The 57,671-nt window shown below is 42.9% G+C and carries 57 protein-coding genes, 1 pseudogene and 2 other annotated features (2 of these 60 running past the window's edge); of the genes and pseudogenes, 7 read left to right on the top strand and 51 right to left on the bottom strand.

Going from position 1 to position 57,671, the window contains the following annotated elements:
* The 5 genes from cysC to HQN90_RS11005 all read right to left on the bottom strand — a co-directional run.
* Positions 1 to 222 carry the start of an adenylyl-sulfate kinase gene (cysC, locus tag HQN90_RS11025; RefSeq protein ID WP_173218159.1) on the bottom strand. 375 nt of this gene lie to the left of the window's left edge, so only the first 222 of its 597 coding nucleotides appear in the window; its start codon is at positions 220 to 222; the stop codon falls past the left edge of the window.
* 162 nt (positions 223 to 384) lie between these two features.
* A complete protein-coding gene (locus tag HQN90_RS11020; RefSeq protein WP_173218157.1) occupies positions 385 to 6,105 on the bottom strand; it encodes a GLUG motif-containing protein in 5,721 nt (1,906 codons plus the stop codon).
* Between the two features lie 135 nt (positions 6,106 to 6,240).
* Positions 6,241 to 7,389, bottom strand: coding sequence for a response regulator (locus tag HQN90_RS11015; protein WP_173218155.1), 1,149 nt, complete (start codon positions 7,387 to 7,389; stop codon positions 6,241 to 6,243).
* Positions 7,367 to 9,190: a histidine kinase N-terminal 7TM domain-containing protein gene (locus tag HQN90_RS11010; RefSeq protein ID WP_173218153.1), complete on the bottom strand. Its 1,824-nt coding sequence runs from the start codon at positions 9,188 to 9,190 to the stop codon at positions 7,367 to 7,369. Before HQN90_RS11010 ends, HQN90_RS11015 begins: the two co-directional genes overlap by 23 nt.
* Before the next feature lie 394 nt (positions 9,191 to 9,584).
* Positions 9,585 to 10,232, bottom strand: coding sequence for a phospholipase D-like domain-containing protein (locus HQN90_RS11005; protein WP_173218151.1), 648 nt, complete (start codon positions 10,230 to 10,232; stop codon positions 9,585 to 9,587).
* 226 nt (positions 10,233 to 10,458) lie between these two features.
* Between HQN90_RS11005 and HQN90_RS38255 the strand changes: the two genes are divergently transcribed.
* Positions 10,459 to 10,548: a YjcZ family sporulation protein gene (locus HQN90_RS38255; protein WP_208629845.1), complete on the top strand. Its 90-nt coding sequence runs from the start codon at positions 10,459 to 10,461 to the stop codon at positions 10,546 to 10,548.
* A 203-nt stretch (positions 10,549 to 10,751) separates the two neighbouring features.
* Here the strand turns inward: HQN90_RS38255 and HQN90_RS11000 are convergent.
* Together HQN90_RS11000 and HQN90_RS10995 are read right to left on the bottom strand one after the other, a co-directional pair.
* A pseudogene (locus HQN90_RS11000) lies at positions 10,752 to 10,892 on the bottom strand (TCP-1/cpn60 chaperonin family protein); the annotation flags it as partial.
* A gap of 336 nt (positions 10,893 to 11,228) precedes the next feature.
* Positions 11,229 to 11,894, bottom strand: a complete 666-nt coding sequence (locus HQN90_RS10995) for a hypothetical protein (protein WP_173218149.1) — start codon at positions 11,892 to 11,894, stop codon at positions 11,229 to 11,231.
* Between the two features lie 236 nt (positions 11,895 to 12,130).
* On the opposite strand from HQN90_RS10995, the gene HQN90_RS10990 reads away from it, so the two are divergent.
* Both HQN90_RS10990 and HQN90_RS10985 read left to right on the top strand, forming a co-directional pair.
* A complete protein-coding gene (locus HQN90_RS10990; protein ID WP_173218147.1) occupies positions 12,131 to 12,490 on the top strand; it encodes a helix-turn-helix domain-containing protein in 360 nt (119 codons plus the stop codon).
* Positions 12,491 to 13,289: 799 nt separating this feature from the next.
* Positions 13,290 to 13,448: a hypothetical protein gene (locus HQN90_RS10985; protein ID WP_173218145.1), complete on the top strand. Its 159-nt coding sequence runs from the start codon at positions 13,290 to 13,292 to the stop codon at positions 13,446 to 13,448.
* A gap of 115 nt (positions 13,449 to 13,563) precedes the next feature.
* Here HQN90_RS10985 and HQN90_RS10980 read toward each other — a convergent pair whose 3' ends face one another.
* The 32 genes from HQN90_RS10980 to HQN90_RS10825 form a co-directional block, all read right to left on the bottom strand.
* A complete protein-coding gene (locus tag HQN90_RS10980) occupies positions 13,564 to 14,661 on the bottom strand; it encodes a hypothetical protein (protein WP_173217899.1) in 1,098 nt (365 codons plus the stop codon).
* 216 nt (positions 14,662 to 14,877) lie between these two features.
* The gene (locus tag HQN90_RS10975) at positions 14,878 to 15,810 is read right to left on the bottom strand and encodes an NERD domain-containing protein (RefSeq protein ID WP_173218143.1); all 933 of its coding nucleotides are present in this window, start codon (positions 15,808 to 15,810) and stop codon (positions 14,878 to 14,880) included.
* A 183-nt stretch (positions 15,811 to 15,993) separates the two neighbouring features.
* Positions 15,994 to 16,533 carry a DUF4234 domain-containing protein gene (locus HQN90_RS10970; RefSeq protein WP_173218141.1) on the bottom strand — a complete coding sequence of 180 codons (540 nt, stop codon included), beginning with the start codon at positions 16,531 to 16,533 and terminating at the stop codon, positions 15,994 to 15,996.
* 309 nt (positions 16,534 to 16,842) lie between these two features.
* On the bottom strand, positions 16,843 to 17,025 hold the full coding sequence (locus HQN90_RS10965; RefSeq protein ID WP_173218139.1) for a DUF4083 family protein: 183 nt from the start codon (positions 17,023 to 17,025) through the stop codon (positions 16,843 to 16,845).
* A 103-nt stretch (positions 17,026 to 17,128) separates the two neighbouring features.
* The gene (locus tag HQN90_RS10960) at positions 17,129 to 17,797 is read right to left on the bottom strand and encodes a hypothetical protein (RefSeq protein ID WP_173218137.1); all 669 of its coding nucleotides are present in this window, start codon (positions 17,795 to 17,797) and stop codon (positions 17,129 to 17,131) included.
* A gap of 196 nt (positions 17,798 to 17,993) precedes the next feature.
* Positions 17,994 to 18,494, bottom strand: a complete 501-nt coding sequence (locus tag HQN90_RS10955) for a hypothetical protein (protein ID WP_173218135.1) — start codon at positions 18,492 to 18,494, stop codon at positions 17,994 to 17,996.
* Positions 18,495 to 18,557: 63 nt separating this feature from the next.
* Positions 18,558 to 18,905, bottom strand: a complete 348-nt coding sequence (cdiI, locus tag HQN90_RS10950; RefSeq protein ID WP_246362217.1) for a ribonuclease toxin immunity protein CdiI — start codon at positions 18,903 to 18,905, stop codon at positions 18,558 to 18,560.
* A gap of 80 nt (positions 18,906 to 18,985) precedes the next feature.
* Positions 18,986 to 19,357: an epimerase gene (locus HQN90_RS10945; RefSeq protein WP_173218130.1), complete on the bottom strand. Its 372-nt coding sequence runs from the start codon at positions 19,355 to 19,357 to the stop codon at positions 18,986 to 18,988.
* Between the two features lie 164 nt (positions 19,358 to 19,521).
* Positions 19,522 to 19,974, bottom strand: a complete 453-nt coding sequence (locus tag HQN90_RS10940) for a hypothetical protein (protein ID WP_173218128.1) — start codon at positions 19,972 to 19,974, stop codon at positions 19,522 to 19,524.
* Positions 19,975 to 20,034: 60 nt separating this feature from the next.
* Positions 20,035 to 20,361, bottom strand: coding sequence for a hypothetical protein (locus tag HQN90_RS10935; RefSeq protein ID WP_173218126.1), 327 nt, complete (start codon positions 20,359 to 20,361; stop codon positions 20,035 to 20,037).
* Positions 20,362 to 20,422: 61 nt separating this feature from the next.
* Entirely contained in the window at positions 20,423 to 21,166 is a 744-nt protein-coding gene (locus tag HQN90_RS10930; RefSeq protein WP_173218124.1) for a hypothetical protein, read from the bottom strand.
* 25 nt (positions 21,167 to 21,191) lie between these two features.
* Positions 21,192 to 21,680 carry a hypothetical protein gene (locus HQN90_RS10925; RefSeq protein WP_173218122.1) on the bottom strand — a complete coding sequence of 163 codons (489 nt, stop codon included), beginning with the start codon at positions 21,678 to 21,680 and terminating at the stop codon, positions 21,192 to 21,194.
* Positions 21,681 to 21,948: 268 nt separating this feature from the next.
* Positions 21,949 to 22,227, bottom strand: a complete 279-nt coding sequence (locus HQN90_RS10920; RefSeq protein ID WP_173218121.1) for a hypothetical protein — start codon at positions 22,225 to 22,227, stop codon at positions 21,949 to 21,951.
* 17 nt (positions 22,228 to 22,244) lie between these two features.
* A complete protein-coding gene (locus HQN90_RS10915) occupies positions 22,245 to 22,823 on the bottom strand; it encodes a tyrosine-type recombinase/integrase (protein WP_173218119.1) in 579 nt (192 codons plus the stop codon).
* A gap of 203 nt (positions 22,824 to 23,026) precedes the next feature.
* The gene (locus HQN90_RS10910; protein WP_173218117.1) at positions 23,027 to 23,551 is read right to left on the bottom strand and encodes a hypothetical protein; all 525 of its coding nucleotides are present in this window, start codon (positions 23,549 to 23,551) and stop codon (positions 23,027 to 23,029) included.
* Between the two features lie 188 nt (positions 23,552 to 23,739).
* Positions 23,740 to 24,786 carry a hypothetical protein gene (locus HQN90_RS10905; protein ID WP_173218115.1) on the bottom strand — a complete coding sequence of 349 codons (1,047 nt, stop codon included), beginning with the start codon at positions 24,784 to 24,786 and terminating at the stop codon, positions 23,740 to 23,742.
* Positions 24,783 to 25,175 carry a DUF6979 family protein gene (locus HQN90_RS10900; protein ID WP_173218113.1) on the bottom strand — a complete coding sequence of 131 codons (393 nt, stop codon included), beginning with the start codon at positions 25,173 to 25,175 and terminating at the stop codon, positions 24,783 to 24,785. The genes HQN90_RS10905 and HQN90_RS10900 overlap by 4 nt, the downstream gene beginning before the upstream one ends.
* 39 nt (positions 25,176 to 25,214) lie before the next feature.
* Positions 25,215 to 26,048: a DUF4145 domain-containing protein gene (locus tag HQN90_RS10895; RefSeq protein WP_173218111.1), complete on the bottom strand. Its 834-nt coding sequence runs from the start codon at positions 26,046 to 26,048 to the stop codon at positions 25,215 to 25,217.
* A gap of 225 nt (positions 26,049 to 26,273) precedes the next feature.
* The gene (locus HQN90_RS10890; protein ID WP_173218109.1) at positions 26,274 to 27,233 is read right to left on the bottom strand and encodes a DUF4062 domain-containing protein; all 960 of its coding nucleotides are present in this window, start codon (positions 27,231 to 27,233) and stop codon (positions 26,274 to 26,276) included.
* 429 nt (positions 27,234 to 27,662) lie between these two features.
* Positions 27,663 to 28,838 (bottom strand): hypothetical protein, encoded by a 1,176-nt coding sequence (locus HQN90_RS10885; protein ID WP_173218107.1) that lies wholly within the window; start codon positions 28,836 to 28,838, stop codon positions 27,663 to 27,665.
* Between the two features lie 887 nt (positions 28,839 to 29,725).
* Positions 29,726 to 30,106, bottom strand: a complete 381-nt coding sequence (locus tag HQN90_RS10880; protein WP_173218105.1) for a hypothetical protein — start codon at positions 30,104 to 30,106, stop codon at positions 29,726 to 29,728.
* 99 nt (positions 30,107 to 30,205) lie between these two features.
* Positions 30,206 to 30,898, bottom strand: a complete 693-nt coding sequence (locus tag HQN90_RS10875) for a helix-turn-helix domain-containing protein (protein WP_173218103.1) — start codon at positions 30,896 to 30,898, stop codon at positions 30,206 to 30,208.
* Between the two features lie 744 nt (positions 30,899 to 31,642).
* Entirely contained in the window at positions 31,643 to 32,554 is a 912-nt protein-coding gene (locus HQN90_RS10870; protein WP_173218101.1) for a tyrosine-type recombinase/integrase, read from the bottom strand.
* Positions 32,555 to 32,691: 137 nt separating this feature from the next.
* Complete coding sequence (groL, locus tag HQN90_RS10865; protein ID WP_079416006.1) at positions 32,692 to 34,320, bottom strand: chaperonin GroEL; 1,629 nt, start codon at positions 34,318 to 34,320, stop codon at positions 32,692 to 32,694.
* A 95-nt stretch (positions 34,321 to 34,415) separates the two neighbouring features.
* Positions 34,416 to 34,697, bottom strand: a complete 282-nt coding sequence (gene groES, locus HQN90_RS10860) for a co-chaperone GroES (RefSeq protein WP_028553854.1) — start codon at positions 34,695 to 34,697, stop codon at positions 34,416 to 34,418.
* A 231-nt stretch (positions 34,698 to 34,928) separates the two neighbouring features.
* Positions 34,929 to 35,687: a twin-arginine translocase subunit TatC gene (gene tatC, locus HQN90_RS10855; RefSeq protein ID WP_173218099.1), complete on the bottom strand. Its 759-nt coding sequence runs from the start codon at positions 35,685 to 35,687 to the stop codon at positions 34,929 to 34,931.
* Between the two features lie 70 nt (positions 35,688 to 35,757).
* Positions 35,758 to 36,150, bottom strand: coding sequence for a twin-arginine translocase TatA/TatE family subunit (locus tag HQN90_RS39305; protein WP_173218098.1), 393 nt, complete (start codon positions 36,148 to 36,150; stop codon positions 35,758 to 35,760).
* 106 nt (positions 36,151 to 36,256) lie between these two features.
* Complete coding sequence (locus HQN90_RS10845; RefSeq protein ID WP_173218462.1) at positions 36,257 to 37,255, bottom strand: molybdopterin-binding protein; 999 nt, start codon at positions 37,253 to 37,255, stop codon at positions 36,257 to 36,259.
* Between the two features lie 14 nt (positions 37,256 to 37,269).
* Positions 37,270 to 37,761, bottom strand: coding sequence for a MogA/MoaB family molybdenum cofactor biosynthesis protein (locus HQN90_RS10840; RefSeq protein ID WP_029197035.1), 492 nt, complete (start codon positions 37,759 to 37,761; stop codon positions 37,270 to 37,272).
* A 51-nt stretch (positions 37,762 to 37,812) separates the two neighbouring features.
* Positions 37,813 to 38,301 (bottom strand): cyclic pyranopterin monophosphate synthase MoaC, encoded by a 489-nt coding sequence (gene moaC, locus HQN90_RS10835; RefSeq protein ID WP_275942559.1) that lies wholly within the window; start codon positions 38,299 to 38,301, stop codon positions 37,813 to 37,815.
* A gap of 15 nt (positions 38,302 to 38,316) precedes the next feature.
* The gene (locus tag HQN90_RS10830) at positions 38,317 to 38,946 is read right to left on the bottom strand and encodes a 5-formyltetrahydrofolate cyclo-ligase (RefSeq protein ID WP_079416014.1); all 630 of its coding nucleotides are present in this window, start codon (positions 38,944 to 38,946) and stop codon (positions 38,317 to 38,319) included.
* Positions 38,947 to 39,011: 65 nt separating this feature from the next.
* Positions 39,012 to 39,839: an endonuclease/exonuclease/phosphatase family protein gene (locus HQN90_RS10825; RefSeq protein WP_173218095.1), complete on the bottom strand. Its 828-nt coding sequence runs from the start codon at positions 39,837 to 39,839 to the stop codon at positions 39,012 to 39,014.
* A gap of 142 nt (positions 39,840 to 39,981) precedes the next feature.
* Between HQN90_RS10825 and HQN90_RS10820 the strand changes: the two genes are divergently transcribed.
* Complete coding sequence (locus HQN90_RS10820; protein ID WP_173218093.1) at positions 39,982 to 41,928, top strand: ATP-binding cassette domain-containing protein; 1,947 nt, start codon at positions 39,982 to 39,984, stop codon at positions 41,926 to 41,928.
* 275 nt (positions 41,929 to 42,203) lie between these two features.
* Here HQN90_RS10820 and HQN90_RS10815 read toward each other — a convergent pair whose 3' ends face one another.
* From HQN90_RS10815 to HQN90_RS10775, 9 genes are all read right to left on the bottom strand, one after another.
* Positions 42,204 to 44,609, bottom strand: a complete 2,406-nt coding sequence (locus HQN90_RS10815; protein ID WP_173218091.1) for a hypothetical protein — start codon at positions 44,607 to 44,609, stop codon at positions 42,204 to 42,206.
* A gap of 363 nt (positions 44,610 to 44,972) precedes the next feature.
* Complete coding sequence (locus HQN90_RS10810) at positions 44,973 to 46,538, bottom strand: 2-isopropylmalate synthase (protein WP_079416022.1); 1,566 nt, start codon at positions 46,536 to 46,538, stop codon at positions 44,973 to 44,975.
* 48 nt (positions 46,539 to 46,586) lie between these two features.
* Complete coding sequence (locus HQN90_RS10805) at positions 46,587 to 47,399, bottom strand: class I SAM-dependent methyltransferase (RefSeq protein WP_173218089.1); 813 nt, start codon at positions 47,397 to 47,399, stop codon at positions 46,587 to 46,589.
* A 54-nt stretch (positions 47,400 to 47,453) separates the two neighbouring features.
* Positions 47,454 to 47,722 (bottom strand) — a binding site (T-box leader).
* A gap of 50 nt (positions 47,723 to 47,772) precedes the next feature.
* Positions 47,773 to 48,023: a binding site (T-box leader), on the bottom strand.
* Between the two features lie 83 nt (positions 48,024 to 48,106).
* Positions 48,107 to 49,180: a tRNA (adenosine(37)-N6)-threonylcarbamoyltransferase complex transferase subunit TsaD gene (tsaD, locus tag HQN90_RS10800; protein ID WP_420851043.1), complete on the bottom strand. Its 1,074-nt coding sequence runs from the start codon at positions 49,178 to 49,180 to the stop codon at positions 48,107 to 48,109.
* A gap of 21 nt (positions 49,181 to 49,201) precedes the next feature.
* A complete protein-coding gene (gene rimI, locus HQN90_RS10795; protein ID WP_079416026.1) occupies positions 49,202 to 49,705 on the bottom strand; it encodes a ribosomal protein S18-alanine N-acetyltransferase in 504 nt (167 codons plus the stop codon).
* A gap of 3 nt (positions 49,706 to 49,708) precedes the next feature.
* Positions 49,709 to 50,563 (bottom strand): tRNA (adenosine(37)-N6)-threonylcarbamoyltransferase complex dimerization subunit type 1 TsaB, encoded by an 855-nt coding sequence (gene tsaB, locus HQN90_RS10790; RefSeq protein ID WP_173218087.1) that lies wholly within the window; start codon positions 50,561 to 50,563, stop codon positions 49,709 to 49,711.
* The gene (tsaE, locus tag HQN90_RS10785; RefSeq protein ID WP_173218085.1) at positions 50,560 to 51,051 is read right to left on the bottom strand and encodes a tRNA (adenosine(37)-N6)-threonylcarbamoyltransferase complex ATPase subunit type 1 TsaE; all 492 of its coding nucleotides are present in this window, start codon (positions 51,049 to 51,051) and stop codon (positions 50,560 to 50,562) included. The genes tsaB and tsaE overlap by 4 nt, the downstream gene beginning before the upstream one ends.
* A gap of 125 nt (positions 51,052 to 51,176) precedes the next feature.
* Positions 51,177 to 51,359: an H-type small acid-soluble spore protein gene (locus HQN90_RS10780; RefSeq protein WP_173218083.1), complete on the bottom strand. Its 183-nt coding sequence runs from the start codon at positions 51,357 to 51,359 to the stop codon at positions 51,177 to 51,179.
* Positions 51,356 to 51,541, bottom strand: a complete 186-nt coding sequence (locus HQN90_RS10775; protein WP_173218081.1) for a hypothetical protein — start codon at positions 51,539 to 51,541, stop codon at positions 51,356 to 51,358. Before HQN90_RS10775 ends, HQN90_RS10780 begins: the two co-directional genes overlap by 4 nt.
* Before the next feature lie 145 nt (positions 51,542 to 51,686).
* Between HQN90_RS10775 and ku the strand changes: the two genes are divergently transcribed.
* The 3 genes from ku to HQN90_RS10760 all read left to right on the top strand — a co-directional run bounded on the left by ku (position 51,687) and on the right by HQN90_RS10760 (position 54,063).
* Complete coding sequence (gene ku / locus HQN90_RS10770) at positions 51,687 to 52,571, top strand: non-homologous end joining protein Ku (protein ID WP_173218079.1); 885 nt, start codon at positions 51,687 to 51,689, stop codon at positions 52,569 to 52,571.
* A 106-nt stretch (positions 52,572 to 52,677) separates the two neighbouring features.
* Positions 52,678 to 53,622, top strand: a complete 945-nt coding sequence (locus HQN90_RS10765) for an ATP-dependent DNA ligase (RefSeq protein ID WP_173218077.1) — start codon at positions 52,678 to 52,680, stop codon at positions 53,620 to 53,622.
* Between the two features lie 33 nt (positions 53,623 to 53,655).
* Positions 53,656 to 54,063 (top strand): DUF6855 family protein, encoded by a 408-nt coding sequence (locus HQN90_RS10760; RefSeq protein WP_173218075.1) that lies wholly within the window; start codon positions 53,656 to 53,658, stop codon positions 54,061 to 54,063.
* A 371-nt stretch (positions 54,064 to 54,434) separates the two neighbouring features.
* Here HQN90_RS10760 and HQN90_RS10755 read toward each other — a convergent pair whose 3' ends face one another.
* The 3 genes from HQN90_RS10755 to HQN90_RS10745 all read right to left on the bottom strand — a co-directional run.
* Positions 54,435 to 55,595: an MFS transporter gene (locus HQN90_RS10755; protein WP_173218073.1), complete on the bottom strand. Its 1,161-nt coding sequence runs from the start codon at positions 55,593 to 55,595 to the stop codon at positions 54,435 to 54,437.
* Between the two features lie 128 nt (positions 55,596 to 55,723).
* On the bottom strand, positions 55,724 to 57,043 hold the full coding sequence (locus tag HQN90_RS10750; protein WP_173218071.1) for a 6-phospho-beta-glucosidase: 1,320 nt from the start codon (positions 57,041 to 57,043) through the stop codon (positions 55,724 to 55,726).
* Positions 57,040 to 57,671: the 3' portion of an N-acetylglucosamine kinase gene (locus HQN90_RS10745; protein WP_173218069.1), read on the bottom strand. 361 nt of this gene lie beyond the right edge of the window; the window shows 632 of its 993 coding nt (coding positions 362-993); the start codon falls outside the window, past its right edge; it ends in the stop codon at positions 57,040 to 57,042. Before HQN90_RS10745 ends, HQN90_RS10750 begins: the two co-directional genes overlap by 4 nt.

The following is a 57,671-nucleotide window of genomic DNA, read 5'->3' as shown; positions in this document are numbered from 1 at the left end:
ACCGAGATCTTGGTTTAAGCCGGATCGAAGATTATCCCCATCCAGTACGTAAGAACGAATCTTTTTATCATCGAAAAGTGTTCGTTCCAGCGCTTGAGCCAGTGTAGATTTACCGGAGCCCGAAAGGCCTGTGAACCAAATGACCATGCTTTTATGACCGTTTAGGGAGGTTCGTTGTTCAGTAGAGATAGAGGGAGAATGTTTGGTTAGGTGTTTATTCATCGTGAGTCGGTCTCCCTCTTTCTTCTCATGCAAAAGGCCGTATAGTTTCTTGTTATTTTATTTATTCCATATAAAAGTCTAGAAATCCTCCCCAAAGACCATACAGCAATTCAATGTGGCTCAAATGTTTCATCATGCTGACGCTCTCGCTTCGGCAAATACCTACTTCTTAAGCTGCAGCGCTCTTAAAATGATAGCCGCCGCTTCTGCGCGCGTCGTATTCGCTTTCGGCTTCACCGTGCCGTCCTCGTAGCCGTTGAGCAAAGCTTTAGCCGTTGCCGCAGCTAGCGCGGTGCGAGCCCAGTCGGATATTGCAGCGCTATCCTTAAAGCTGTCTGCACGCTCCCCGCTACTAACGATCTGCGCGGCACCAATGATCATCACTGCCATTTGCTCACGCGTAATCAAGTCGTCAGGACCGAAAGTGCTTGCGCTATATCCCGTCACAACGCCCAATGAGGCAGCAATCTCAATTGCACTCCGCGCCCAGTGAGCTTCTGTATCGACAAAAGCTTTCCCTGTTTGTGCCTGGAGATGAAACGCTTTTACAATCACAGTAACAAACTCAGCTCTTGTGATCGGATCATTCGGCTTAAAGGTATGGTCGGAATAGCCATTTATCGCGCCCAATTGAACCAATTCGCGAATGCTCGCTTCAGCCCAGTGCCCCTTGATATCACTGAAATCCACTGCTTCTACCGGAGGATTCGTTGTCTCCTTTTTATCCGTTGCCAGAACTGCGAATTTGGTAAAATGACGAGTAGATCCTGATACCGTTCCTTTGGTTTGATCTATTTGTTGGTCATCCAACTGTTCCCACTTCTGGCTTTTCTCGTTCAACCCATAAAGCGCAGCTACTGATTTAGAAAAATCAACCTTCGCCTTGTCAAAAGGCAATGTAAGAATGACAGCCTTAATGAGATCACCGGCTTTATCTTTCGTAATCTCGTAGATCTCACTCACCAAGTGCATTGAATGGTCCGTAGGCAGGTTAGAGGTGTCACTACTTTTATTCACCGTAACCTGAGTATCACTATCTACTGCGCCAAGCGGGGCATCGATTTGCAGCCCATTTAAGATTAACGTTCCACCGCGAGCTGCCCAAATCGTTCCGACGTTGCTAGGACCGCCAACGCTACCACCGCCGCCTTCGCTAGCATTCGTTGGAGTAATGGGTAGATAGAAGACATAAGTGGTAAAATGCTTCGTCCATAGGACGAGATCCTCACCAACCGTGATTCTGGCTTCTCCATTCGGAGCAATCTCATCATCTGCAGCTGCCTGAGTATCTGATGTGATGGAACCCGTTATCGGAATTACCGCGCCATTTTTAACGTAGCCAGCCAATTTATGCCCCTGTTTGGGGAAGAACAGCCTTACTGCCTTGTCAAAGGTTAACGTAACATCCGGCGAGCCTATCTCAAGCACTCCACTCACATTGCTATTGCTGATCGATACACTGCTGTTGCTCTGCACTTCTGGCAGTTTAAGAGTTCCGTCCCAGGTCCCAGGTGCCGTTACTTTCGTGCCTTCTGGTATTGCCACCAACAGTTGGCCTTCGGAAGTTTCCGCAAAGACCTCGACGAGTGGGAGTGTGATCTCTTTATTGGATCCTACACGAACAGGCGTGACTGCAATCTTGGCATTTGTGACGTCTATTGGAACGACAATCGTTACGGGGTCACTTGTTAGCTGAATAGTTGAATTAGAACTGGCTGTAATAACGGCAGCTCTTCGAATATTCACGTTATAGGTCAATTTCGTTGTACCATCTTGCGCTGTGACTTCTATGGCAACTAGGTTGCTTCCAACATTTAATTGGATATCTTTGGTCGTTACTCTTTCCGTATTGATTGTGACACTGGCCTGCATTTCTTCAGCAAAAGCATTCAGCTTTACAACATCAACACGATTTCCCACCGATAAGGTGTAGTTAAAAATAGCCTTGTCAAACGCTAACACAGCATCGCTTATTTGCAAGGACGTTAACTGAGCATTACTGTATGCCGCAGTTGCCCTATTCACGTAAACAAGATACGTTTTACTTGACCCATCTTGAGCTGTTACCACCAATTCCATTCGATTACTACCAATCTCGAGCGGCAGCGATTGCGTTGCTTGACCGCTGATTAAGTTAAATGGACCTAACACTAGTACATTATCACTGTTGTACAAGCTTCCTTTTATGTTGGAATTGCTATCATACACGCTTGCCGTAACGTTAATACTCGAGATCTGGTTATTCGCATTAAAATGATACGTTGTTCCCGTTACAGAATCGGCAATCAAGGTCAATCCTCCGCTGGTTAGCATCAACCCACTTAAAGTGGGATTGCCCGCCGGAGCAGCAGACTGTGTTACAACCACTGTGTAGGATGCCATCGTTCCATCCTGCGCGGTGACAATATACGTCACGGGTGAAGTAAAATCGTTCGCCGTCGTTCCGCTCACTTGCGTGGTCGTGCCAACCTTCACTGTAGATCCTGCGGAACTCGTGAATGTTGCAACTAACGACGTTACTGCTGTTCCATTAGGCACTGTTAAGGCTATATCCGTGCCTCTAATCGTTCCTACTACTGCTGGCTGCAAGCCTTGGAAGCTGAACGCTGTCAGGTCCTTTGCGCTGCTCGCTGCCGCAACGTTCACCGTGACGATCCAGTTCTGCGTACTGTCGTCCGCTGCTCTCACCAAGTACGTGACCGGGTTTGTAAAATTGTTAACCGTCGAGTTACTTAGCTGCCCCCTGGAACCTACCTTTGCAGAGGCTCCTGCAGATAAAGTGAACACCGCCTTCAAACTGGTTACATTCGTACCGTACGCCACTTGAATCGCTACAGTGTGCGCGATCGCATCAATAACGGCTGGACCAGTTTGCTGAGGGAAGCTAAATGCCGTAATCGCTTTCGCACTGCTAAATGCAGCGGTTACGGTAACTGTCCAGTTCTGCGTCATACCGTTCTCTGCTTTGACCACATAAACAACCGGGCCTGTGAAGTTGTTTGCGGTCATTCCGCTCACTTGATCCGTGGTTCCTACCTTCGCAGAGGCTCCTGGCGATAAAGTGAACGCAGCCTTCAAGCTGGTCAGACTGGTACCATTGGCCACCTGAATCGCTATGGTGTGAGCGGCCGCATCAATAACGGCTGGGCCGGTCTGCTGAGTAAAGCTGAAAGCGGTAATCTCTTTTTCAGTACCTATCGCCTTCGTTACGGTAACCTTCCAGCTTTGTGCAGTGCCATTCCCCGCTTTGACCATATAGGTGACCGGGTTCGTGAAGTCGTTTGCAGTCGTGCCGCTTATCTGATCTACGGTACCGACCTTCACCGTCGCTTCTGCCGATAACGCAAACGTTGCCACCAAGTTATTCAAGCTTGTACCGCTCATCACTTCAATCTCTACCGTATGCGCAGTCGCATCAATGACGGCAGACCCCGTTTGCTCAGCCAAGCCAAATGCCACGATATCTTTCGCATCGTTCGCTTTAACGTTCACCGTGTACGTTGTCTTCGTTGTTCCATCTGTCGCTGTTACGATAACCTTCTTGCCCGTCCCCAATCGGGTAGCTGCGGTTATTCCGTCCTCATCATAAATTTCAAACACTGCACCCGTTGCTGGCGTAATTGCTGCCTTCAATACGGCTAAAGTTGTACCATAGGGAATGTCCGTTATGCTTTCGCTAGCGGTTCCTCCTGTACTTACGTTTCCGATCGTGGAAGTCAGCGTTGCATTAGAATTGGGTACAATCCATTTCGCATACAAGGTCGTATTAGCCGCTAATGCTAAGGAATCCCCCGATTTATAGGAAATGCCGCCGCCATCTGCCTGCGTATTCCATCCATTGAAAACATAGCCTGATTTGATTAAATTAATCATTCCCGAATCAATGCTAGCTTTTACACCTGGCATGAAAGAACGACTCGTCGGAACAGTCCCACTGGTACTGCCATTCCCGTCATAGTCTAAGTACACCTGAATAGCTGGCAAATAAGGATACCCATTATTATGCAAAGTATCTATCGCCCATATATTCGCAAAATCCCAAATATGAGCATTGTCTGCTTCATAAATACTTTTCGTCTGCATCTGCACAGTAGATTGGCCAAGGCCTCCGGCAGAAACCATTTGTCCTGTTGTACCCATGTCGTAGAAGCTGTTGATAGCCTCTCCCCCGCCACCCAGATGACTATCCAGTCTTTCCCCAACCAAGCCGCCTACATCGATACTTCCACTCACTTGCCCAGTGGCGTAGCTGTTGGTAATCATTCCGCCGCCGTTTTGCCCGCTCAAACCGCCTACCTTCTCATTGCCCGCCACTTGCCCTGAGGCGTAACTATCGTTAATAAATCCATATCGGTTCCAACCTACCAACCCGCCTACATATTCACTATCCGCACTTCCGCTTACTTGCCCTGAGGCGTAGCTGCTCTTGACCTCCCCGCTTTCGTAGTTATCGTTACTCCCAACTAAACCGCCTACGTTATATCTTCCACTCACTTCCCCTGTGGCAAAACTATGGCTGATTGTTCCTCCATTGTTGTCGCCAACTAAACCACCCACTTGCGTACTTAAATCACTTCCACTCAGATTCACATTCCCCGTGGCATAGCTGTAGCTAATCGTTCCACTCGTGCTGCTGCCAATCAAGCCGCCCACTTGAAAACTTGAATTACCGCCGTTCACATAACCTGTGGCGTAGCTATTCAGGATGTTTCCACCTTGGGAATTATCGTTTTTGCCAATCAAACCGCCTACACTATAACTTTCATCCGTTCCACTCACATTACCTGTAGCGTGGCTGCCGCTGATTTCTCCATTGTTGTTAGAAGCAACCAAGCCACCTGCATAGGGACTCCCATAGGCAACAGCAGGATTTGGCAACAAGCTCACATTACCTGCAGCGTAGCTGTTGGTGATTTTCCCATAAGACGCATTCCCAACTAGACCGCCCGCGACAAAGCTTCCGCTCACATCCCCTAGGGCGTTGCTGTCGCTGATCGTGCCGCTTCGGTTCGAACCAATCAAGCCGCCTATCACTTCACCTCCGCTTACCTTCCCAGTGGAGTAGCTATTGCTGACCGTTCCATTTTCGTTGTATCCAACCAAGCCTCCAGCATTCCTATCCGTACTTGCGACCAAGCTCACATTACCTGAAGCGTAGCTGCTGCTGATCGTTCCATCTGACTTATAACCAACTAAGCCGCCTATATATTTATTTCCGCTCACAATCCCTGCAGCATGGCTGCCGCTGATTGTTCCACTGTAGGAATCACCAACTAAACCGCCTATATTTTCACTTCCACTGACATCCACGGAGGCGTAACTGTCCTTGATCTCTCCATTGTTGTTGCTGCCAGTCAAACCGCCAACACTATAATCTCCACTTACACTTCCTGAAGCGAAACTGTTCTCTATTGTTCCTCCATCGTTCAACCCAACCAAAGCACCTACTGCATACCCGCCATGAATAGATACATTGTCCAGCTTCACATTCACAATTGAACTTCCATTCCCGATACTGCCAAATAACCCTGCAAAATCGCTACTATGTATCGTTAGCCCCGTTATTTGATATCCGTTACCATCCAAGTGGCCTTTAAATGGCGTATCCTGAGTACCTATTGGAACCCAGCCCGATGCGGCATAACTGCTCAAATCAATAGGGCCTGTCAGTTTAAAATAAAGATTCCCATCCAAGTAACTGTCCCTTACCTTATTCAGTTGATTAGCCGTTCCAATAAGATATGGTTTGCTAGCAGACCCCTCTCCTGAGAAATCACTTGCCGCAGATACTGGATTACTTCCAACCCCGCCACCAGAGATCGCGCCAAACACGATCATAATCACCATTATCAGGCTCATAACTTTATTTACCCATCTACGCATTCCTGTTCCCCTCTCCATCTTTCATACTGTAAGTCTACTTCAACCCAATAAAAGGATAATGAAAAAAAATCCCCATAAACAGAAAAAAACCGCACAGCATCAGGCTTCGCGGTTTTTGTCGACAGACAAAAATATTTATTTTTTGCTAGAAAATCGACTTACCATCACGTCATATAACTGGATAAGCTCCTCGGACGGACGAATGCCCAACTCACGGCTAAGCAAACGAACATAATCGGTATACAGCGCCGTCAGCCCTTTTTTGTCCCCCGTCAACTCACGTATCATCATGAGATAACGTATGACGGATTCGTCCAGCGGATTGCGTTCATTCAGCTTGAGCAGCAGTTTGGAAGCAGCGGTCGTATCGCTGAGCGAAATAAGTACTGCGGCAAGCCGCTTAACGAATGAAGCATATAATTCCGTATAGCGTTCCGTTTCGTGAATGGCCCATACATACGCCTTATCCCCGAACAGATCGCCCGTATATAAGCGTTCAACTTGCAACGCTGTATCCACATTCCCGGGCTCAATCGGTTGCAGCTTCTCGGCTTGCATCTCGAATTCCACGAAATCAATAGCTGGATCCTTTAACTCCAGTGCATAGCCGTCGTTCTCCGAGCGCACAACATCCCGCATACCAAGCGGTTCCAAAGACTTACGCAATTGATAAACGGTCGTATTCAAGTAGCTCTCTGCATTAGATTGGTGCATCCCTCCGAAAATATCCGTAACCAGCCTGGAGCGAGGAATTCGCTTTCCCCGGTAGAGCAGTAAATAAGCAAACAACTCCGCACATTTCCGTGATATCCACTTGACGCGGCCTGCTTCGTTGCTCACGACAACGTCACCCAGCATAGTTAGAACGATCCTTCCCGTTCCAGCGGAATCTGTATCCGGCAGTGAGGGCGTATACTTGACCCGCTGGTTTGCCAGCGCACGATTAACCGTCCGCTGCAGACGCTCTTGAGAAACGGGCTTGACCAAGTAATCCAGTACAGATAGTTCATAAGCTTTCAAGGCAAATTCCTTGTGTGACGTGACGAAAACGATTTGTACCGGAGAATGCAAAGCTTCCATCTTGGCGGCGAACTCCATTCCACTCCCGCCCGGCATGGAGATGTCAACGAAAGCAAGCCCGATATCCGCGTTCTCGCTGAGAAAGGAGGCTGCCGACTTTGTGTCCGTGAAGGCGCCCGCCACGTCAATCCCAGGCAGCTTGAGCAGCATTTTGCGCAAAATCAAATGCATCGTCAGCTCATCATCCACCAAAATCACTTTCATAGATTTCCTCCATTCCCCCGTTGTCGAACGCGTCCAGCCTGACTGCCGAACCAGACAAGCTGAATGAGAAGGTCGTCCCAACTCCTGGCTTACTCTCGAACCAAAGGCTGCCTCCATGGATGCGTACGAATTCACGGGTCAGCGCCAATCCAAATCTGGTATCTCCGGAATCGTCTCCATTCAACATCACCTTCAAGAAAGGCTCCTCCAAACGCAGTAATTCCGATGTCTGATCATCCATTCCCGCCCCATTGTCGCGTACCGAAACGACGATCCGATCTCCTTCCAGCTTAGCGCCGATCTCAATCATCCCACCGAGTCCCGTAAACTTGATCGCATTCGAAAGCAAATTTCGCAGAATAAGATCCAGCATCTCTTTATCGGCTCTTACCGTAAGCTTCTCGTCAATTTGCTCCGTCAATTGAATTTGCTTCATGCCGGCCCTTGAGCCCGCAAGCAACAAAGCCTGCCGGACAACCTGCTGTAAATTCCAGCCTAACGGATGAAACACGACCTTGCCCTTCTGGCTGCGGTACCAATCCAACAAATTTTCGACAAGATGGAACGTGCTTTGCACTTGCCCTTTGAGTTCCCTTACCAACTCTGCATGCTCAAAATCAGCCGCCGTGAGTTCATCGCCCAGCAGCTCCGTCAAGCTGACAAGGAGGGCAATCGGATCGCGAATATCGTGCGCCACGACAGTAAACAACTTATCCTTAAAAGCGTTCAACTCGAATAATTGCCGAGCGTTCTCGCGCAGTCCTGCCTCGCTCTCCTTCAATTCCGTAATATCATTGAACATTAAGATTTTGCCTATCGTAACCCTGCCGGAATCATAGATATACGACAAACTGCAGCTGTAATGCTTTTTACGATTTCCATGAAATCGGTGGAACGGAAACCGCTCATCCTCATCACTTGCGGCACGAATGCGTTCAAGCAATTCCGGACTTGCTGACAAAACCTTCTCCATATCAACAGGGTACCGCTTCGTCAAACCGAGCTCAGGAAGCACCTTCTCGGCTGCACTGTTATAACTGACGATTTGGCCCTCATAATCAAATAATACGACCCCATCACGGATCGTCTCGAACACTTTTGCCATTGCAAGTGGCGTCAAGCGCAGCAAGTTAAACCGCAAAATCCCCCATACATAGGCAATACCCGATACAGCGAATCCAAAGGGAGTTAAATCAACATTGCTGCCAGTCCAAAAGAACAGGTTGAAAAACATCGGCGCGACCGCGCCCAAAAGGAGAACAACGATTTGCTTTCGCACGGCCGGCAAAGCCCGCCAATACATGGGAATAAACAGCAGCATCCCGAACAATAAGACGGAATAATTATAAACCGTGTGCACCTTATACCAGGTTCCCTTAACCGTCGTGTATAGAGGAATCGTACCATCCTCATTTAGAACATACTGCTCATAAACCAAGTGATGCCAATCGTTCGTCATATGGAGGAAAAAAACCGCTGCAGGGATAACGAACAGCCCCACCGCGAGGCGCTTACGGTAGCTGGACGCCGTTCCCGTAAATTGAATAACCTGAAAAAACCAGAGCGTAGTGACGAATGGAATGCCCAAATATTCGATTTGAAGCGACAGCTTCACTTCATCCAGGTTTCTGCTCAGTACCTCAAACGCATAGCCAAATGAATAGCAAGCTGCTGCCAGCATGATCAAAATCATCGTTTTGGCAACAGGCAGATGGCGTTTCCGGTAAGACAAAAATGAAACGAACAGCATCAACGCCGTTGCAAAAAAAAGCGATACCGACATCCATTGTCTTATGTCCACAGCTGCGTCTCCTTTGTATCCAATGACCATCGAACGCTCTATGAGCCGTTTCGACAAAAATCTATCTAAATCTATCAAAAACAGGATATCATCTTTCTCTATCCTATGTCCACGAATCAAATAAGCGCCACCAGAGATTGTCCAGTGGCGCCGCTGCTTCCATATTCTTGGTCATACATACTTATTCGTCCGCTTTCTTCTCTCGACGAATCAAAAGAAATAACGCTCCAAGGCCTACAACAGCGAAAGCTGCAAAAATACAACCAAATATGAGCATGAAATAGTCCATATCCATGAATACATTACCTCTAATTCATCTTTCTTTGTTTCCAGAAGTATATTAGCATTAACTTTGAAACATCGCAATCAAAGATCAGTAGGAGGAGGGCAGCTTTCACTTCGTTTTTTGAACAGTTTTCTTCTCAAACTTCTCAAAGCCTTTCGTATCATTCCACATTTTGTCGAATTGATCAGAGAAGGACTTTGCAGCATCTTCGTTATGGATAACCATCAATACTTCATCATTCGTTGTGGAAGATGCTTTGGAATAGTTATATGACCCTGTTGTCACAACCTGTTTGTCTGCGATGGTCACTTTAAGGTGCATGAGTCCACTGTGTTTGTTAACCATCATCGGAATACCCGCACTGCCCAAAAGCTTCATCGCCTCTTCTTGGGTTTTTCCCGAAGACTGGATCTTATCGCTAATAATTCGGACAGCCACGCCGCGCTTCTTCGCCTCTTTGATGGCAGCTACAATATCAGGATGCACCAAGGTGTAAATTGCAATGTCGAGCGTTGTTTTCGAAGCGTTGATTACATCAATAAGCGCTTTCTCCGGATGTTGATCAGCTTTGGTGAAGTAATATTCGTCGTTTATTTGTTGCTTTGCCGGTGGAGTCTCGGTTGGTTTTGGTGTGATAGAAACGCTTGATGTAGGGGTTGGACTGGGTTTCACTGCTGTTAGAGATTTAGGTGCAAAGCTGCACCCAGTTAGTGCAATAACACTTACTAATGTAATGAGTCCAATGAAATTTCTCATATTCCATATATCTCCTTAACTGTTATAAGAACAGTATCGCACGAACATGCATTTGTATGCAAATGTAAAAAGTCTCCCAGCAAGCCTAACGCGTAATTTCCCCTTCTCGGTTCAAATGATGAACATGAATAACAATCAAAAAAGAGGTCCCGAGTCCAGTCATATATGCCAATTAACGAATAATATAACCATGCAACAGCATTTTTTTGTAAAGGAGTGCTTAACTATGGGAGCAGCTTATGGAGGCAACAATGCAGCAGCAATTCTGGTTCTTTTTATCCTCTTAGTGATTATTACAGTAGCTTTTGCTTGGTAAGATTAGAGTAAAGAAAAATGCAGCAAGGGGGGGCTATCTCCCTTTTGCTGCATTTTGTTATGCTTTAACTAAAAAGAAAGAAGCCTCTCATACGTTTGCTGAACGCAAGAGAGGCTTCTGCTATGATTAAGCGTTACTTATTTGTTACCCAAGATAACAGATGACAATGGAAACCGTTGATGCATAAGGCTATTCAGCCACTATTACATCATTCCGCCCATTCCACCCATGCCGCCCATATCAGGCATGCCTGGTTTGTCTTTTTCTGGCTTATCAGCGATAACCGCTTCAGTAGTCAAGAACATAGCTGCTACGGATGCTGCGTTTTGCAGTGCGGAACGCGTCTGCACTTGATATTATCACGTAAAATTAGTATCCAATAAAATATAGACCACTTCTCGTATTGTTATTACAATTTACATTATAAGGTAGTGACGGTATTAAGTAAACTGGTGTTGACATTTTATCTTCACACATCCCTTTTTTTCACATTAGCCCGACCATCCCATTTGCCCAATTATAAGCATCCCCAACTCCAATTTATCTCTACTACAAAAAAGAGCAGCAATGGCTACTCTTTCATGTATGCAATATCAACTATTCCACTTAATCCAGCGATGAGATCATTCTTATAAATCAGAGTAACATCTCATCACCTTCCACATTTACTTGTCACTCATCTACCTTGTTGCCCTGTTTAGCATCTCTTCAAGTTCTTTCAGCTTTTCTTCTTTTGTCATGGATTCAACTGGCTTGTACTCACCTTTAGCATTATAATCTGCTGGATTCTTCGAAGCACCATTCTTTGGTACATACTCACCTTTTGAATTGTAATCCTCTGGATTTTTGGATGGAGCTTTATTATCTTTTAAAAGCTGCTCCCTTGTATACTTGTTTGACCACTTTGCATCCACCTCTGGTTGGTACTTCGAAAGTAAATCCTTAATTTCCTTTTCGCTAACTAGATCCTTTATGGGTTTTAGCTGATTCAAATAATTCACTGCATTGTCTAAATCATTCGGAATGCTTTTCTGTACCTTTACAAAGTAACGCAAATTTACTAAATCCTGCTTCTCTACTGGCAGTAGATCAATCTTCGTAAAAAATACATCTTTTATTTCTGCTTCCAAAAGTTTATCTGCTTCTTCATAGCGCTTATCTTTTATTTCATTAAAAGCTAAATCATATTTACTTCCTGTTGAAGCTTCCTGTGTTGACTTTGATGCTTGATTTGTAGATGTTGCTTGAGCAGTAGGTTTTGCTTGATTACTAGTACTTACATTCGTACATCCTGTGAATATTATTATTGATAGCGTAGTACTTACCATTAGTTTACTCTTTATCATGTTGACCTCACTTTACTTATTTAACTTAGATTTTTTGTTGTTATATTTTCAAAACAAAAGATAGAGAAAGACAAATCGTCCTCCATATCTCTTTGCTTTCTATAAAACCCAAATTCAGGTATTCAACAATGATAATAACACAACTTATATATAGAATAAAATAAAATATTCCTACATACTAGGCGTGTTAACATCAATTGAACTTCCCTAATCTTGAGTTGAAGGGAAGTGAACATATGTCCTTAGACCTTTTAAGATTGGTCGGAGAACGTGTACGTACTTTACGTAAGGAAAAGAACTACACTCAAGATCAACTTGCTGAAAAAGCACAAATACATAATCGCTATATCTCTGATATTGAAAGAGGAGAACGAAATATTACATTAGAAACACTTGAAAAAGTAATCTCTGCTTTAGAAGTGACCCCAGGAGAAATATTTAAATTTGAGAACATTGAATCCATTAATGAACGCACTGATAAAAAGCTTCTTGTAGATACACTTAACTCACTTGTCCACGGACGTAAAACAGAGGAGATACAGTTGGTTTTGCGGTTAGTGAAAGACATGTTGGACACATATGATAAGATTAAATAATGAATTTAGCCATACGAAGTGGCATCTGCACCGCTTGCATGAGCTAGGCTACAAACACCTAACTCAAAACAAATAGACGCTCAGGATTGCATCCTGAAGCGTCTGTTATTATATTCGATCTAAGCTACTAGGGTTCATAGTAGATTTAATAAATCATCTATGCTAGAATTGAAATAGATGGACTGTGAGTAGGGCAACAAAACTTACATACTATCACGGCTTATCTTAAAAAGGTTTCACTCTACATTACTTTGACCACTCTACATTACTTTGACCACTCTACATTACTTATGACCACTCTACATTACTTTGACCACTCTACATTACTTATGACCACTCTACATTACTTATGACCACTCTACATTACTTTGACCACTCTACATTACTTTGACCACTCTACATTACTTTGACCACTCTACATTACTTATGACCACTCTACATTACTTTGACCACTCTACATTACTTATGACCACTCTACGTTACTTATGACCACTCTACATTACTTATGACCACTCTACATTACTTTGACCACTCTACATTACTTTGACCACTCTACATTACTTTGACCACTCTACATTACTTTGACCACTCTACATTACTTTGACCACTCTACATTACTTATGACCACTCTACATTACTTTGACCACTCTACATTACTTTGACCACTCTACATTACTTATGACCACTCTACATTACTTTGACCACTCTACATATAACCTTTTTATACCAAGCCCATATTTTGTAGGTTTATTTCCCCCTCCTATCGTTCATTAAACTAGATACTAATGGAGGGTTTACGATGGAAAAATTAAAGAAGTTATTAAAGATAATATTGGAATTAATTAAGAAACGCATACACTCACCAAGTTATTGGGCTTCTTTTTTAACAAGAGTGATTACAAGTGCGCTGGCAAGCTTATTAGTATGGCTTGTAATTGAATTAATTCATTCTTTTTAAATTAACTAAGAATCCCCTTGCTATGGAGTAAGGGGATTCTTACATGGAAGAAGAATTTTATCTAAGCTAAAAGGGCAAAGTGAAATACACTTTATTATTTGGAATAGTCTGGATTCTAACTAAGTTTTCTTCTATTTGCACTAATTACTCCACCATACTCCAAATAAGTACCAAGTATCCATGAAGAAAATCCAATGAGACACCAATAAAAAATTGACCAATATGAAAAGTTCCAGAAAATAAGCCAAGCAGCAAATATAAGCTCACAAATAATTATACCAAATGCATTTCCATGTTCTCTCAAATGCTTATATGATTCAATGTATTCTTTGCGTTCTTCTTGCCCCGTTTCTGAAGATGGATCGTTAGAAGACTCCGCATAACTTGTTGTTTGTTTAAATCCCTTCAATGAAATCTCCTTAATCTCTATTGTACTTTGCTTATGACTTGTTTTTGACCTAAACAAACTTAGATCATTATAAAACTTTAGAACTGACAAATAGTTTACTTTCATACTACCGAAGACTAGTAAAGTCAGAATAATACTTACACAATGTCTTGGAATATCATTATTGGAAGAACGAATAAAATACATAAATATCAAAACTACTAATACCCCTAGTATCAATACAATAAACTTTTGTTGACTAATTTTAATTTTATCAAAGAATTTATGAAAAAGAACTGAACGTATTCCATGTAAAACCAGAATAACCATACTTGAAAAGTACATGTATAAGAACCCAGATACTACCAATACAATCGTTGCAAGAATAGGAAAGCCAGTTTGTTTTAACTGAATATTTTCCGCAATATTCTTACTTGAATTTTGATCAGTACTACTTAAAGTTTTCAAAATATCAATTACATCTTTTTTCCCTAAATCATAAGTCGTTTCATACAACAAACTTGCTATTTTGGCGCTTATCTTTTCCTCATCTGGAAGCATCCTAACAGCCCCTAGACTATCGCCTGCGTTAAGCAGCTCTTCAGCTTTTTGTTTTTCTTTTTCCTTGCATTCTAATTTATCACCTGAAATTTGTTTATCCTTGCATTCTATTTTTTCAATTTTCGAAGGTATTTCACTTTCAAAAAAGGAAGCTGTAATTTGGTTATTGTAATTAATCACAAGATAAAATAAAACCACTACTCCAAATATTGTTCCAAGTAAATATCTTACTAGATAAAATTCCCAAAAACGATTTCCACGCATACTATCCACCGAAACTTTCTACATTTATACAATCATTCACTAGCTAAGTCCTTCATTTAACTCCTGTATTCAGAAAATTTTTGTAGCCCAAAACTATAAATCCAGCCATTCCAACAAACCGAACTACTTGTATGGGAACCCATCGAAATAGACGCATTCTAAACATTAAATCTCTACACTTCAATTGCATTTTTTGATGTGCCATTAGTCATTTTCTCACCCATTGAAGATACTTAGAATCGCACTACCATATTTTTCAACCTTAACCTTGCCAAACCCTTTCACTTCAAGAAGTTCAGCTTCCGTTCGTGGATACTTGGCAATCATATCATCCATCTCAGCGTTATTGTATAAGAAATAAGCTTTCACTTGTTCTTCCCTTGAAGTCAGAAGTCTATATGCTGTAAGTTCTTCACGAAGCTGAGATTCATCTTTCCTACTAATCTGAACAGGAACCTCTATGCTTGAAAGCTGATGTTTTGCATCAAAGTCCATGTCAATTGGTGTATTCAGCTTAACCAAGAGATTAGCAATATCAAACATGTTATCTTCCGCTAAATCGTATTGATTTGCTTTATCATTTTGATATTTCTCTAACGTAACTTTTATTTGGTCATACTTAATCAGTGTCTTTTCAATCTCTGCTGGGCATTTGACTTTCTTAATAATCGTTTTTGGGTTAGCCATCACCACAAGAGACAGGATTGGCATATTGTTGATCTTCAACTCTTTGGAAAGAACATGCTTAAGAATATCTACATGCCTTGTATTTTGAGTAATTGGACTGTATATGCCCTCTTTGTACTCTCTTCCATTTCTATTTTTCAAGGTTCGTACAAAGTTACCATCTGAATCAATGGAGATATTACCACTTAATTTCTTTGTCTCCAAAATGCATGTAAATTTGTTCGAAATCACGACAAAATCAAGTTGAGCCACGTAATCACCATATTCAATACGAATATCATGGAGACAAATGATAGGTAGAAATGAGTTCTTCAATTCGAAGTAAACATTGTTTTCACCATCAATAACACTGTTTAAGAGTTTATTCAAGGTAATGAGTTGATGGTTGTCTTTAGAGAAGTCCTTTATGAAGGTTGGACTCTGAATTGTTCGCTTGCCAAATAGCTTCTTTAAAAGTGACATATGACTCTCCTTATCTGGTTGAATAGTTAAATTGTACCATGTGACCTTTGATTTGTGGAGAATAATGCAATATTTTGTAGGTCTATATTCATAGGAACATACAAAAAGCTTCCATTCATGGAAGCTTCATTGATCAAATATATATGATTTATGCCCACCTGCAAGTTACCACTTTGTTAGAAGCTAAATGAATAATCCAAGTAGTACCAACAACCAGAACAAAGAACCAATTACCACTAGCCCCCATTGTCTCTTCGTAAACTTTTCTTCCACTCTTTGCTCTGGCTGTACCTTCATCCAATATAAATTTAACGCATACTGTGCATAAGCAAGTGGAGCAATTGACAAAAATCCTATTAACCAATATAGATGTGGTAACTTAAAAAGTGCATTAAGGATATAGAATCCAAGCATCATAATAATTGGAAACATCTTAACGTGTATATCATGTTGCTTCAAAAGTCTATTGATTCGTTTGAATAAATTAACCACAATAATAAAACCAATGAAAGGTATGAATGAAAATACTGTCCTATACACGTAACTTACTTGCCAATTGTTATGCTTTTGCAATTGTTTCCACGTTTTATAAAACCACACCATTTGATAGAATCCAGTTGTAACTATCGTTAGTACAATCAAATGCCAGATTGGTTGTACATTTGAGTATGTCACTTCGCTTGGTCTTTCTACTGTGGTGTTTACAACTTGAATCTCATTCAATTGGTTTCCTCCCATAGTTGCCATCAGATTATCAAACCTAATTGAAATCTAAATAAACTCGTTTCCCCAACCACTATCAATAGATATTTCCTGCAATGAGCCAGTTGGAGCAAAGAAAAGCTTCAAATTATCAAAGACAGATTCGCTCCCCTGTCTTAAACTTTTAATGCTTGAGTCCAAAGGTACTCCAGCACTTCATTAACATCTTTAAATCTAAGAAACGTCTGAATTGGGTGAATCTACGAGAGCGAACTTCAAGCAATAACTCTATCAACGCTGTGTACTTGAACTGACTATTTTTCATCATATTTAAGACTTATCCTTACCAAGTAATCCAATTACTTTATCAAGCTTCTTACCCATTTCAACATCGTTTTTCTTCTTCCAGTACATAAATCTCATGCCGCTGATCAGCGCAACGATTACCAAAATTACCAGTAGTAAAGAGATTACTTGCATTAACGCAGTTATTAGCGAAAACGAATATCCCAATCATATTTCTCCTTCTCAACATGCATTTCAACTTAGATAAACTTCTCATATCGAATCATTATTATCCATTAAAGTTAAACAGATCTGGTACAGATCAAAGCTTTTAGTCGAATTGCGCATTTTCTTTTATTAATAGAAGATTTTCATTAATACTATCTATACTTTGATTATTCAGTACAAGTAAAAAAATTGTTTTTGCATTTAATTTTACATTCATTAACTCATCTTTTAATCTTCGAACAAATGATCTAGAGCTTCTACCATAAACCTCAAAGTAATCAGATGTATTAACCACGAAAATAATATTAGCATGAGAATAGTCTTTTTTCGATTTCTTTTCAACGTTCTTCATTATTTTTTGTAGGTACTCCTGTTCCCTAGCAACTAAATTTCTAGTATCATTAAAACGAATTTTACCAATGCCACTTTTATTAAGTTCTTTTGCATTAAAAAATTCCCATTCGCCATCAATATAATTTGTCAATTCAAACTTTTCTTCTGTACCATCCTCTAAATGCATTATGGCATCATATGGTTGGTTCCCAATAATAATCTTTAGTCTGGAATTATGTTTACAGTACTTTGATTGACTAAAACAGTACAGCGGATAAAACTCCTCAATAAACTGTTTATACTTTCCTTTGTTTAACCTAGCTTGTTCTAATAATTCAGGTTGTTCATTAATTAAAAATATAATTCGATCAAAATAGTCCTTCATTTCAAAAGGGGTTCTTAGTATCTCAAGTTCATTAAATAAATCGTTAATATCCATAGTTGTTCCTTTCTTTGTACTAACTTCAAGTAACTGTTAAAAAATCCACATGTATATTACAAATCGTATTTCACTTGGATGTTCTTTACAGATAACTGTATTTCCTCCTGAAAACGAAGTTTTAGCATACTCAGCGTTACTAATGCATCTAACCCGCCCTCTTCCAATCATCTTCCCCTTACATAAAACTTCTCTTTTAGATTGGAGGGGCAGACTCCCAACTAATCAGTTTAATATGGTAACTATCAAATAATTCATTTGCACGAACTATCCCACTACTATTTTTGGCAACATATATAGCATCAGGAAAGCTACTATCATTCTTCTCAATTTCCGAATCCCCCATATAATATTCTGCACTTCCATGGGAAAATTCTATTTCTTTCTTGTCATCGACTTTCAGCAAAGTTACATTTTCACTGCCACTAACCAATCTAACCTTCCAATTGCGATATTTTCCACGCCCTTCATCAGCACCAAAACCATCAAAATCACATATTATTGTATCTTCAATAACTTTCCGTTGCCCATTTAATTCGTATTCCAAACGAAATGGAAATTCCCCATGTGTTATTTCAGGGCGTGGCGGATTCGGTTGTGAATGAATACCAATGAAAATGGCAAGCCAAGGAAAAGTTAGGAACGCAACGAATGCAACCGCCAAAAGCAATGGTATATGTATTAACTTTAGTTTCAATCATTCACACCACTTTCAAAGCATACTAATATGAAATCCATGTTTTATTCAATGTGAGAAATCTCACTTTTTTGCAATGTACTTTTCTTTTATCTTCTCAACTAAGCTGTAGACAATTTCTTTTTGTATAGAAGAGTCCCCAACGTAGATTCTACATGCTTTGATAAGATAAAAGTAAAAGGTTTCATAATCTAAGATTACTTCTTCCTTATGTAAATAAAACATAATACCCTCAAATTTTTCTTCGTGAGGGTCTAAATCATCTGGGAATAAGCACCCAGTAGCGTTAAATCCACTTCCTATACCAAGTACCATTTGTTGTATCACAGTTTCAAAATTATAGTCAGGTATAGCGTTAAAGAATGTTTTTACTGGAAAGTCCTGAGGACTAAGTAATTCTGCTTCCGTCAACCTTTCCTTCCTCAACATTAACCACACTCTCTCTCGTAAGCGTTAATAAACAAACTGACTAATAAAATTACTCTCTTAGGTTACATTTCGTTATATCGCTTATTGCTAAATCGCATAATCCAACCATCTTCTGTATAAAGTTCTCCTGCTAACCCATCGCTAATATCCCTAATTCTTTTTGCTTTCTGCTCAACCTCAACGGATAGTTCAATTGCATCCTCTTGCTCTAGTGTCCGTAGCAAATGATGTAGAGTGGAATCAACAACCATTGGAAATACATCTTTTAAAACTTCAATTTGTTCATCATTAAAAATGGACAACTTCTCACGAATTTCTTTAGCTCTTTGACCTTTCATATTACCATCAATGATATTATCCCAGTTATGAATTGCTACATCACGAACTTTATTTATTAAGATTTCTCCAAAAGTATCTAAGTGCTTTTTGCTCATTCAATAGTTTCCTCTCAAATATAATCATTCATGTGGCTATCAGCGGCTCTCCAAAAGCTACATGATAATGCAAATGTTTGCATCCTGATACTTACAGGATTGGTAAGTACACGACAATCACCATAGCTTAGTTGTTACATCTGCCGCTGCACATTGAATTATGTTTAGTTCTTTGTATCCCACGTTATATGATTTTTCCAATCTCCCCACAACAACTTCAGTTCTTTTATTAGCCATTCTCCACCAATAGTTATTGTCCTTTCATGGGATGCATATATAATCCAGTCCATTTTCTCAGAACACCAAAATCCTTCTCCACCTGTTGATGCATTAAAGTATCCGTAGAAAGGATGTAGTTCTGATATTTGTACTTTGTAATCATAACCTGATTCAAAAAATTCATATATCTCATCTACTCCATGTTCCTTTAACAACATTATAATGCAATCAAGCTTACTCCTATTATCCTCAATGTAATCAGCATCAAAAGCAATAATGTCACTTCTTTTGCACTTTGATAGTGGATACCAGTAATGAAGCAAATTTGTGTCCCATGTATTCTCCATTTTCTTTCTCAATTCAATAGAAACATTGTCAGGTATCTGCTCTTTTTCCAACTGAACCTCCTTTAACACTGTGAATATATCCATGTTTTATTTCTTTATTCATATAATCAGTTAGCTCAAGTCAAATGTAGTCCAACCAACTTCAAGAATTTTCCTTTGCAAGTCTCTGAAATGGTTTTGTGCCAAAAAATTAGTAAACTCAATTTTGGTGAAAGGTCTTGTGAAAAATTCAAAATAGCATGGTTTACCACAAATATCCCTTTGACCTACGCACTTACTCTTAGTGCGATATTGCTCCACTTCATCTTCTGACCAATTCTTTTTCCTTTTGTTATACATTACCCAGTTTTCATTACACTCTTTAAAATCAATGAACTTAGTCATAACGTAACTATCAACAAATGTGATACCAATTGATGTTACCTCTACAATTTTCAAAAGCCTTTCCCTCCATCCTTGTTGAACTTAACAGTGCTTTATCAAATCGTGATTTTATCGCTCAAGTATTCTTCGATCTCTCCAAATATGTTTTTCCATGAGGACTAAATTCCCCAGATCCATTGGTTAGCCTACTTATTACTTCTTCAAGCGATTGTTTTAAAAACTGTTTATCTTGTTGACCTAATCTATACCTTTTGAAATCCTTCTTTAAACCTTTGTAGAATTTCTCAATTGCTGTATCAATATTCAAGGAATGTTTATAACTTAGTATTTCGTAAGCATCTTCACCTCTTAATATGGAGATAATTGTCCATAGAATATAGTGAAAGCTATACTTCATAAGAATATCTTTGTTTTCTCTGTCAAATAAATTCGTTGTTTCATTAAGATTGACTAGTTGATCTAACATGCACCAGAGTAGTTCAATCTCAGCAATATTTTGTAAATTACCTACCTGTAAATCTTCATGATAATCAAAGTGCCTGACTCTATGTAGTGCTGAAATAATTCTAGGGGAAGAATACATTTGATTTGCGGCGATATGTTTGACTATTTTACTTTTAATCTCATTGACATCTACATCACCTTTAATATCATGCGCTCTCCTAAAAGCAGTTCTTACATCAAAAAACACGTATAACTCAAATAGAATGGGAGCATATAACTTTTGATATACCTCTTTATTGTATTTATGATTCTCACGCTTCTTTGTTAACCAGTGGGATAACATCTGAGCTGCAACTGCAGCAACAAATGCGGCTGATGCTGTAATTATTGCGGCTATGTACGGATTACTATTCATCTTTATATCTACCAGCCTTTTTCATTTATTCATACTTACTCAGAAAAATATAGTTATTCTTGAAATGAACCAAGATCGCAGCTCCAGAAGCAAAAAGCACCTCAAACGACAACGTATCATCATCTACAATCAATATTTCGTTGTATCCCCAGTCATCAAACCCTCTGCGCTTTTCAAAATCACTCTCACCACATTCAAACTTCAATTCAAGCTTCTTTATTTTCTTGAACGTAATCGTCCATTCCTCTGAATAGTCAGTGACTGTTAATGCAACCTTAACAGGGTTCAATACACCATAATCTGAATGCTTCACTTCCACATTCTTAAGGCGATAATCATGGAAGCCTTTAGTTTTGAAGTGATCGTAAACCTTACGTGATAGCCTATCTTGAAGACTTGGGTAGAGTGCAGCATATGCTTTATTGTTCTCTGTCCATTGATGATGTGCCTGTTCTTGATCTACAGTGCTTCCATAATTCATTTGAGTCCATAATTCATCAGTAAAATATTTCAAAGGATATTCTCCTATTTCCTTTTTATCCCTATTGTACCATTTGACACAGCGTAATAGGTGATAACTTTTCGCACAAATGTGAGATACTAGGCTAACAAATTGATTGTTTACACGTGAATGAAATACCACATAGCGCAACGAGCTGTAGTGCCTATACCGTTGACAAAACTAACAAAACCATAAAAAGTAGTAACCATCCCCCCCCTGCCCCAACAAAAATAAGGGAATATCCGCATTGGACACTCCCCACTCTATGTATCAATACTATTTACATTTCTTCCAGTAGTACCTTCAACGCTTCCTTACCGTAACTAGTAATGATTACACGTTGTTCTCTTGCACCCTTGTCTGACTCAATAAATCTAATATAAGTTAGCCCAGTAAAGACTTTTCTAAATATCGCTTCTGACATTTCGCTTTTCTCTCTTAATGAGATGAGTGTGATAGCTCTAAATTTTGTTAGTTCTCCGCTTCCATTTAGTATCTTTAAAAGCGTCAAGTCTTCCCTGGTTACATTCTCCATCACATAGTCAAAGTAGTTGTCCAATGTCTAGTCCTCCACCCTTATAAATTAAGATTGATGATTACTTTATCCATGTCATCCTGTAAAATCCCAATATATCTAAGGGTTACGGATGGAGATGTATGATTAAATATCTGCTGTAGCAATACAATATCTGTTCCTGCTTTATAGGCGAAGTATCCGAAAGTTTTCCTTAATGAATGAGTTCCAATATTATCATCTACTCCAACATTACGAGCTGCATCATTTAAGATGTTATATGCTTGTTGTCGTGTCAGGGGCTTACTATGTCCATTTGCTCCTGATTTACGTGATAAAAACAGAGGTCTGTCATAATTGCCTATGTAGCCATTCAAGTAACTCAGGATGGCTGCTTGTACATTTTCAGCAAAAATAAATCGTTTGTACTTGTTTGTCTTCTTTTCACGAAGCTCATAGTATTTCTTTGGTCTTCCACTACGATCAATAACATCTCCTATCTCCATTCTAAGAATATCACTTATCCTCAAACCGCAATTGATACCTAAAACAAACATAAGAAAATCTCTTTTGTTAACCGACAATAATTGTTTGATTTCTTCAATTTTAGTACGATCTCTTAGAGGTTGAACCATTTCCATAGCTTTCAACTCCTTATTTGTCTTAATCCCAGCAGCAGCTTACAATAAGACAAATCGCTTGTCCAGTTCCTGGAGAAAATAAATAAAAAAGGTGCAAACCCTCTAAAAAAAAGGGATGCACCGTTACGAACTTGTCACAATGTAGTTTTGTCAAATAGGAAAATTGGATTAACCGAAGGTAGCAATAAGTAATGAATGATACACTAGTATTCTTCTACTATGCGTGAAAATAAATTATTAAACATATCTGAATCTCTAGGGATTCCAATCATAGGAATATTTGGACTTTTACGATTCTGAAAATATTGACTTTTTTTAGGGAGTGAATACCTTCCAGCCCACATAATAAATTCTTCAATCAGTTCTAGGAACTTTATTTCATCATTGTTTAAAGATATATTTACTAGCCTAAATAATTCAATGAGTTTATGCCCAGATCCTGAGAATTTAACTTCTTCGTCAGTAACTATTGTAGGGTTTCTAGAAATAATTAAGCCCTTAATTACGTTTTCTAAACTTAATCCAGCAAGAAGCATGTACACTTTAAATACTCCTGTATCTTCTATTAAATCAACTGGTTCATGTTCACTTATTCGTCTGTTAACCTCATGAATACGTTCAAGTAGGACATCAGCAGAGTTTTTTAAGTCTTTAGCATTCATTAACCAAATTGTATGTTGTTGACCAATCGCCTTAAAGTTTTTTCGTTGATGCTCATTGTAGTTCATATCAATCAAGTCTCCCTTTAACGGAATTGTCATTCTTTATTGAATACATCCATCTCAATATAATACCATAATTAAAAATAGGGAAATATACCATTAATACGTGTAATGAACCTACATTAAATCTCACTTTACTGTATACCAAAAAGCCACATCAGTCCAATGCGGCTTATTACTTTATTCAATCTTACTTATTCGCATTCAGATTCTTCCTCAATCAACCTTAATGCCATCTCTTCAACACAATCTTTCCCTACTATCCATTCAACTTCTACATCTCTAGCAAACAACTTCTTTATTCTATTCCATTTATCTTCGTCTCTTTTTAAATCCACTATCACCACATGCTTTATCCTCATACAGGATTGTCCAAGAAAAAGCTCCATTGGCAAGTCACTTTGCGGAAAAGAATAGCCAACACAATAAAGTGTTTCACAATCTTGTAAGCCTTGACTTGCTCCAATCCATTGAGATCTTAAAACCTTATTATTGTAAAGTGAGGATTTATCCGCTACTGGTGGTACAATTATTGATGTGAGGGCATTATCAACTTCTTGATTAGTGCTTTGACTTCCGAAAAGATACTCTTGACTCATATCAACACCATATATAGGTGCATTCGCCTCTAATGGGTCAAGTGAATACCATGAGGTTGACCCATGAAGTTTAAAAAGTTGTGGTCTTATTGCCCAAGTAAACCAACTCTTAAACACAGCATTATGAAACTCTCCACCATCCAAAGTTGTTTCTTGACTCCAAATCCCACTTAATCTTTGTAGAGGTGCAGGATATATTAAGTTATTCGTACCATAAGCCATCATTAACCGCTCAAGCAACGTATCATAGTTCATAGTCACTAGACAATATTTTTCTGGGTTAGAAAGTAAGCCACAAAGTCTTGCTTGCCAACGTAAGTTGTCCACTTCACTAGAAACTTTTACAACTCTTGAATAATCGTTCTCATAAATGCTATTCCATGCATCAAGCTCAGATTCAGAGATAATTTTATAAATTGCTTGATTTAATCGTAAGAACTCGTATTTGTTTTTCAAATGTTGCATTTCAGTGTTCCAAGGGTAGTTAGTCCATAAATAACTTAATGTCTGTTCTAAATCACCACGTATTGAATGCGGCACATCATCAGGCATATCTATTTTTTGGAGTAAGTCCCACACTAATGGCATAGATGGATGAAGTGCTTTTGAAAAACCAGCTCCTAATAGAAAACCTACTGTCATGAAATCCTCCCATCTTTCCACAAAGCCAAAACTACATCCATTTGTGAATTGTGTTTTTTAGCTTCACCATCAATAACTAACTCCCAAAGAGCATTCTTATTCTCAGTTAGTATTGGATTCTCCTTCAACAGTTGCACAGCTCTAATAGCATATCCCTTATTTTTCGATGAATCACTTCTGACTGTGTAGTTCCCTTGCGGAATACAACTAACTAAGCCAGTTTCACACAAGCCTAGAAAAGCATTCTTTGGACAGCCTTTTTTCTGCGATGATGTTCCAATTCCAAATAACTCTTTGGTAGTAATGTTCCATGCTTCTAATGCAGTAGACGCTTGGTTAGTTTCGATTAACTTAATTGCTTTTATTGCAGCTTGACCATATTTATTCATTGTTGTTCCACTGTCCTCACGAATTGATAATTCACACATCTACTTATTCAAAGTATTTGCTACGGTTCTGAAGGACTCTAACAACTTCTTTTTATGAATATCGATCTCATAAATAACAAATAGTAACATACGAAAAACTTCTGTGACTCTCTGAAGCAGATCATTATCAATTATTGCTTGTTGTTCAATGTTTCCATCATTAGAATGAATGGCTCCATTCCCCATATCCTTGATGTATTTCAAGAACTCCGTTTCTAATTCTAACGCCCATTTAGGAGCTGTTCCATTATTAATAGCCTTCTCCAGTGTCTTAAGTTTCCCTCCAAGCATTCCCTCAGTAAATCCTTGATCAAATAAAATGTGTTCAAGTGCAGCCCTGTACATTGCCATGGCTGCACTGGTTGCTCTTACAGATTGCGCCCTAGATGCTTGATCTAAATAATAGGCTACACTTTCTGGAGTATTTGGAGTTGTTAACCCACCATTGCAATTAGACAGCACATTCAAATCTTGCCCAGACTGGCCATTGTATATAAGACCTGTAAAATAAGTACTACATTGAAGACATGAATATTTCCATAATGATGGAGTTATCTTTTGATTTACTTTGTTTATAAAATTTGCTGGATACTTATCTTCGTCTTTATTTAAACAGTTCAATCCAATTTGTGAAATTTCATTTGGGTCTATCTGTGGAAACAAGTTTGTTATTTTCATTTTTCTTACGTCACCACATTTAGGACAATACATATTTCCATGAGGGTCAGGTTTGAAAACAATCTTTGTTAATTTTTTACTAAATCCTCCACCATGAACTTCATATTCAGAAATATTCATAACACATCTTTTTAAACCTTCTAAACTGTCAATCAAATATGATCACACCTTTTGTAGGATTTTAGTTGCAAAGTGTCTAATAAATTATACCATGTGATGGAAACATTGAGTGTAATTACAATGAATTATAGCCTTTGGAACGAACTCTTCCAAGGCATGATACTATGTACATAAAATCTCACTTTCAAGTATGCAAAAAAGTCACACGGATTACTTTACCCAAGTGACTTCCCTCTATAAAATTATTCAATTATATTATTCTTATTTCAGTTTTCCTTTTTGAATCTCTAGTCTTGCATAAAATTTGTGACCTAGTTTGGACAATTGAATTTTCTCATACTGGACTCCCGCAATCTTGCTTTTCTCCACAAGATCAAAACTCATTAACTTAGGAGCAACTTTATAGTATAAAAACTTATCAGAGTCCCCCATATCATACCTATTTGTAATGCCAGTTGCAAAGTTATTATGCGAAACTAAAATAATTTCAAGTAAATTGGCTTGTGTTTTATCTTTATCGATTGCCTCAGGTATTTCAACAAATGTATTAATTAAATAAATCATAACTTCTTCGTATGTATGCCCATTATATAGATCATCTTTTTGAGATTTATGTTTAAGCTTAACATTTTCATTTGTTAACTTTGTATTCTCCTTCAAAAGCTTCGCATTCTCTTCCAATATATTTCTCACATCTGGAACATCTTTACCTGACACCCAACCTGACAAATCAGTTCTTTGTTCAATTTCTCTTAACGACTTGAAGATACTTAACTCTATATCTTTATGATCATCTACAGGACTAACCAATTTTGTGTCCAATAATCCATCTCTAAAGTTCTTATGCAATTGTGGATTATTTTGTTCAGTTGCATCTTTATAACCCAACTTTACAATCTTTTCCTGAATAGCTCTATCGCTGAGAACAATCGCAAATCTAGGCTTACCAACTTCTCCTGCATAGTCATATTCCCAATGGGTATAACTTATCCCTGTATCTTTATCTATTGAACCATATCTACCACCTAGAATTAATACATAGGCATCTGATTCATCTATCCACCGCTTAATAATCTGTTTTTGCGATTCATCGCCAGCGGTGAACAACTCCATTCCTGCTGGAATATGTCCAGAGTTAAGAACAGCTTTTACTGCAACTTGTCTTTCTTCTATTAAATCTGTAAATGTAGAAGATATAAATACTTGAAGTTTTTTTCTCAAATTGCAACACCTCTATTACATTTTATTCCACTATTATACAACTTCCGCCTTTCAACAACCATATTCATTTCGTTCTGATATAGGACAAATCAGAATTGAGTTCTCCTAATAAGGACAACATTTCACAAATATTGCTTAATCCATCTAAGTACCGTAATTAGCGCATCACAAGAGACTACATCCCAAGCATCCATCCATGAACACGATCAATCCTGCACCCATTTCTGCTCGTCTAATGAGCTATCCACCTTAGATAAAACAGTTATTTTATTTAAGCACTTCGCCGCTGCACTCGTTAAGGAGGTTTTTATCCTTAACGTAAAAAAGCTTATTCGATAAAGGAATAAGCTTTCAAAAGCGTTTTATATTGAAACGTTAACGTATATTGTAACAAATGTAGCGTAGTGGAACACATAGGTTCATATAAAATCATGCTATCTTTTCATTCATTTCTTTAATCCGATTCCTTATTTCAATTGCCTGTTCATAATCAAAAACAATATTCTCCCTAACAACATTCTTATACATGTCCACAATTAATTTTAAGGCATTAGTGGTTGGATTGTTGCCAGCCAATCTATCGAGTTGAACTTCTTCTCTTTTGTTTTGTTTTGATAAGAAAACAACCTTTTCTACACTGGAAAAATCAATATTATCAATAATTTCAGATGTTACTGGTACAAGGTCTTTTATTCCCTTTAACCTAACTAAGTTCAAGCTCTTCTCTAACATTTCCTTTTTATTTTCTTTCTGAATCCTTTCTTTAGCAGCCTTTTCCATTTTGGTAAAATCAAACGGTTTTTTGCTTGGGTCTTTTGGATTTTTCAATACATTAATAATATTTTCAACCATTCTTATAAACTTATCATCACTAGATGTTAAATAAATGTAGTAGTCATTATCAATCAGATTCTTGCCTTTTACTCCCCAATTATTTGCTCTAGTCTCAGATTGAATTAAATGTTTCTTCTTATCGCCACCTGTTTGGCTTTCTTGGTTTTGTTGGTCTTGTTGGTTTTCTCCAACAAAGTGATCTTCATTAATTGAATAACTATTAGTTTCCTGTCTAAGTTGATTATTCTCATTTACGTAATACTTACCGTTGTTAATATTCAATATACCTTTCTGCTCCATTTTGGGAATTAAATCTTTTACATGTCTCTCTGAACAACTAAGTATGCTTCCAAACTCAGCAAATGAGATCTGCCTTTTAAAGGTCTTTATCGCACAAATAGTCATAAATTCTTCTGGGTCATATGTCAATTCGAAGTATTTATATGGTATTTTCTCAAATCCCTTTTCAAGGGATAACTTTCTAAAGGATATTTCTAATTTTTTATCTTTTCTAATATCCTGGTATTCAAAAATGAGCATTCCTTTTTCATGTAAAGAATTTAGTGATTCTACTATAGCATCCTTATTATCTTGACGCTTTTTTACAAACTTGATTTCTTCAATTAGTAAATCTATATTAGTCTTAACTGTATTTTCAGTTAAAAAACTCCTTGAAGCATTTAGATAACAATACAGGTAAAACTCTCTAGGTTTTAGCAATTCCTTATTATAGAATGAATTAGGCACTCCAACAAAACTAGTCTTTTCCACTTTAATAATACCTCCGTTAAAATATCCTTTTTAAATTAATACATCCCATCCCACCAAGTCTTTTCTCTGTAGTAAGTATGTTCTGTATATACAATATTCTTTGTATACTGTGCAAATAAAGGTTAAATACTACCCTGAATTTCCAATCCAAATAAACATCGACGGTCAAAATTAACCATTATTTTCTTATGTGACGGTAAATAAATACCGTTATTTTTAGTCATCGGTAATTTTCTACCGTCTTGATATATCTCTATATTCTTCAAGAGCTTTGTTTAAGGCAGTAGTACCTTTAAATTGCCAAAACCTTCTCAAACTTACTTCATTTAAACCTGAACAAATGTAACTGAATCCTTTCCCATGCTTCAAATAGCTAAATAAGTTTGGACTATAACAATAGAAGTAGTCATTATTGTTCATACCGTTTTTTCTCCTTCCCACGAATTTTTCGAACAACAAATAAACGTGATCTTAGATACCACGATTCCAGTGTTCCTATGTAATTTTCTATTTATCACTTGCTGTCAATGTACTTCATGTAAAGCTCTACTTTCTCCTGTGACATTCTTGTACGATTATTTTCCCAGTTACTTAATAGACCTAATGTACATTTAAGGTGCTCAGATATTTCCCTCAACCTGATCCGTTTAAGCAATCGCTTTAAACGATATTCTTCTTGTAACTCCATTCGACTCACCCATTCATATTTCATATATTTAGACAGCACAAACAAGAGAAGGCTACATTCCCTTCTCTTGGGCTGCACGTTCTTATATTGATTCCTCACTATAATATTATATCACAAAATCTTTTATTTGTAAAATAATGTAAATTGTTAATGTTTATATAGCTTATTGTTGGTTTCTCATCTTTTCTAATGCTGATGCTTATGTAATGACAATTTTATCGCTATCTTCATCATACTCAAACTTAGCATCATTTAACGAATCGTTTATATGTTGCAACGTCTCCTCAATTCCGAATGCTTTTATGGATTTCTCGAAATCCTTACTGTCTCTTGGATTAGTTTTCATTGTTTTTATTTGTAATCTGAGATTCTTTTTTTCAAGTCTATACTTGAGCATCAACTGTAACAGGAGCTGCGATTCTAAGCTTTCGAAATCTATTTCTTCACTCATAGTACTTGAATAATGTAGTAGATTATTCATTAAAATCTTCTTTGTTTTTATATCTGCTGCAAGCTTCAATTTATTCAATTTCAAATTTTCTAGTTTCTTTTTTGTAGTCTGGTTTACAGTAGTAGTCATGGTTTTTATCTCCTATTGTTTGTTTTATATTACATTTGTCCGAAACTGGAGCTAGAGAGGTTTATGCTCAGCAACAGTCTAATCAAATGGCGAGAAAGATTAAAGTAAGTTGTGCTTATTCAATAGTTCTTCTAAATCACTATAGAAGGCAAGTTGCTTCTCATTTGGGAATACATCCTGCTCTGTCCATTTGCTTTGATTGATACCCTTGTAGTCCATAAAGTAGTCAATTATTAGGTCAATAGCGGAAATATCTTTAACTCTAAACGTTGTCAGAAAATCTAGGTAACTGTTAAGCATTTCCATAGTAAAGTCCTCTGGATTCTTGTATTTAAACATCTGAACTTTTTGTGCAACTGTTAGCGCATCAATTTTCGCAAAAAGTGTTTGGATTCTGTCTTGGTATGAGTTTGTTTTTATTAGTTTATTCAATTCACTATGTAGAAGTAGTAGCTGACTACTATATTCATCAGGATGTTTTTCATCAAGTAATATATTCCCATCTTCATCTTGCACTTTAAACGATTCTTCGCTATGTCGTTCTTCCCAATTCAACCCTTTCTCGATGTAGTGAATGCGGATTTTAATTTCATCTACCCTTGTGAGTTCCTTCTGGAAATACTCAGGTGATAGACCATTAAAGATTTTGGATAGTTCGCTTAGATACTTAGTAGGTATCTCTCTTGTTCCCTTAAACCAACTACTAATGTTTGTTGGATTTATATTCAATTTTTCTCCAATTTCTTTGTTGCCCTTATTAAATACCTGACATACATATTCAAGTCCTATCATTTTAACCATCCCCTCATTTGTATTGGTATAACCATATAATATGAAAGTTTTGCATTGATGTCAATATTTTTGTTTAGTTTTGTTAATTTACTTTCATTTATCTCAATACTCCTATCAAACACCGCACATAATAAATTAAAAAAAGACCGTTAAATACAAAATGTAGTATCGAACGGTCTAAAGTATAGTTTTAACTGTCGTACTGTAAATTTCTCCATTGATGAATTACTTTATCTAATCGTAAATGTAATAACTCGGTACGCAATTCAAGCTCAAGGGAATGAATCTCCATTAGAACATCCTCTACAGTTAACAAGTGAATTGAGTCTCTTTCTTCCGCAAATGCATACAAGATCGCTTCAATTATACTCTGACACGTTCTGAGCTTGTCTAGGAGTTCATTTTCTTCATGTACGATGCTTTCATATTCCGAAAGCTTAGAATTGATTCTGGTGGCTCTAGATGGCATTAAATGGATAGGGTAAGATTGTTGTATGGATGGTGCTAGTTGAGCTTGTAGATTATTTGGTAGCGTGTGAATGATGTGGAATATTTGATTTAGGACACCTAAGTGAAGTGCTGAATTTTGGGATAGTACGAATTTAGTAATATGGTGTTGGAGATATTGTAGGGTGCGGATCTGGTATTGTATGACTCGTTGCTTTGGTTCATGAATGAAGTACTTTTCTTTGACGGATGGTCTGGATTGATTGATTGTGGATTCGGTCATATATTTGTCCACCCTTATATGTCAATACTATTGAGTGGATTGTACTTTGTATTCTGTTCTCTTAGTTCATTCCCCCACATTGCAACATACCGCATGGTAACGGTAATGTTTTGGTGTCTCATTAGCTTTTGAATTGCAAATGCACTCATTCCAGACATAGCAAGTCGATGACAAAATGTATGTCGAAAAGTATGAGCAGACACTCTAACATCTTTAAAATTCATTTTCTGTCTAAGGTACTTAAATACTAACATCAATGCATTTTCAGTCATCTGCGTATTGTCTCTCTTCACAAAAACAAACTCACTTATTTCTCCCCAATGCTGCTTACAATATATTTGATATGCAGATAATTCCTTAACTAACTTATCAGTTATCGGAAGGATATCCCTCCTTCTACTTTTCCCGAATACCGCAATGGTTTGATTTACAAAATCAATATCTGACCACTTTAGATTGATAATTTCAGATCTTCTTATACCTATCCCAAGAATTGTAAATATTATTGCATAATCCCTGTAGGCAACATAGCTTTTATCTCTTTGTTTGATACGCCTGTAAAAACTCAACATCTGGCTTATCTGCTCATCTGTAAAAACATCAATCTTTACATCTTCTTTTTGCATTTTCACTTGTTGAGCAGGGTTCTTTTTTATTACTTCACACTCGACCATGTAATTCAAAAATGCTCTAATTCGCATAAGTTTAGTATTGATCGAACCTGCTATATTACCACGTTCTTGACATTCCATAAGATGTTTACGTACATGATTAAATGTAATGTCCTCTACGCTTACAATTTCATGCTGAATACAATAGTTCACAAACTCCCCTAGCATCGTTTGATAATTTCTAATGTTCTTTCCTGTTGTGTTTTTAAACTTCCTATCATCCAGAAAATCCTGAAAAGCAAACTTTAATAACATAAAAAAGACTACCTCCTGTTTTTTAGGAAGTAGTCTATACTTTTGAAACTAATTTTTTACGTGACCAGTTCTCACAACTGGGCGAAAATAGCCTAGAAATAACCTACACTATTTTCCGATGCTTCGGCTCAAAAGCCTTACATCATGCCGCCCATTCCACCCATGCCGCCCATATCAGGCATGCCTGGTTTGTCTTTTTCTGGTTTATCAGCGATAACCGCTTCAGTAGTCAAGAACATAGCTGCTACGGATGCTGCGTTTTGCAGTGCGGAACGCGTTACTTTAGCAGGGTCAACGATACCCGCTTCGAACATGTTCACCCATTGGCCAGTTGCCGCGTTGTAGCCGATGCCTACTTTTTCGTTCTTTAGGCGCTCAACAATAACGGAACCTTCTTGACCAGCGTTAGCTGCGATTGTGCGAACTGGCTCTTCGAGGGAGCGCAGGATGATGTTAACGCCTGTTTGCTCGTCGCCAACAGCTACAACTTTAGCTACAGCGTTGTATACGTTAACCAGTGCAGTACCACCACCAGATACGATACCTTCTTCAACAGCTGCACGAGTTGCGTTCAGAGCATCTTCAATGCGAAGTTTGCGCTCTTTCAACTCAGTTTCAGTTGCTGCGCCAACTTTGATAACAGCTACGCCGCCAGAAAGTTTAGCCAAACGCTCTTGCAGTTTTTCTTTATCGAAATCGGAAGTTGTTTCTTCCAATTGTGAGCGAATTTGCGTTACGCGTGCAGCGATGTCTTTCTTGTCGCCAGCACCATCAACGATGATTGTGTTTTCTTTGGTTACACGTACTTGACGTGCGCTACCCAATTGCTCAGGACGCGTGGATTTCAGATCCAAACCAAGCTCTTCAGTGATCACTTGACCACCAGTTAGAGCAGCGATATCGCCAAGCATAGCTTTACGACGGTCACCGAAACCAGGAGCTTTAACAGCTACGCAAGTGAATGTGCCACGAAGTCTGTTCACAACAAGCGTTGCTTGTGCTTCGCCTTCAACATCTTCAGCAATGATCAGAAGTTGTTTGCCGGATTGAACGACTTTCTCAAGAACAGGCAAGATTTCTTGGATGTTCGAGATTTTTTTATCTGTGATCAGGATGTATGGGTTGTCAAGGACAGCTTCCATTTTATCCGTATCAGTGATCATGTAAGGGGAAGTGTATCCACGGTCGAATTGCATACCTTCTACAACTTCAAGCTCCGTCAAGAAGCCTTTGGATTCTTCAACAGTGATAACACCGTCTTTACCTACTTTTTCCATAGCTTCAGCGATCAACTCGCCTACTTCTTCGTCAGCAGCAGAGATTGCCGCAACTTGCGCGATGGATTGTTTGCCTTCGATTGGCTTCGCAATAGCTTGAAGCTCTTCTACAGCCGCTTTAACAGCTTTCTCGATACCTTTGCGGATAACCATTGGGTTAGCGCCTGCAGTAACGTTTTTCAGACCTTCGCGGATCATAGCTTGTGCTAGAACCGTTGCAGTTGTTGTACCGTCACCAGCAACATCGTTTGTTTTGGTAGCAACTTCTTTAACAAGCTGTGCTCCCATGTTTTCGAAAGCATCTTCAAGCTCGATTTCTTTCGCGATCGTAACACCGTCATTGGTGATGAGCGGGCTGCCGAATTTTTTCTCAAGAACAACGTTACGGCCTTTAGGACCCAAAGTTACTTTAACAGCGTTAGCAAGAGCGTCTACCCCACGAAGCATCGCGCGGCGTGCGTCTTCACTGAACTTAATTTCTTTTGCCATGAATAGGAAACCTCCTCTGATTTAGAACCCTTACATAGTAAGTAGTTAAAATGTAAAAACTAAGTATACGTGTTGCCGATCTATATCCTGCTAAATTAGGCTAATACAGCGAGAATGTCGCTTTCGCGCAAGATCAACAGTTCGCGGCCTTCGTATTTCACTTCAGTTCCAGCGTATTTGGAGAAAATGATGCGGTCGCCTTCGCTTACTTCAAGCGGAACACGAACGCCATCTTTCAACGCGCCTGCGCCTACGGCTACAACTTTACCTTCTTGTGGTTTTTCTTTCGCTGTATCTGGCAGCACGATACCACTTGCTGTAGTCTCCTCTTTCGCAACGGCTTCAATGATTACTCGATCACCTAACGGTCTGATCATGGAAAAATAGCCTCCTTTAGAAAATTGGTAATGGGTGTTGTTTTGGTTATTAGCACTCGAATGTGTTTAGTGCTAACAACAATTCTTATGATACTCATTCTGGACGCAATTTGCAAGTCCTTTTACACATTTTTCAAACTTTTGGACACCCCCCTCATTCTACCCAAATGAAAAACAAATATTCGCCGCAACATAGAAAAACAGCCTGCACCCAAGTGGCAGACTGTTTTCTTATTTGGGACCAAATTCCTGCGCCCACTCGGCATCTTTAATCAGCTGCTTGCGGTAGATGAATCCTGACATAAAGACGCTGAATTCATACAGTACAATGAGCGGCAAAGAAACTAAAATCGCGGATATCGCATCTGGCGGTGTAATAACGGTAGATAAAATAACGAGCAGCATGTAAGCATATCTTCTGAATTTATGCAGACGTTTCGGGTTCAAAAGGCGGATCTTGGTCAGGAACATCACGACAATCGGCATCTCAAACACGATAGCGAGCGGCAGAATGATATTAAACATGAATGTAAAATATTGCGCAGCACCGTACATCTCTGTGATATCAAGACTTCGGCTAATGGATGAAGTAAAGTAAAAAGCCATCGGAAAAACGACCCAATATCCGAAGGATAACCCAACGAGAAAAAGCAAAAAGGCATAAGGAATGTAGACGATCGAGGCTTTCTGCTCAACTTCACGCAGTCCAGGCTTCACGAATGCCCAGATATGATACAAAATAACCGGCAAGGTAATCAGAATACCCACGGCCAGGCCGAAATTCATATATAAGCGCAAGGCATCCCACGGGGAAAACACATTCCAACTGATCGTGTTGGCGGGCGGGATATTTTTCAAGTACTTAATGATTGGTTTGGCAGAGATCAGCCCGCCAACCATCCCGATCACCAAGACGGCCAGAATCCACATGAGTCGCTTGCGGAGCTCGCCGAGATGTTCTACGAGTGACATTTCTTCGTTCGTTGTCATATTTCACCAACCTGAGCAAGTAGAATGAGCCTGAAGGGCTGTAGCACTTGGTATGCTAATAAGAAACCGGCTAATCGGGCAATCGCCGCGTTTGGCTCGGTTTTGCGGACGCTGCCGCAGGTGCGACTGCCGGAGGGACTTGCACTCCTTCATCGGAGGCCGCAGCTTGTGCAGGAGTGGAGGAGATAAACTCCACAGCTGGCTTCGAAGATGCCACTGCTTCAGCTGGCTTCGTTTCCGTGACTGAGTTGGGAGCTGCTGCTTGCGGAGACGGTGAATCTGCTTGATTGGATGCAGCAGGCGCTTGGGGTTCATCATTCAGCAGCGCATGTGCACCCTTCTTGAAATCCCTCACCGTTTTCCCGAGCATACGCCCAATTTCGGGCAGCTTCTGCGGACCAAATAAAACGAGGGCAACGATAGCTATCAATAAGAGCTCGGTAAAACCGATATTTTGGAACATGACTGTCATCTCCATCATTTGTTGCGACATCAACTAAAACTATTGAAACGAAACGCCCGTCTGCTCTCGCATCATGAAACAGAGGGAACTGCGTCCCTCTACTATGTTAACACTGATAAAAGCCGCCGTACCCCATCTCCGTAATATCGCTGCGGACGATCGTTTCGCCTGCGCAAATACGCGGCAGCAGAACATCAAAGGAGGTGTACGGGTCGTGCATCACGCAACCTGGCAAACCCATGATCGGCACATCGCCCAGATAGGCGATCATCAGCATCGAGCCCGGCAGCATCGGCGTACCGTAGCTGACCACACGGGCGCCTGCCTGCTTGATCGCGCCTGGCGTGCGGTCATCCGGGTCCACGGACATGCCGCCCGTGACCAGAACCAGATCCACGCCGAGCGCAAGCAGCGCGTGGATCTCTCCCACAATCGCTTCGCTATCATCGAGTGCGAAGCGTTGGTCTACAACCTCAGAGCCGAGCTGAGCGACCTTCTCTTTCACAATCGGGCCGAATTTATCCTCGATTCGGCCCTTGAAGACCTCGCTGCCCGTCGTGATCACGCCGACGCGGAGCTTGCGAAATGGCTTCACCTCAAGCAAGGTGAAGCCCTCCTGACGGCGAGCGGCAGCCAAGCGCTCGACCTCAACAACCTTCGCTTCGTCCACAATCAGCGGGATTACCCGCGTGCCAACTAGCGAAGCGCCTGCCTGAACGACCGTGTTGCTGCGAATTGTCGACAACACGACCTCATCAATAGCGTTCACAGCGTCAACGAACGCTTTGTCGATCTTCGCCAAGCCGTGAATCTCCGACTTCACGTTGACTTTGCCTTCATGCGGCTCCGTCAGCCTGAGGCTGCTATCGCCAGCAATAGCCTTCGCCAAGCGCTGCGCAGCTTCGTCCTCATGAAGATAGCCAGGCTGCAGCTCCATGGCATAAATATGCTCCTTGCCGATGCTCAGCAAGGCAGGGATGTCAGCTTCGGTCACTTGATGTCCTTTGCGAAACAAGCGCCCTTTGAACTCACCGGGCAAGATTTGGGTAAGATCATGGGGCAGAATCATGCCGATGGCATCTTCAACCTTGACCTCACGCAGCATGGATTCGTGTCTGCTCACCCATGATCACCTTCTTTGCCTGTGAGAATTCCCAGAGCATGCGGAAGCTGATCGATGATCGCCATCAGGTTCTCCTGCACGCCTTTGGGGCTGCCTGGCAAATTAATAATAAGCGTACGCCCGCGAATGCCGGATACGGCTCTGGACAGCATCGCTTTCCGCGTCTTCTGCATGGAAATCATCCGCATCGCTTCAGCAAAGCCTGGAGCAACCCGATCAATGACATTGAGCGTCGCTTCCGGCGTTACATCACGAGGAGCCAACCCCGTACCGCCCGTGGTCAAAATTAAATCAGCCTGATAATAATCCGTCATTTCTATCAATGAAGCCATAATTTCATCCATCTCATCCGGAACAACCCGGTATTCGATGATTTCGCCTTGAATTTCCTCTTCAATCAGCTCGCGGATTACCTGAGCGCTAGTGTCTTCTCGTTCTCCTCGGTAACCGCGGTCACTGGCTGTCAAAATCGCAACTTTCCAGTGCATCCTTCGTCACCTCTCCCTTGTTCACTGAATGAGATACCGATCGCGTCACGTTCAACTTTCTTCTAGGTGAAAATCCCCATTTTTCCCGCCTGTTTTGAGAACTAGCCTTGTAGAGCTAATCTGCATGCCCTTCTCTACGGCTTTGCACATGTCGTAGACCGTCAGCGATGCTGCAGATACGGCTGTTAAAGCCTCCATTTCAACGCCTGTGGGTCCCGTTGTCTTCACTGTTGCTTCTATGTATAATTCATCGTTGCCATTGTCCGTGAACTGAATATCAATACCCGTTAATGCAATGGGATGGCACATCGGGATCCAGTCTGACGTTTTTTTGGCGGCCATAATGCCAGCCACCTGCGCTACGGCGAGGACATCGCCTTTTTTCATTTTACCCTGCTTAATTAAATCCAGCGTCTCACGCTGCATGATTAACGTAGAACGCGCCGTAGCTGTTCGCTTCGTTTCGGTTTTATCCGAAATATCAACCATACGAGCTCGTCCCTGTTCATTAAAATGGGTCAACGGAGAGGAATCGGGCAAATCACTCACCTCGTTTTATGATTCTGTTTTGAAAACTATTTTGCTTTCGGTGACAATGCCGTCTACACGAAAATCATGCCAGGAGGAAGGCACACCAGGTATCAATTGCTTATCAAAAGCGGCTGCAACCGCAAAAGGTCGCTTCAGTCCGCGCGCAGCAAATAGTTGCATAAAGCGATCATAGAAACCACCGCCATAACCTAGTCGTCCGAAATCCATGTCGAAAGCAAGCCCCGGTACCAAGATCATGGAAATCGTGGACAAATCGTGCTCAATCGACACATCATTTCGAGGCTCGCGAATTCCCCAAGCACCGCTCTCCAGATCTTCATAGCTGTCTATAACATGTAGATTCATTGTTTTTGACTCCGCTACAACCTTCGGCACCAGCACACGAATTCCCTGCTGCCAGCACCACTCCATTAGTGGAGCGACATCCAGTTCGGATCGAAATGGCATATAGGTCATAATGGTCGGTGGAACCGGCGATTCCTGCCACCCATGGTTAAGAAGCCTGTCTGAACAGAGCTTCGTCATTCGCTCATGAATGCGCTGCTGCTTCTCTTCTCGCTCCCCAGATACGATGGAGGCGCGTATTTCTTCCATTTCTTTGCGTAACTCTATCTTCCGCTCTCGGATGTTCATACTAGCTTCAGCCCTTCCCTAACGAGGAGTGGTTTCCCCCATTTTAACATAAACAAGGAAAAAAACTATACTCGTACCCGAGACCCCAGTGGAATGAGCGTTATTACAGGAGAATGATCCGAGCAAATCGTCGGAATGGCCTGTGCTGAACCGAAATAGGTCCGATTTGTGAACACATAATCGATCCTTTTTCCATCTGTAAATGTCGCCTTCATTGTCTGACTCAACGGGATGTTACTCAGTTGCATGTTGTCCATTTTATCCTGAAAAGCATCTAATTCCATATTAAAATCGCCAGTCAGGACTAGCGGTTCCTCTGTGTCTGTCAGGAGCTCCGAAATGCGGGCGAGCTGTAAGTTGCGATCTTCCTTGGAAAGTCCCAAGTGGGTTGTAGCAACCTGAATGTATTCTGTGCCCACTTGCAATTGCGCGGTAAGAAGACTTCTGGTTTCTTTGGCGCCTGGAAGAAGCTCGCAGCTGCTCTTTTCAATCGGATATCGGCTTAAAATGGCATTGCCATATTGTCCTATTGGATAGGTTAAACTAGGAGCAAACCGCATCTGCATGCCCAGCAGCTCAGCCAGTGCTTTGGCTTGATCGACGAAACCGCTCCGCAATCGATAACGATCCACTTCCTGCAGCGCGATAACATCCGCATGCTCCTGTCCAAGGAGCTCAGCAATCCGCTCTAGATTCACTTTACCATCTAAACCTTCACCATGGTGAATATTAAACGTGATTATCGTCAAGCCTGCTGAAGATGCCTTTTGGATGGATACGGGCAGTACTGTTCTGTATGGCATGCTTTTGATAGACGAGCCGGACAGTCCCAGCAGCAATATGAAAAGCAAGATAAAGCAGCTTACATATCTAGTATGCCTCAAAAGTCCCATTCGCTCATCCCCATCCTATCCGAATCGATGCAAAATTAAGCATACGATGCGCTGCAGCATGGTGTATACTAGTGAATTGATGGGATTTATAGCAGGTGACGTGGAACGAGTTCTTTCATTAATAAGCAGGAGGTAGCTTCAGATGCTATTGCAGGTTTCGAACATTTCCAAAAATTACGGGGTACGTTCCGTACTCTCCAATATAACGCTTCAAATCGAAGATCGGGAACGAATTGGTTTAGTCGGCGTGAATGGGGCCGGTAAATCGACACTGCTTCAAATTATTGCCGGCGAAATGTCCTATGACAGCGGCGATCTTTTCAAAGCAAAGGAAACGAAGATCGGCTATTTAAAACAAAACAGCGGACTGCAAACCGATAAATCCATTTGGAATGAACTCCTCAGCGTGTTCAGTTCCTTACTGGAGACGGAGCGAGAACTGCGCGAGCTGGAAGCCATCATGGCTGACCCTGATCTGATATCGGATGACAAAAAATACGAAAGCACGATGAACCGTTACGCTTTGCGTTCCGAATGGTTTCGCGAGCAAGGCGGCTATGAAATCGAAGCGAAAATCCGCGGCATTTTGCACGGCATGGGATTCGGCCAATTTTCTCCCGATACCCTTGTCCAAACGCTTAGCGGCGGACAGAAGACACGGCTAGCTTTGGCCAAAATGCTTCTTGAAGAGCCTGATCTGCTTATGCTCGATGAGCCGACCAACCACTTGGATATCCCGACGCTAACTTGGCTGGAGGGTTATTTGCGGGGTTACCCAGGCGCTATTCTGGTTGTTTCACATGACCGCTTTTTCCTCGATGCCTTGGTCACTTCGATCTATGAAATTGAACGCAATGCTTCCAAACGGTACACTGGCAACTATTCAAGATTTATTGAAATCAAAGAAGCCAATTATGAAATCGAAATGAAGCAGTTTGAAAAGCAGCAGGAAGAAATTTCGAAGCTGGAGGATTTCGTGCAGCGCAACATTGTGCGTGCCTCAACGACGAAGAGGGCGCAAAGCCGCCGTAAGCAGCTGGAAAAAATGGATCGACTGGATAAGCCGATGGGGGATTTGAAGCGGGCTTCATTTTCTTTTGAAATTGCCCAAACGTCCGGCAAAGAAGTGCTGCAAGTCGATCGTTTGGCACTTTCCTATGATGGCAAAAAGCGACTGCTCGACGGAGTCTCTTTCCAGCTGCGCCGTTCCGAAACGGCCGCGCTTATCGGGCCCAACGGTGTCGGCAAATCCACTTTGTTAAAAACATTAATCGGTCAACATAAGCAAGATGCAGGCACATTCAAATGGGGCTCTGGCGTCACCATCGGATATTACGATCAAGAGCAAACCGGCTTAACCCCCTCGAACAGTGTGCTGGAGGAAGTGTGGAACACGTATCCGCATTTAGAGGAAGCTCGCATACGCACTGTGCTGGGGAACTTTCTGTTCAGCGGCGAAGACGTATTCAAGAAAGTCGCGGCCTTAAGCGGCGGTGAAAAAGCACGTGTCGCGCTAGCCAAGCTGATGCTGCAGAAAGCGAACGTTCTCATTCTCGATGAGCCTACCAACCATCTGGATTTGTACAGCAAAGAGGTGCTGGAATCAGCCTTAATGGATTATGAGGGCACCCTGCTCTTCATCTCCCATGACCGCTACTTCCTTAATAAAATGGCTGAAAGCATGCTGGATTTGCAAAAAGACGGGCTCACCAGCTATCTGGGCAACTATGACGACTATCTGGAGAAAAAGGCCGAGCTTGCCGAAATGGAAACGAAACGTCTAGCCAAAGAGGCCGAGAAAAAAGCCGCCAGCGGCTCCGTCGCCGCAAAAAGCGAACCTGCCAGCGGCAATGGATACGAAGCGGACAAGCTCGCTAAGCGTGAAGAACGCAGCCGCCAGCGCAAGCTGGAGCAGCTGGAACAGGACATCGCCCGACTGGAAGACGAAGTCTCTGCCCTCGAAGCGGAGCTTGCTGACCCAGAAGTATACAACAACTACGTCCTTGTGCAAGAGAAGACTGCCGCGGTTGAACAGCGGAAGAGCTCGCTGGCTGCGATTTATGAGGAGTGGGAGACTTTGTTGGCTTGATTGGGTGCGTATGCTCAATTGCTGGTGCTTAGGGCTGTTAAACAAGCTTATTGCTTGCTAGATATAGCTATATTCAGAGTGTTGGTTTCTGATAAGGCTGTTTTTCGGCTCTATGGGAGTGGTAATGCTCAATTGCTGCTACTTAGGGCTGTGGAACAGCCTTATTGATGTGGAATTAACTAATTTCAGCGAATTTGATCTCTGATAAGGCTGTTTTTCGGCTCTATGGGAGTGGTAAATGCTCAATTGCTGCTACTTAGGGCTGTGGAACAGCCTTATTGTTGCTGGATTTGAGGACCCGTCTCTATCTCCGCCTCCAGCTCCTGCAAACGCAGGAGCAGCATCGGCACCGCGACGAAAATGATCATCGTCGCAGCCGCAACAATGCCGGAGTCATTCAGCAGCAGCGCTGCGATGGCTCCGATCATATTTGCTGAGAACCCGTACATCCAGTACGGGTTTTTGTTTTGCCATACGCGGAGTCGGCCGCTAGGACGCAGCACCAGCACGGCCATCACGAAGAGGCTCGTGATGAGGACCTTGCTCCACGCGGATGCCCGCAGCAGATGCACGTTCATCCGCAGCTTGCGCTCGATCAGATGTCCGATCTGATCGAGCTGCCCGGCGCGCAGCGCGTGGAACGCGCGCCCAACATGGCTCTCCCGCGCGGCAGCCGCGGGAGAATCAGCGCTGTTGAGCAGCCACAGCGCCCCAAACCCAAGCGCGAGCAGCACAGTCAGCAGGGCAGCGCCCCTGCCTAAGCGCAGCTCGCGCCAGCGTTCGCCGGCGAAGCAGTACACGCCGGCTACGCCGAAGGCAACCGCGGCGCTCAACGCGCCGCCCGCGTTCGCGCCAAGTGACGGTGCCGCCAGGCAGCCCGTCACAAGCAAAAAGCACGCGATCGGCGCAGCCGCGCGCACAGTCACAGCCCCAAGCCCCCTGCCCCGCAGCGCGGGACTCAAAGCATCATGACGGCGCTGCAAAGCCGCCGTCACCGCAAGCACAAGGGCGCCAATCAGCACGCCCATATATTCATTCCCGATGCCATAGTAGCGGGCGCCTATCATCGGGTCATAGCCCAGCAGCGAATATTTCATCGCATGCGAGCCCGTGCAGACATCCACCATGAGCAGCCAAACCGTGCCATAGGCCAGCCAGATCATGCCTGAGGATAGCGGCCATTTTTCCAGAAAAATAGAACAAAGCAAACAGCCCACGATAAAAAGAACGATCATCCATAAGATCGCGCCTTCTACCCCCAGTGCATTCGTCAAAGGAAGCACCAACAATCCCAAAAGCAGCATAACTGCTGGCGCTACAAGCAGAGAGTAGAGCAACGTATGCACGACTTTTCGCCCAGGCATGGCACCTTTCCACTCCTCGGCTCGCTGTGAATCTGCCGCCTTTTTTTTCATCCATAGGACATACAGCAAGCCGACAAGTAAAACAACCATTTCACACGTCACAAAGGGATACAAAAGCAGAGGGCGGCTCCGATAAATCGTCTGCATACTGCTGAGCTCCTTCTCAAGTCCCGCCAGAGCATTCGCCTTTCTCATGGTGGATAAAGGAATCCCATTAAGCCCCGACGGTAGAGGGATATTAAATTCATCAATCAGCGTACTTGTAAAATCAGATGCCGTAACCACACCCGGTCTGCGTGTTGAATCCGAAACAAGAATTCCCGCTTGAGAATCCACCGTGTAGTGAAGGAGCGGGGACAAATACGCTTTGCTTTTAGCCGCTTCACTATGCACCTCCGGTGAGAAAATCCAAATGCTCTCCCGATCTGTCATTCTGGCTATCCGCTGACCAAGCCACTCGTCCATCTCTTTTAAAATTTGCCCCTTCAGCTCGTCGAATCGGGCTTCAGAATAATGGGCCTTATCCGCATAAAGCCTATTCAAATCAGCCAGTTCAATAAGCTGAAGGCTTGGTTTCTCACTTTTGCCCCCTAATGCAAGCAATTGTGCATAAGCGGTAGCTATGCCATAAGGTCTATCCACAGCTGAGGTCATGATTTCATTTCCGATAAATCCACTATCCACATAACCATCTGAATCCATGAGCATCATCGGACTGTATCGCCGTGTTTTATCCTCCTCTATCGTCGTTCTCTTGCCCCAATCACTGTTCCCGATCACAGAACGATGAATGCCATATTCCTTCAATAGACTGCCAAGCAGCCCAGGTCCATAAGTCAGCTTCCTGTTCAGCCGCTGCAGCCTGACTATATCGGGTACGATCAGCAAATCCGCTTCGCTTCTAGGACTAGCTTCTCCTATATTACTGCCAACATAGCGTTTTCTTACATCCAATATGGGAGCACCCCTCCAGCTTTCCTTGGCTGCAAAAGCCTGCACGTCCGCAATGCCCACTGATGGTTCGCCCGCACCTAAAGAGAGATACACATCGCGCATCCCTCGATTCGCTGTTCGTATATTCATGGCTCCAATCCCCCCTTTCTCCGTCACTTGACGAAAATAAGGCAGCTTGGCCAGTTGCTCTGATCGCAGCTCCAGAAAAGAGAGGCTAGGTATCGAAACCACCGTCACCTGTTTGGATGAATCTTGTTTGTGGATGGCTGGCTCATTTTGAGCCCCCATTCCCTCCGCGCTTGTGGACAACTCCAATAAAATAGTTAAGATACCCACAATACAGGTTATTTTCTTCCATTGCATACGTTAATCTCCACCGTTTTTGCTTTTAGCATTTTCCAGCAAGCATAAAAGTATCCACCGACGGATTGTTCCGACAATTTAAGAAGGTTTATCTAGAGCACCTAATTCTTATCCACATCGTTATCCACAAAAAAAGAGAGGCGAAAACCGCCCCCCTCTGCACTTTTCTATTGTTTTCCACACACTTATCCACATTGTCCACAAAAATTTGTGAAAAAGTTATTCTTTTCTTTCACCCTTTGAAACCGTTGGCAAATCTGGTTTTCCACTAGTTATGCACATTGTCCACAGGGCATGTGTATAACCTTGCTCACAAGCTGTGTATATATCTAAGTTTTCTTACAATTTAAGATAAAGCTTTGTTTAAGAAGCTGTCGTTGTCTCCGTTGTTTCTGCCGGCTGCCTTTGCATCCGAATGGCTTGATTGCAAGCCGAGATAAAAGCTTTCGCCACAGCAACAAGAACATCCTGATCAATTCCTGTATTCTTGTACGTTTGGCCGCCTACAGAGATGGTTACCTCTGCTTCTCCGGTTGCTTTTTCACCTGTGGATAACGAATGAAGCTCCAGGTCGGAGAAATCCACTTCCATTGGAATCGCTTGGCGCAGACTTTGTACGATCGCTTCGATCGGGCCTTCTCCAGTCCCGGAAAACGCTTTTTCTACTCCAGTCTGATTGTCCCTAACGGAAACGGAAGCAACTCGCTCACTATCACTATTGGAAACAAGCTGTACATGGACCAGCGAGAATGGCTCCATTTGCCCATCTACGGTTGAACCCACAAGTTCCATCAGTTGATCGTCTGTCACCATTTTTTGCTCGTCTGCTTTCTCTTTGAAACGGGTGTACAGGCTTTCCAGCTCTTCTCCGGTCAGCTCGATTCCGAACTGGCCTACGCGATGCTTCAGGGCATGACGGCCTGAATGTTTGCCAAGAATGATCATTGAACGCGGAATGCCCAGCTTCTCCGGATCCATAATTTCATAGGTATTGCGGTTCTTCAGCAGTCCGTCTTGGTGGATGCCTGCTTCATGCTGGAACGCATTGCGACCGACAATTGGCTTGTTATAAGCAATCGGGAAGCCCATGATGCGGCTGATCATTTTGGACGTGTTAAAAATCTCACTAGGCACAATGCCTGTTTCTACGCCCATCGTATGTTTACGAGTCTCAATCGCCATTACCAGCTCTTCAAGTGAGCAATTCCCAGCACGTTCCCCTACGCCGTTCACCGTGACTTCGACATGCGTGACCCCGGCTGCAATGGCAGCAAGACTGTTCGCAACCGCTAGACCAAGGTCATTGTGGCAATGCGCGCTGTATTCGACCGTATCGCCGCCTCTGACACTTTGACGCACTCTGCGGAACATCGCTCCGTATTCTTCCGGCAGGGCATAACCTACGGTATCTGGGATATTCAGAATCGTAGCTCCTTCCGCAATGACCGCTTCCAGCACTTCAAAGAGGAATTCATCCCCAGTTCGCGTTGCATCCATCGGTGAGAATTCGATACGGTCCACGAATTGCTTCGCATAACCAACCATCGAACGAGCCATCTCGACCACTTGCTGACGGGATTTGCGCAGTTGGAAATCCAGATGGATATCCGACGAGGATAGGAACATGTGAATTCGGCGTGAGGCTGCATCTTCGGTCGCTTTGACCGCAGCGTCGATATCCGCCTTCATCGCTCTTGCGAAGCCGCAAATTTCTACCGTGTGCAGCTCGCGTGAGATTTGCTGAACCGCTTGGAAATCCCCTGGACTCGAGATCGGGAAACCCGGCTCAATGGTATCTACACCCATTTTGGCCAACTGTCTCGCGATGCGAATTTTCTCTTCCGGGTACAGGGATGCGCCAGGTGCTTGCTCACCATCTCTCAGTGTTGTGTCAAAAATGCGAATGCGTCGATTATTGTTAGTTTCCATTGTTACTTCCTCCTTAGGTTTGGGGCCAGTGGGCTGGCTAAAGTTTGGTTACAGTTTTCTGCCGATATACATCAAATGGGAGGATACGCCTAACACATATGGACTTTCAGCCATCGCATAAATCGTATCCAGCATTTCATTGAATTCTTCTTCTCCCTGAGATCGCCAGTAGTCGAATTGCTCTGACTTGAAAGCTCCCGCTATGCTTGATGAGCCAATTAGCTTAAGACTTTGGAAGCCATGTGATTCCATAAAAGGCTTAATTTCATCAATTTCATAGAAATAAGCGCCGGTGAATCTGCCTTCGTCCGCATGATTGAATGTGCCGGTTTGAGAGAATGCTTTAATCGCGTTCATCTTGTCATTCGGTTTCCAATGCTGAGGGGCTGCGAGTGAAGTCATGATATGTCTTATCCTTGTCATGAATGCGACGAAGATGAAACCGCCGCTTTTGGTAACACGATGCAGTTCATGCACGGCAGACTCACGATCTTCTTGTTTTTGCAAATGATATAACGGTCCCAGCATCAACGAGGCATCAAATTGCTCATCATCCAACATGTTCAAATTCCGGGCATCTGCGATGTGGAAGTCGTTGAAATGTGCGGCAAGGTTTAATTCGCTCATTTTGGCTGCGGCCATTTCTACGAGCTTGGGCGTAAGGTCCGTTAACGTAACCTCATAACCACACTGGGCTAAAGCAGCGGCATATTTGCCAGGGCCTGCGCCATTGTCTAAAATATGCCCATTCTGCGGCAGAAAGCTTCTGATGTAGTGCCAGTTGACCATAAATTCAACAGGCTCTCTGTCGAGTCGTCCCCATTCATCAAATCTGCTGTAGTATTGGATCACTTCATCCATGGCGCTTCCCCCTTAAGTCGATTCGCAAACGACAAAAAGACCCGTCATCTCCACATAAGAGACGACGGGTCTTCACCCAGCGCGGTACCACTCTTGTTGACTCCGAGTCACGGAGCCCACCTCAGATGCAGTCAGCAAGGTTGCTGCCAGCTGCATCACCTGATCACGGAGGTCATCCGTTCCTCCCTAACAGCTTCGTATTGCTGCTGCTCAGGAGGACCGCTTCCAAGCGAGTTCAGGGATTTCACGGTCTGCGTCGCATCAACCCGCAGCTTTCTGTACCGATCCAGTGAGCCCTTACTACTCTTGTTCATTGCGTTTATGTTATATTTTGTTCATTTCAGAACAACCAAAAAAGCCTGCCATCTCTTATATAAGAGACGACAGGCTTGAACCTACCGTGGTACCACTCTAATTGATCCGAGCTGCTACACTCGAAACCACTCATGTACCTGATCACGGGGGTCAACCGTCAAGACCTACTTGGGTGCTGGATCCTTGGCATCCTTATCAGCCTTACCGCTCCCGGGCGAGTTCAGGTTCTGTTTCGTCTGTGCTTTCACCAAGCGCACAGCTCTCTGAGCGAAACTGTTCATCCTTACTATTCCCGTTCGTTGCGTTTGAAAGTATTGATTGTGATTATAATATGCCATTTTGGCAAAGTCAATACCGTTATCTGAAAATTTATTTTATTGCTTTTCCTGCTCCTACCACTCTTCGAGCTTGAGCTGCGGCTCGGCTTTCAGCTCCATCGAGTCGAACTCCTGCTTGTCCCACTTTAGGAAAGCGGCTGCGCCTATCATCGCAGCGTTGTCCGTGCAGAGGCCCAGCGGCGGCACCAGCAGCGGCACATTCAGCTGCTCGCAGCGCTCGGCCAGCCTGCTGCGCAGCCCTTTGTTCGCGGCGACACCGCCCGCGAGCAGCAGCTGCTTCGCGCCGTATTCCCGCACGGCGCGACTAGCCTTCTCCACAAGCACGTCGATGACGGAGGCTTGGAAGCCCTTGGCAATCTGCGCCACTTGAACGGCCTCGCCGCGCATCTTGCTTTGGTTGACGACGTTCAGCACAGCGGATTTCAAGCCGCTGAAGCTGAAGTCGTAGGAGTCTGCCTCGAGCCAGGAGCGAGGCAGCTTGATTTCGGATTCGGCTTCCTGTGCCAGCCGATCTACGTGCGGTCCGCCCGGGTAAGGCAGGCCCATGGCGCGGGCGATTTTGTCGTAGGCCTCGCCAGCCGCATCATCGCGCGTACGCCCGATGATGCGGAACTGGCCCGGCCCTTCCATGAGAATCAACTCAGTGTGTCCGCCGGACACCACGAGCGAGATCAACGGATACTCGAGCTCATGCACCAGTTGATTCGCATAAATATGTCCCGCAATATGGTGCACACCAATCAGCGGGAGATCCAGAGCGCAGGCAAGCGCTTTGCCTGCGACAACACCGACTAACAAGGCCCCAATCAATCCCGGTCCCTCTGTTACGGCAATCGCAGACAGCTCCTGCAGCGAAATGCCTGCTTCTTGGACGGCTTCCTCGAGCATCCATGTGATAGACTCCACATGCTTGCGGGAAGCGACCTCTGGCACAACACCGCCGAAGCGTTGATGGGTTTCGATTTGGCTGGAAATCACATTAGAACGAATGATTTTACCATTTTCGACAATTGCCACAGAGGTTTCATCACAGCTGGTTTCGATAGCCAAAATATAAACCGGTTTGCTGCTATATCGTTCTCCCCTATGTTCTGACAAATCTATCTGTTGTTCGTTATCTTTCGTCACACTCTTCACCTGCTGAAAGCCTCACTCACCGAGACTATCCTTTCTTCGCTTAGGCAAATCCACCCACATAATGACAGCATCCTCGCGGTTATCCGTATAATAACCTCTTCGCACGCCTACAGAGCGGAAGCCGACTTTTTCATACAAATTTTGCGCTACATAATTCGAGGCACGGACTTCAAGCGTCATACGAATTGCGCCTAGGAACGCGGCTGTTTTCATCAATTCCCGCATTAAACGCTCACCCAGCTTGCGCCCTCTAAAGGTGCTACGGACAGCAATATTCGTGACATGCGCTTCATCCATAATAAGCCACATGCCGCCATAACCGGCAACCTCGCCTTCAATGTCCATAATCATATAATGAGCGAACTGGTTGTTGGTCAATTCGTTCTCGAAAGCGCCTTTCGTCCAAGGTGTCGTGAACGCTTCTTGTTCAATTTCGCAAATAAAAGGAATGTCCGCCATCTGCATGGAACGGAACACCATCGCATTCTCCATTGTCTGTGGCTGACGCTGCTCCATGAATCAATGATCCCCTTTCTTCGTTACAATACCAGCTAACAAATTAGCCTCTGCTTCCGGAAGTCTCGTGTAATTGGGCACAAACGTATGCACCTCGGCCTTCTCTCCTTGAAGCAACCGCGGATAGGCAAGAAGACCAATGTAATGAGCTTCAATGCCATAGGTCCGTTGATTGACCAAGCCCTGCCACTCTTGCGCGAATTGATCAAGCTCAGCGGCAAATCCCTCTACCTCGCCGACAAAAAGGATTTCCTTCGGTTCCTTTCCTTCTTCAGCATCAGCAATTAAAGACAAGATTTGTGCCGTCCAAGGGCCGATCACGCGAATACCGTCTGGCAATATTTCTCGCCAAGTTGCGGAGAGCGCATCATCATCCGTTACTGGAGAAGCGTCTTCGAAGGCGTAAACAGCTGTGAAAGCTTGCCTGCGTCTGCCATCCAAGAGCGGAACCACCCATGTAGTACCACGACCGCTTTTATCTTCATTTGGATCTTTCATTTCATTGAAATCTCGCGCTTTCACAGCACCGCCAAGTGCAATAGCTTCCAAACTGGATATTCCAATCAGATCGAGGCCTAACGACCAAGCAAAGGTTTTGGCTACTGATACCGCAATACGAACTCCTGTATAAGAGCCAGGACCTTGTCCCACAGCAATTGTTTGCAGATCCTTAGGCTTAAGATCAAGCTTAGCTAATAATTCTTGAATGTGGGGGATCAGCCCAATGGAATGATTGCGTTCCGCGTACGAGCTAACCTCGCCCAGCAGTTTTCCATTATCCAAAATAGCTACTGTCATTGCAGAGGAAGAGGTATCGATGGCTAAGCATCGTCCTATTGATTGTGTCCGTTCAGTCATCGTAAATGTCCGTTCTCCTTCATTTGTACACACCAGCTCTGATACGGATCTCCGTGCGGAGTCAGGTGAAATACTCTGGTTTGATCCCCTTGTAGGGCAATCGTGATAGCAAGGCGGGCGGGCGGCAGCAAATCTTCAATTAAGCTTGACCATTCGATCAGCGAAACACCCGCTCCATAGAAGTAATCTTCCAATCCGAGCTCATCCGCTTCCTCTTGGGAAATGCGATACATATCCATATGGTAGAAGGGAAGCCCCGTTCCCTCGTATTCTTTAATGATTGTAAAAGTGGGTGAATTCACTGTATCGGCAATGCCCATCGCTCTGGCAAAGCCTTGTGAAAATCTGGTTTTCCCCGCTCCCAAATCGCCGTCTAGCGTTAGAACTGCACCAGGCAATAAGAATTCCGCCAGCCATTCTCCCAACTGATCGGTATCTCCCTCGTGCCTTGATACATAGGTAAATGTGGATTGAGTCAGTGATCTCATCCCTTTCTTTCCGTTTGCGCGTGCTGCTCCTATTATAGTCCCCGCAGCAAGGCAACAGCAACTCTGTCATGAAAAAAAGCCCGCCCCGATATGTCATCGGAGCAGGCTTATCGTTCTTCGGAAGACTAGTGAACCTCTTCCAATTCTTGCACGGTCACTAATCTCGCATCAGCGGGGTTTTCTTCCGCATGCACTTTGGCAATGGCTTTGCTTGAATCGACACTGTCAATCCAGACAGGCACCCCATTCAGCTCAACCGTAATCTTCTCATCAGCCGCTAAAATCTCTTGCGCGCGGTGAACGTTCATGGCTCATCCAGTACGGATTCCGGATGATCCATCGTATCCGTCGTAGAGGACTCAATTAATCCATTGTGCATGGTGACGTTGCCGCCGCCAAGACCTTCGTTAATCATGCGGTCAATATCCATGAAATAATCTTCTTTCCCTTGATGGTTCGTATCTTGTGTAGCTTTTGAATCTTGTGCCATCCGTGAATCCCTCCTATGCGTCATCAACTTTCTGCTTTAACGTACCCAGCCGAGTGCCAGTCCATTCTCTTAATCCTCTGCCGTATAAAGGAAACAAATCAAGAGAATACTAGTACAATCAAGGTTTCTGGGGAGGAAAATCAGCATGCATACGGTTTGGAAAGGCGCCATTAGTTTCGGGCTTGTTCATGTGCCTGTGAAAATGTTTTCAGCTACGGAAGATAAGGATATCTCCATGCGCTACATCCACAAAACTTGCATTACCCCTCTATCCTATGTTCGGAAATGCCAAACTTGCGAAAAAGAAGTAGAGTGGGACGAAATTTCCAAAGGCTATGAATACGAGCCAGGACGCTTCGTTCTATTTGAAAAAGATGAATTAGAAACGATATCCGGAGAAGCGAACAAAGAGATCAAGATTCTGGATTTCGTCAACTTGACTGACATTGATCCTGTTTATTTTCAAAAAACCTACTATCTGGGGCCTGGAGATACGGGGGCAGGCGCCTATAATCTGCTGCTGGATTCCATGCGGCAAACGGGCAAAATCGGCATTGCCAAAGTCTCTATCCGCTCCAAAAGCTCACTCGCCGCCATTCGTGTTATTGAAAACTGCCTCGCTATGGAAACTATCTTTTATCCTGATGAGATACGGCCGATCTCCCAAGTTCCGAATCTTCCGGACAAAGTGACCGTCAACGAGCGTGAGATGGAAATGGCCAAGATGCTGATCAACCAGCTCTCCACGCCTTTTGAACCGGAAAAATACAAAGATGAGTACCGCGGACGTCTCTTGGAAGCCATCGAACATAAAGTCGCTGGAGAAGAAATCCAATCGGCACCTGCGCTGCAGAAAACGAGCGTCATCGACCTTATGGCCGCGCTCCAAGCCAGTCTGGATGCCACAAAGTCAGCAGATGGCAAAGAGGATCATAAAATCACGCTCGAGCAGGATGCCAGTGTAAGCGAGGTTAAGAAGCCTAAGGCGAAGACAACAAGAGCCAAAAAAGTCAAAGAACCGACAACTTGAATGACGAGGACACATAGACAAAGCGCTAATTCTTGTATGCCAAGGACTAGCGCTTTTGCTTTCATTTTGGACTATACCCTATGAACACAAGCGGGAGGTGCTGATTTTGGATTTTATGCCTTTAACGCCATTTGAACCCATTAGTACGGACGAATTGCCTTCGGGTGGCGAGTGGACGGGCCAAATCAAGTGGGATGGCGTGAGAATGTTACTATATTTTGACGGCCAAATGACCAAGCTTATTAATCGCAGGAGAAATGAAAGAACGCTGCAGTATCCCGAACTAACACAACCTCAGCATTTTTGCTCGGCCGATTCTATCATTCTCGATGGAGAAATCATTGCGCTCTCAGATGGAAAGCCCTCATTTTACGAAATTATGAGACGGGACAGCGCCCGAAAAGCAAGCACGATTGCCCAAGCTTCTCAGCAAGTTGCGATTACCTATATGGTTTTTGACATCCTCTATTTGAACGATAAATGGCTCACGGATCTCCCGCTTAAGGAAAGACAAGCTGTCCTTCAGGATGTGATCAAACCTAGTCCCCATGTGCAGTTGGTCACGAATCACACAGATATCGAAGGACTTTACAAGGTTGTTCTCGCCCATGACCTAGAAGGTATTGTCATCAAGGACCTCAACAGCAATTACTTGATTAATGGCAAGGATAAGCGTTGGCAAAAGAAGAAGATTTTTAAAGATCTGTTTGCCGTCGTTGGGGGAGTCACTTATCGGGGGCAAATGGTGAACTCTCTTTTATTGGGCCTGTATGATGAGTTCGAACAATTATGGTATATTGGTCATGCGGGTACTGGCAAACTTACTGTGAAAGACTGGCAGCAGCTCACCCGTCGCATTCAGGATATGCGGACTACAGATCGACCTTTCAGGAATACTCCTGATCGAGAAAAAGAAGCCATTTGGATTGAACCTAAGATCGTTGTTAAAGTGAGTTATTTGGAATGGACACCCAATAGAACGTTGAGACACCCTAGTATTCAAGCCTTCATGGATGTCTCGCCAAAAGATTGCCATATGAATCAAACTTGATCCCCTCATCCAAGCACATAAAGGAGTAATCAGATGACGACAGAAATGGGTACGAAAGAGAATCCATGGAAATTAAAGACGCCTCCGCAAACTTCGGAGTACGAAATGTACAAGGATGAAAAAGACGGAAAAGCCATTCTCGTTTGTACCGTAGGGAAAACCGTTTTGCATTATGACTATCGCTGCATCGAGGATCTAACTGCTATGCTTAAGCAGCACGGCGATTGGATCGAACTCGGAAGCGCGGATGAGCAGAAGCCGGCCAAGGAAGGCACGGTTGAGAGCTGGGGGCGCTCTACCGAGAATCCGGTTGGCGGATGGTACGGTTTGAAAAAAGGGCTGCGCGGCCGTTTCGGTATGTACATCCCTCCATTGATGGAAGAGCTGAAATTGGCGGAAGTGGAGCACAATCCGAGAAATAATCGGATGAGAGCCATCTAGGCTCCATACGCGAAAAGAAGGTGGACTCGTGTCCGCCTTCTTTTTTTATGATTTTAACGTTGCCCGATGCCAGCGCTTGTGTGGACATGCAATTTGCAATTAGACTCCTTTTTCCCTTCGAAAAGGAACTGAGGTCCCTTATTCGACTCAAAATCGGCTATTTGCAGCTGAAAGGGAAGTAGGTTCCCTTATTTCACCTCTCAAGTGTGAAATTCCTGCAAATTGGACAACTTAGCGTACCCCAGTTCCGTCTGACTAGCCAAAAGGCTGGTTTGGGGATAAACAGAGGAATATAGTTCCCTCTGAGGGGTTTATCGTCGGATTCAGCCAGAATTCGTTGGATACGAGGGCTGGCTAATAGGGCTGAAAAACTAGCTATTCTGCAGGTGATTATGGCTAATCGAGCGACTGGACATTTTATAAGAAATGACGAATAGCACGGCTGCTGTGATGCACAGCACAAACAATATTAAGTACAGAAACGGCGCGCCCATATGGTCAATCAAGATGCCTCCGAAGGCGCTGCCAATAATTCCGCCTAGACCAGTTGTAATGGCCGCAAATACGGTTTGGAAGGTAGCCTGTGTCTCGTCCTTGGAATAGCTTTTGACCATTTCCACCGTTGCACTGGCGAAGAATGCGTAGGCCGTTCCGTCGAGGAGCTGGGAAGCCAGCACCAGATATACATCGTGCGTGAAGGCCAGTGTCAAGCATTTGACCGCGTAGCAAGCAGCTGCCATACAGAGCACAGGCAAGCGACCAATTTTGCTATTCAGCTTGGCAGATACCCAGAACATCGGAACTTCAATAATGGCCGCTATCGCATAGGTGGTGCCGATCCAGGCTTTATTAAAGCCCATCGTTTTAAAATAGATTGGAAGAAATGAAAAGTTAATAGCAATGGACAAATTCACCAGCAAGCAAATCCCAATAAAGCGCAGGAAACGCTTATTGCTTATCACCTGTTTGGCCTGATCGAACATGGACAGTTTATGTTCAGAGGCCTTGATTTTGGGAAAAAGAAACAAAACAGCCAGAACGCCTGCATTGATGAACAGAAAGTAGAAAAAGATGCTCCCATAACCGGTCCGCTCGTAAACAATCCCCGTGACAAAGCTAGCCAGCGAGAAGCTTAGAGCCCCCCAAAGTCGAATACTGCCAAACGAAAACCCTGCTTTGCTGCCAATTTCTACAGCGAGTGAATCGCTTAATGAGCCTGATGACGATTGGAACCACGGGAAGAGAACAGAGAAGATTAATAAGGCAAAGTAGGCATCAAAGAAATAGAAGCCAAATGCCAGAATAGGCGCCAGAACGGTACACAGCATCAATATTTGCCTGCGATCGTTCAGACGGTCATTCAACATCCCCATGATGGGCTGAGCAATGACACTCGTTAAGGCCCATAGAGATAAAAGCAGCCCGATTAAGGTAGAGCTTATTCCCTTTTCACTTAAATAGAGGCTAAGGTACGGCATCAGCGCAGCTTGCCCCAAATAATAAAGAAAATAGTAGGACGCAAGACTTTTCACATACGAATCCCCCTTCGTGCACCAATAAAGCAGGCGCACGCTACTGTTATTAACAGGAACCTGCGCCTACTAAATCTTATTCTTTTCCCATTACATTGGCAATCAAAATCGTTGCTCTGCCTGTCACTTTAGGCTTGATTAAATTGCGGCAAAAAAGCTTTGTTCTCAGCAAGTATTTCATCCAGCAATGGCTTCGCAATATCGACGGAGCCTACCAGAGGGTGAATCGTCAGCGCCTGCAGTGCAGCATTGTAATCGCCTTTTACAGCCGCTTCTACAGCCAGCTCTTCGTATGCTTTCACGATTTGCAGAAGGCCTCTAATCTTCGGATTCATCGGCGTTGTAATCTGTACCGGTTTCGGGCCGTCTGAACTGATCACACAGTTTACTTCGATGGAAGCATCGTCTGGCAAGCTTGGAATTGTGCCGTTATTTCTAACGTTTACAATTTGAACGTCTTTCTTGTTGTTGTACATGGAAGAAATCAAATTGAGCGCTGCTTCCGAGTAATAAGCGCCTCCGCGCTGCTCTAATTGCTTAGGCTTAACCGCAAGCTCGGGATCTTTGTACAGCTCAAACAGCTCGGTTTCCACTTTTTTGACGATTTCCGCTCTAGTTCCCTTGGTAGCGACTTCTTCCAGCTGTTTCTTAAGCATTTTTTCTTTCATGTAGAAATAGCGGTGATAGCCGCATGGAAGAGCGCCAAGCGATTGGATGAACTCTTGATCCCAAGAGAATCCCGGGATATTTTGCATCGTAAACTTGCTTTCCCCAGATGCCTTGAACAAAATATCGTCTGTACGGTCTTCGCCATCGACGAAAATTTTGGTCGTCCAGTTCAAATGATTGATACCGACCATTTCGATATCGATCTTGGATACATCCACATCCATCAGGCTGGCAATTTGCATTTTGGTTTCAATCGGCAGATTGCATAGCCCGACTGTACGCACGTTGGAGTACTTCAATACCGCTTCGGTTACCATCCCGGCTGGGTTCGTAAAGTTGACCAAAAACGCGTTGGGAGCAAGCTCTTCCATATCTTTGCAAATATCCAGAATGACTGGAATGGTACGCAAGCCTTTGGCAAATCCGCCTGCACCTGTTGTCTCTTGACCGATACAATTGTATTTAAGCGGAATCCGTTCATCGCGGCCCCGCGCTTCCAAGAGGCCTATACGCATTTGTGTCGTTACGAAATCGGCATCGCGAATCGCCTCGCGACGATCAAACGTTAGGTGCAGATTAATCGGCACGTTCGCCTTTTCCAGCATCCGCTTCGCCAGATTACCTACGATTTCAAGCTTCTCTCGCCCTGCTTCGATATCCACTAAGTACAAATCTTTTACTGGCAGTTCCTCATAACGCTTGATAAATCCTTCTATTAATTCTGGGGTATATGAGGACCCTCCGCCGATAACTGCTATTTTCAAATGTGGTTTTTTCATTGTTCATATCCTCCATTTACACGAAATTTCCGGTGCGTCTCTTCTGTCGTTGGAATCTGCAAATGGTCCATGGCTAGCAAAATCGCGCCATATACCGGCGCTATCTCCGGAATAATCAGTTCAACGCTCGAATTCTCAAGCTCTAAAGTTTTCCGTAATTCTTCTAGAAGATAAGGACTGCGTCCCTTCTGAATAACGCTGCCAACAAGCACGATAGGAATGGTTTGACCCTCTAAACCGCCAAGTTTGCGAATAACGGCATTTCCCGTAATGCCCAGCTCTTGGCCTGCTTCTTTCAGCAAGCGAATAGCGAGCAAATCCCCTTCATCCGCTGCTTCATGCAAGGCGATTGTTAATCTACCTTCTCGAATTTGATAGATTTCACGATCTAAGAAATCATCAATGAGAGCTTCCATAGTCGGGAAGCCGAAGTATTGAAGCAGCTTTTGCGGCAAAATCGAGGGAATTTCTCGCCCCTCCCACGACCTGACAGCTGTTCTGAACATCGTCGTTGCCATATAGTTCCCTCCGAGATTGTCGCCAAACAAGTAACCGACTCCTCCGACCTGAACCGTCACACCAGCTTCATTCCGTCCAGCCGCATTCGTCCCGCTGCCGCAGATGAGCA

It is taken from the genome of Paenibacillus alba (assembly GCF_013204855.1).
Lineage (GTDB): Bacteria > Bacillota > Bacilli > Paenibacillales > NBRC-103111 > Paenibacillus_E > Paenibacillus_E alba.
This window is presented reverse-complemented; position numbering and strand designations above follow the sequence as displayed.

Coding starts and splice junctions, on each gene's coding strand:
- HQN90_RS11020 (WP_173218157.1), bottom strand. CDS start 6,105: ATGCGTAGATGGGTAAATAAAGTTATGAGCCTGATAATGGTGATTATG.
- HQN90_RS11015 (WP_173218155.1), bottom strand. CDS start 7,389: ATGAAAGTGATTTTGGTGGATGATGAGCTGACGATGCATTTGATTTTG.
- HQN90_RS11005 (WP_173218151.1), bottom strand. CDS start 10,232: ATGAGAAATTTCATTGGACTCATTACATTAGTAAGTGTTATTGCACTA.
- HQN90_RS38255 (WP_208629845.1), top strand. CDS start 10,459: ATGGGAGCAGCTTATGGAGGCAACAATGCAGCAGCAATTCTGGTTCTT.
- HQN90_RS10995 (WP_173218149.1), bottom strand. CDS start 11,894: ATGATAAAGAGTAAACTAATGGTAAGTACTACGCTATCAATAATAATA.
- HQN90_RS10990 (WP_173218147.1), top strand. CDS start 12,131: ATGTCCTTAGACCTTTTAAGATTGGTCGGAGAACGTGTACGTACTTTA.
- HQN90_RS10985 (WP_173218145.1), top strand. CDS start 13,290: ATGGAAAAATTAAAGAAGTTATTAAAGATAATATTGGAATTAATTAAG.
- HQN90_RS10980 (WP_173217899.1), bottom strand. CDS start 14,661: ATGCGTGGAAATCGTTTTTGGGAATTTTATCTAGTAAGATATTTACTT.
- HQN90_RS10975 (WP_173218143.1), bottom strand. CDS start 15,810: ATGTCACTTTTAAAGAAGCTATTTGGCAAGCGAACAATTCAGAGTCCA.
- HQN90_RS10960 (WP_173218137.1), bottom strand. CDS start 17,797: ATGGATATTAACGATTTATTTAATGAACTTGAGATACTAAGAACCCCT.
- HQN90_RS10945 (WP_173218130.1), bottom strand. CDS start 19,357: ATGAGCAAAAAGCACTTAGATACTTTTGGAGAAATCTTAATAAATAAA.
- HQN90_RS10930 (WP_173218124.1), bottom strand. CDS start 21,166: ATGAATAGTAATCCGTACATAGCCGCAATAATTACAGCATCAGCCGCA.
- HQN90_RS10915 (WP_173218119.1), bottom strand. CDS start 22,823: ATGGAAATGGTTCAACCTCTAAGAGATCGTACTAAAATTGAAGAAATC.
- HQN90_RS10910 (WP_173218117.1), bottom strand. CDS start 23,551: ATGAACTACAATGAGCATCAACGAAAAAACTTTAAGGCGATTGGTCAA.
- HQN90_RS10905 (WP_173218115.1), bottom strand. CDS start 24,786: ATGACAGTAGGTTTTCTATTAGGAGCTGGTTTTTCAAAAGCACTTCAT.
- HQN90_RS10900 (WP_173218113.1), bottom strand. CDS start 25,175: ATGAATAAATATGGTCAAGCTGCAATAAAAGCAATTAAGTTAATCGAA.
- HQN90_RS10880 (WP_173218105.1), bottom strand. CDS start 30,106: ATGACTACTACTGTAAACCAGACTACAAAAAAGAAACTAGAAAATTTG.
- HQN90_RS10875 (WP_173218103.1), bottom strand. CDS start 30,898: ATGATAGGACTTGAATATGTATGTCAGGTATTTAATAAGGGCAACAAA.
- HQN90_RS10870 (WP_173218101.1), bottom strand. CDS start 32,554: ATGTTATTAAAGTTTGCTTTTCAGGATTTTCTGGATGATAGGAAGTTT.
- groL (WP_079416006.1), bottom strand. CDS start 34,320: ATGGCAAAAGAAATTAAGTTCAGTGAAGACGCACGCCGCGCGATGCTT.
- groES (WP_028553854.1), bottom strand. CDS start 34,697: ATGATCAGACCGTTAGGTGATCGAGTAATCATTGAAGCCGTTGCGAAA.
- tatC (WP_173218099.1), bottom strand. CDS start 35,687: ATGACAACGAACGAAGAAATGTCACTCGTAGAACATCTCGGCGAGCTC.
- HQN90_RS39305 (WP_173218098.1), bottom strand. CDS start 36,150: ATGTTCCAAAATATCGGTTTTACCGAGCTCTTATTGATAGCTATCGTT.
- HQN90_RS10845 (WP_173218462.1), bottom strand. CDS start 37,255: ATGCTGCGTGAGGTCAAGGTTGAAGATGCCATCGGCATGATTCTGCCC.
- HQN90_RS10840 (WP_029197035.1), bottom strand. CDS start 37,761: ATGCACTGGAAAGTTGCGATTTTGACAGCCAGTGACCGCGGTTACCGA.
- HQN90_RS10830 (WP_079416014.1), bottom strand. CDS start 38,946: ATGAACATCCGAGAGCGGAAGATAGAGTTACGCAAAGAAATGGAAGAA.
- HQN90_RS10825 (WP_173218095.1), bottom strand. CDS start 39,839: ATGGGACTTTTGAGGCATACTAGATATGTAAGCTGCTTTATCTTGCTT.
- HQN90_RS10820 (WP_173218093.1), top strand. CDS start 39,982: ATGCTATTGCAGGTTTCGAACATTTCCAAAAATTACGGGGTACGTTCC.
- HQN90_RS10815 (WP_173218091.1), bottom strand. CDS start 44,609: ATGCAATGGAAGAAAATAACCTGTATTGTGGGTATCTTAACTATTTTA.
- HQN90_RS10810 (WP_079416022.1), bottom strand. CDS start 46,538: ATGGAAACTAACAATAATCGACGCATTCGCATTTTTGACACAACACTG.
- HQN90_RS10805 (WP_173218089.1), bottom strand. CDS start 47,399: ATGGATGAAGTGATCCAATACTACAGCAGATTTGATGAATGGGGACGA.
- rimI (WP_079416026.1), bottom strand. CDS start 49,705: ATGGAGCAGCGTCAGCCACAGACAATGGAGAATGCGATGGTGTTCCGT.
- tsaB (WP_173218087.1), bottom strand. CDS start 50,563: ATGACTGAACGGACACAATCAATAGGACGATGCTTAGCCATCGATACC.
- tsaE (WP_173218085.1), bottom strand. CDS start 51,051: ATGAGATCACTGACTCAATCCACATTTACCTATGTATCAAGGCACGAG.
- HQN90_RS10780 (WP_173218083.1), bottom strand. CDS start 51,359: ATGAACGTTCACCGCGCGCAAGAGATTTTAGCGGCTGATGAGAAGATT.
- HQN90_RS10775 (WP_173218081.1), bottom strand. CDS start 51,541: ATGGCACAAGATTCAAAAGCTACACAAGATACGAACCATCAAGGGAAA.
- ku (WP_173218079.1), top strand. CDS start 51,687: ATGCATACGGTTTGGAAAGGCGCCATTAGTTTCGGGCTTGTTCATGTG.
- HQN90_RS10760 (WP_173218075.1), top strand. CDS start 53,656: ATGACGACAGAAATGGGTACGAAAGAGAATCCATGGAAATTAAAGACG.
- HQN90_RS10750 (WP_173218071.1), bottom strand. CDS start 57,043: ATGAAAAAACCACATTTGAAAATAGCAGTTATCGGCGGAGGGTCCTCA.